The 51,318-nt window shown below is 69.3% G+C and carries 53 protein-coding genes; 28 read left to right on the top strand and 25 right to left on the bottom strand.

Annotated elements, in window-relative coordinates; genetic code table 11:
• Both sepH and serC read right to left on the bottom strand, forming a co-directional pair.
• The coding region (gene sepH / locus AU194_RS03500; RefSeq protein ID WP_059087834.1) for a septation protein SepH at positions 1-679 on the bottom strand (679 nt) is incomplete at its 3' end.
• Between the two features lie 102 nt (positions 680-781).
• Positions 782-1,894: a phosphoserine transaminase gene (gene serC, locus AU194_RS03495; protein ID WP_059087833.1), complete on the bottom strand. Its 1,113-nt coding sequence runs from the start codon at positions 1,892-1,894 to the stop codon at positions 782-784.
• 167 nt (positions 1,895-2,061) lie between these two features.
• Here serC and AU194_RS03490 point away from each other — a divergent pair, with 167 nt between their 5' ends.
• Both AU194_RS03490 and AU194_RS03485 read left to right on the top strand, forming a co-directional pair.
• Complete coding sequence (locus tag AU194_RS03490) at positions 2,062-3,078, top strand: diiron oxygenase (RefSeq protein ID WP_059087832.1); 1,017 nt, start codon at positions 2,062-2,064, stop codon at positions 3,076-3,078.
• Positions 3,079-3,093: 15 nt separating this feature from the next.
• Entirely contained in the window at positions 3,094-4,776 is a 1,683-nt protein-coding gene (locus AU194_RS03485; protein WP_059087831.1) for a 4Fe-4S binding protein, read from the top strand.
• A gap of 10 nt (positions 4,777-4,786) precedes the next feature.
• Here the strand turns inward: AU194_RS03485 and AU194_RS03480 are convergent, their stop codons facing one another.
• Positions 4,787-5,566 (bottom strand): DUF4239 domain-containing protein, encoded by a 780-nt coding sequence (locus tag AU194_RS03480; RefSeq protein WP_059087830.1) that lies wholly within the window; start codon positions 5,564-5,566, stop codon positions 4,787-4,789.
• A 175-nt stretch (positions 5,567-5,741) separates the two neighbouring features.
• Between AU194_RS03480 and AU194_RS03475 the strand changes: the two genes are divergently transcribed.
• The gene (locus tag AU194_RS03475; RefSeq protein WP_059087849.1) at positions 5,742-5,921 is read left to right on the top strand and encodes a DUF2795 domain-containing protein; all 180 of its coding nucleotides are present in this window, start codon (positions 5,742-5,744) and stop codon (positions 5,919-5,921) included.
• Positions 5,922-5,923: 2 nt separating this feature from the next.
• Here AU194_RS03475 and AU194_RS03470 read toward each other — a convergent pair whose 3' ends face one another.
• From AU194_RS03470 to AU194_RS03460, 3 genes are all read right to left on the bottom strand, one after another.
• Positions 5,924-6,373, bottom strand: a complete 450-nt coding sequence (locus AU194_RS03470) for a VOC family protein (protein WP_059087829.1) — start codon at positions 6,371-6,373, stop codon at positions 5,924-5,926.
• A gap of 67 nt (positions 6,374-6,440) precedes the next feature.
• Positions 6,441-7,046, bottom strand: coding sequence for a maleylpyruvate isomerase N-terminal domain-containing protein (locus tag AU194_RS03465; RefSeq protein ID WP_059087828.1), 606 nt, complete (start codon positions 7,044-7,046; stop codon positions 6,441-6,443).
• Positions 7,043-8,173: a citrate synthase 2 gene (locus tag AU194_RS03460; RefSeq protein ID WP_059087827.1), complete on the bottom strand. Its 1,131-nt coding sequence runs from the start codon at positions 8,171-8,173 to the stop codon at positions 7,043-7,045. The genes AU194_RS03465 and AU194_RS03460 overlap by 4 nt, the downstream gene beginning before the upstream one ends.
• A gap of 60 nt (positions 8,174-8,233) precedes the next feature.
• Between AU194_RS03460 and pdxH the strand changes: the two genes are divergently transcribed.
• From pdxH to AU194_RS03440, 4 genes are all read left to right on the top strand, one after another.
• Positions 8,234-8,896: a pyridoxamine 5'-phosphate oxidase gene (gene pdxH / locus AU194_RS03455; protein ID WP_082698452.1), complete on the top strand. Its 663-nt coding sequence runs from the start codon at positions 8,234-8,236 to the stop codon at positions 8,894-8,896.
• Entirely contained in the window at positions 8,897-10,192 is a 1,296-nt protein-coding gene (locus tag AU194_RS03450) for an MFS transporter (RefSeq protein WP_059087826.1), read from the top strand.
• A 69-nt stretch (positions 10,193-10,261) separates the two neighbouring features.
• The gene (locus AU194_RS03445; RefSeq protein WP_059087825.1) at positions 10,262-10,909 is read left to right on the top strand and encodes a TetR/AcrR family transcriptional regulator; all 648 of its coding nucleotides are present in this window, start codon (positions 10,262-10,264) and stop codon (positions 10,907-10,909) included.
• 96 nt (positions 10,910-11,005) lie between these two features.
• Complete coding sequence (locus AU194_RS03440; RefSeq protein WP_082698451.1) at positions 11,006-12,310, top strand: citrate synthase; 1,305 nt, start codon at positions 11,006-11,008, stop codon at positions 12,308-12,310.
• 10 nt (positions 12,311-12,320) lie between these two features.
• Here AU194_RS03440 and AU194_RS03435 read toward each other — a convergent pair whose 3' ends face one another.
• A complete protein-coding gene (locus tag AU194_RS03435; protein ID WP_059087824.1) occupies positions 12,321-12,848 on the bottom strand; it encodes a YbaK/EbsC family protein in 528 nt (175 codons plus the stop codon).
• A gap of 9 nt (positions 12,849-12,857) precedes the next feature.
• On the opposite strand from AU194_RS03435, the gene AU194_RS03430 reads away from it, so the two are divergent.
• Together AU194_RS03430 and AU194_RS03425 are read left to right on the top strand one after the other, a co-directional pair.
• Complete coding sequence (locus AU194_RS03430; protein ID WP_157575870.1) at positions 12,858-14,312, top strand: MFS transporter; 1,455 nt, start codon at positions 12,858-12,860, stop codon at positions 14,310-14,312.
• A complete protein-coding gene (locus tag AU194_RS03425) occupies positions 14,302-14,721 on the top strand; it encodes a MarR family winged helix-turn-helix transcriptional regulator (RefSeq protein WP_059087823.1) in 420 nt (139 codons plus the stop codon). Before AU194_RS03430 ends, AU194_RS03425 begins: the two co-directional genes overlap by 11 nt.
• Here the strand turns inward: AU194_RS03425 and AU194_RS03420 are convergent.
• From AU194_RS03420 to AU194_RS03410, 3 genes are read right to left on the bottom strand one after another with little or no spacing between them, the layout of a single operon-like run.
• Positions 14,718-15,080 carry a hypothetical protein gene (locus AU194_RS03420; protein ID WP_231743142.1) on the bottom strand — a complete coding sequence of 121 codons (363 nt, stop codon included), beginning with the start codon at positions 15,078-15,080 and terminating at the stop codon, positions 14,718-14,720. The two genes, AU194_RS03425 and AU194_RS03420, sit on opposite strands and share 4 nt — an antisense overlap.
• Before the next feature lie 16 nt (positions 15,081-15,096).
• Entirely contained in the window at positions 15,097-16,635 is a 1,539-nt protein-coding gene (locus AU194_RS03415; RefSeq protein WP_082698450.1) for an NAD(P)/FAD-dependent oxidoreductase, read from the bottom strand.
• Positions 16,632-16,880, bottom strand: coding sequence for a DUF2630 family protein (locus tag AU194_RS03410; protein WP_059087821.1), 249 nt, complete (start codon positions 16,878-16,880; stop codon positions 16,632-16,634). Before AU194_RS03410 ends, AU194_RS03415 begins: the two co-directional genes overlap by 4 nt.
• A gap of 30 nt (positions 16,881-16,910) precedes the next feature.
• Between AU194_RS03410 and AU194_RS03405 the strand changes: the two genes are divergently transcribed.
• Both AU194_RS03405 and AU194_RS03400 read left to right on the top strand, forming a co-directional pair.
• Positions 16,911-17,285, top strand: a complete 375-nt coding sequence (locus AU194_RS03405) for an FKBP-type peptidyl-prolyl cis-trans isomerase (RefSeq protein ID WP_059087820.1) — start codon at positions 16,911-16,913, stop codon at positions 17,283-17,285.
• 28 nt (positions 17,286-17,313) lie between these two features.
• Positions 17,314-17,847 (top strand): BON domain-containing protein, encoded by a 534-nt coding sequence (locus AU194_RS03400; protein WP_059087819.1) that lies wholly within the window; start codon positions 17,314-17,316, stop codon positions 17,845-17,847.
• 59 nt (positions 17,848-17,906) lie between these two features.
• Here the strand turns inward: AU194_RS03400 and AU194_RS03395 are convergent, their stop codons facing one another.
• Positions 17,907-19,250, bottom strand: a complete 1,344-nt coding sequence (locus AU194_RS03395; protein WP_059087818.1) for a cell wall metabolism sensor histidine kinase WalK — start codon at positions 19,248-19,250, stop codon at positions 17,907-17,909.
• A gap of 2 nt (positions 19,251-19,252) precedes the next feature.
• Complete coding sequence (prrA, locus tag AU194_RS03390) at positions 19,253-19,963, bottom strand: two-component system response regulator PrrA (RefSeq protein ID WP_197417502.1); 711 nt, start codon at positions 19,961-19,963, stop codon at positions 19,253-19,255.
• Positions 19,964-20,047: 84 nt separating this feature from the next.
• Here prrA and AU194_RS03385 point away from each other — a divergent pair, with 84 nt between their 5' ends.
• The 4 genes from AU194_RS03385 to AU194_RS03370 all read left to right on the top strand — a co-directional run bounded on the left by AU194_RS03385 (position 20,048) and on the right by AU194_RS03370 (position 26,713).
• Positions 20,048-21,928: an ABC transporter ATP-binding protein gene (locus AU194_RS03385; RefSeq protein ID WP_059087844.1), complete on the top strand. Its 1,881-nt coding sequence runs from the start codon at positions 20,048-20,050 to the stop codon at positions 21,926-21,928.
• Between the two features lie 51 nt (positions 21,929-21,979).
• The gene (locus AU194_RS03380) at positions 21,980-23,905 is read left to right on the top strand and encodes an ABC transporter ATP-binding protein (protein WP_059087817.1); all 1,926 of its coding nucleotides are present in this window, start codon (positions 21,980-21,982) and stop codon (positions 23,903-23,905) included.
• Positions 23,902-25,725: an ABC transporter ATP-binding protein gene (locus AU194_RS03375; RefSeq protein ID WP_059087816.1), complete on the top strand. Its 1,824-nt coding sequence runs from the start codon at positions 23,902-23,904 to the stop codon at positions 25,723-25,725. The genes AU194_RS03380 and AU194_RS03375 overlap by 4 nt, the downstream gene beginning before the upstream one ends.
• A gap of 112 nt (positions 25,726-25,837) precedes the next feature.
• Positions 25,838-26,713: a hypothetical protein gene (locus AU194_RS03370; protein WP_059087815.1), complete on the top strand. Its 876-nt coding sequence runs from the start codon at positions 25,838-25,840 to the stop codon at positions 26,711-26,713.
• 141 nt (positions 26,714-26,854) lie between these two features.
• Here the strand turns inward: AU194_RS03370 and AU194_RS03365 are convergent, their stop codons facing one another.
• The 4 genes from AU194_RS03365 to AU194_RS03350 form a co-directional block, all read right to left on the bottom strand.
• Positions 26,855-27,886, bottom strand: a complete 1,032-nt coding sequence (locus AU194_RS03365; protein ID WP_231743141.1) for a GGDEF domain-containing protein — start codon at positions 27,884-27,886, stop codon at positions 26,855-26,857.
• Positions 27,887-28,022: 136 nt separating this feature from the next.
• A complete protein-coding gene (locus AU194_RS03360) occupies positions 28,023-29,390 on the bottom strand; it encodes an NAD(P)-binding protein (protein ID WP_059087813.1) in 1,368 nt (455 codons plus the stop codon).
• Between the two features lies 1 nt (position 29,391).
• Positions 29,392-30,504 carry an epoxide hydrolase family protein gene (locus tag AU194_RS03355; RefSeq protein WP_059087812.1) on the bottom strand — a complete coding sequence of 371 codons (1,113 nt, stop codon included), beginning with the start codon at positions 30,502-30,504 and terminating at the stop codon, positions 29,392-29,394.
• Between the two features lie 115 nt (positions 30,505-30,619).
• Positions 30,620-31,468, bottom strand: a complete 849-nt coding sequence (locus tag AU194_RS03350) for a helix-turn-helix transcriptional regulator (protein WP_231743140.1) — start codon at positions 31,466-31,468, stop codon at positions 30,620-30,622.
• 58 nt (positions 31,469-31,526) lie between these two features.
• On the opposite strand from AU194_RS03350, the gene AU194_RS03345 reads away from it, so the two are divergent.
• From AU194_RS03345 to AU194_RS03320, 6 genes are read left to right on the top strand one after another with little or no spacing between them, the layout of a single operon-like run.
• A complete protein-coding gene (locus tag AU194_RS03345; protein ID WP_059087810.1) occupies positions 31,527-33,224 on the top strand; it encodes an AMP-binding protein in 1,698 nt (565 codons plus the stop codon).
• The gene (locus tag AU194_RS03340) at positions 33,221-34,846 is read left to right on the top strand and encodes an AMP-binding protein (protein ID WP_059087809.1); all 1,626 of its coding nucleotides are present in this window, start codon (positions 33,221-33,223) and stop codon (positions 34,844-34,846) included. The genes AU194_RS03345 and AU194_RS03340 overlap by 4 nt, the downstream gene beginning before the upstream one ends.
• Positions 34,847-34,882: 36 nt before the next feature.
• Positions 34,883-35,263, top strand: coding sequence for a hypothetical protein (locus AU194_RS03335; protein ID WP_059087808.1), 381 nt, complete (start codon positions 34,883-34,885; stop codon positions 35,261-35,263).
• 9 nt (positions 35,264-35,272) lie between these two features.
• The gene (locus tag AU194_RS03330) at positions 35,273-35,704 is read left to right on the top strand and encodes a hypothetical protein (protein WP_059087807.1); all 432 of its coding nucleotides are present in this window, start codon (positions 35,273-35,275) and stop codon (positions 35,702-35,704) included.
• Between the two features lie 38 nt (positions 35,705-35,742).
• Positions 35,743-35,955: a DUF3072 domain-containing protein gene (locus AU194_RS03325; RefSeq protein ID WP_059087843.1), complete on the top strand. Its 213-nt coding sequence runs from the start codon at positions 35,743-35,745 to the stop codon at positions 35,953-35,955.
• Positions 35,955-36,203, top strand: coding sequence for a hypothetical protein (locus tag AU194_RS03320; RefSeq protein ID WP_059087806.1), 249 nt, complete (start codon positions 35,955-35,957; stop codon positions 36,201-36,203). Before AU194_RS03325 ends, AU194_RS03320 begins: the two co-directional genes overlap by 1 nt.
• 4 nt (positions 36,204-36,207) lie before the next feature.
• On the opposite strand, the gene AU194_RS03315 is transcribed toward AU194_RS03320, so the two are convergent.
• Entirely contained in the window at positions 36,208-37,680 is a 1,473-nt protein-coding gene (locus tag AU194_RS03315) for a carboxyl transferase domain-containing protein (RefSeq protein ID WP_059087805.1), read from the bottom strand.
• Between the two features lie 27 nt (positions 37,681-37,707).
• On the opposite strand from AU194_RS03315, the gene AU194_RS03310 reads away from it, so the two are divergent.
• The 6 genes from AU194_RS03310 to AU194_RS03285 are packed head-to-tail and all read left to right on the top strand — an operon-like array spanning position 37,708 to position 44,231.
• Complete coding sequence (locus AU194_RS03310; RefSeq protein ID WP_059087804.1) at positions 37,708-38,442, top strand: enoyl-CoA hydratase; 735 nt, start codon at positions 37,708-37,710, stop codon at positions 38,440-38,442.
• A gap of 1 nt (position 38,443) precedes the next feature.
• Positions 38,444-39,571, top strand: a complete 1,128-nt coding sequence (locus AU194_RS03305) for an MBL fold metallo-hydrolase (RefSeq protein ID WP_059087803.1) — start codon at positions 38,444-38,446, stop codon at positions 39,569-39,571.
• Between the two features lie 10 nt (positions 39,572-39,581).
• Entirely contained in the window at positions 39,582-41,174 is a 1,593-nt protein-coding gene (locus AU194_RS03300) for a serine hydrolase (RefSeq protein ID WP_059087802.1), read from the top strand.
• Positions 41,171-43,567 carry a cation-translocating P-type ATPase gene (locus tag AU194_RS03295; protein ID WP_059087801.1) on the top strand — a complete coding sequence of 799 codons (2,397 nt, stop codon included), beginning with the start codon at positions 41,171-41,173 and terminating at the stop codon, positions 43,565-43,567. The genes AU194_RS03300 and AU194_RS03295 overlap by 4 nt, the downstream gene beginning before the upstream one ends.
• A gap of 10 nt (positions 43,568-43,577) precedes the next feature.
• The gene (locus AU194_RS03290; RefSeq protein WP_059087800.1) at positions 43,578-43,796 is read left to right on the top strand and encodes an antitoxin; all 219 of its coding nucleotides are present in this window, start codon (positions 43,578-43,580) and stop codon (positions 43,794-43,796) included.
• A 3-nt stretch (positions 43,797-43,799) separates the two neighbouring features.
• On the top strand, positions 43,800-44,231 hold the full coding sequence (locus tag AU194_RS03285; RefSeq protein WP_059087799.1) for an SRPBCC family protein: 432 nt from the start codon (positions 43,800-43,802) through the stop codon (positions 44,229-44,231).
• 66 nt (positions 44,232-44,297) lie between these two features.
• Here the strand turns inward: AU194_RS03285 and AU194_RS03280 are convergent, their stop codons facing one another.
• From AU194_RS03280 to AU194_RS03255, 7 genes are all read right to left on the bottom strand, one after another.
• Complete coding sequence (locus tag AU194_RS03280) at positions 44,298-44,678, bottom strand: hypothetical protein (RefSeq protein WP_059087798.1); 381 nt, start codon at positions 44,676-44,678, stop codon at positions 44,298-44,300.
• 18 nt (positions 44,679-44,696) lie between these two features.
• Entirely contained in the window at positions 44,697-45,302 is a 606-nt protein-coding gene (locus AU194_RS03275) for a hypothetical protein (RefSeq protein WP_369804019.1), read from the bottom strand.
• 80 nt (positions 45,303-45,382) lie between these two features.
• Entirely contained in the window at positions 45,383-45,511 is a 129-nt protein-coding gene (locus tag AU194_RS32825) for a hypothetical protein (RefSeq protein ID WP_255374822.1), read from the bottom strand.
• On the bottom strand, positions 45,504-46,307 hold the full coding sequence (locus AU194_RS03270; protein ID WP_059087796.1) for a CbbQ/NirQ/NorQ/GpvN family protein: 804 nt from the start codon (positions 46,305-46,307) through the stop codon (positions 45,504-45,506). The genes AU194_RS32825 and AU194_RS03270 overlap by 8 nt, the downstream gene beginning before the upstream one ends.
• Positions 46,304-47,833: a nitric oxide reductase activation protein NorD gene (locus AU194_RS03265; RefSeq protein ID WP_059087795.1), complete on the bottom strand. Its 1,530-nt coding sequence runs from the start codon at positions 47,831-47,833 to the stop codon at positions 46,304-46,306. The genes AU194_RS03270 and AU194_RS03265 overlap by 4 nt, the downstream gene beginning before the upstream one ends.
• Before the next feature lie 147 nt (positions 47,834-47,980).
• A complete protein-coding gene (locus AU194_RS03260) occupies positions 47,981-48,664 on the bottom strand; it encodes a hypothetical protein (protein WP_059087842.1) in 684 nt (227 codons plus the stop codon).
• Positions 48,665-48,729: 65 nt separating this feature from the next.
• The gene (locus AU194_RS03255) at positions 48,730-49,335 is read right to left on the bottom strand and encodes a TetR/AcrR family transcriptional regulator (protein ID WP_059087794.1); all 606 of its coding nucleotides are present in this window, start codon (positions 49,333-49,335) and stop codon (positions 48,730-48,732) included.
• Between the two features lie 91 nt (positions 49,336-49,426).
• Here AU194_RS03255 and AU194_RS03250 point away from each other — a divergent pair, with 91 nt between their 5' ends.
• Positions 49,427-50,500, top strand: a complete 1,074-nt coding sequence (locus AU194_RS03250) for a dihydrodipicolinate reductase (RefSeq protein WP_059087793.1) — start codon at positions 49,427-49,429, stop codon at positions 50,498-50,500.
• Positions 50,501-50,573: 73 nt separating this feature from the next.
• Here the strand turns inward: AU194_RS03250 and AU194_RS03245 are convergent, their stop codons facing one another.
• Complete coding sequence (locus AU194_RS03245) at positions 50,574-51,221, bottom strand: NAD(P)H-binding protein (RefSeq protein ID WP_059087792.1); 648 nt, start codon at positions 51,219-51,221, stop codon at positions 50,574-50,576.
• Positions 51,222-51,318 lie beyond the last annotated feature (97 nt).

Below are 51,318 nucleotides of genomic sequence, written 5' to 3'. Positions count from 1 at the left end.
GCGCGGGGGCGGGGGGGGGGGCGGCGGCGACCGGGGTGTCGAAGTCCAGCTGCGCGACCGGGGCGACCGGGCGCAGCGGGCGGGCGAAGTCGGGATCGATCAGCTGGTAGGCGGCCTCGTCGAAGGCGGTGACCGTACCGCCGTGCGCGCCGGGGGTGAACCGGAAGTGCGCGACGTTGTCGGAGCGGCCGGCCTTCCACGCCACCTGCACGGTCCAGCGGCCGTCCTCGTTGCGCCAGGCGTCCCAGTTCGTCGCGTCCGGATCCAGTCCGCGCCCGACCAGCGCGGTGCTGACGGTCTCGAGCAGGGTGAGCACCGAGGGACCGTCGGACAGCACGGGATGCGCGGCGGTGGCGAGTTCGGCGGCCCGCGACCGCTCCAGCAGCACCGGATGGGCGAACCGCTCGACCCGTTCGATCGGCATACCCGAGGCGTTGGCGACCTGTTCGACCGATGCGCCCGCGCGGATCTTGGCCTGGATATCCCTGGGACGCAGCACGTTGTGCACCTCGACATCGATCATCGTCTGGTCGGCCGACCGATTGAACGCGCCCCGGTCCCCGCGGGCCGCGGCACGGAACCGGTCGTCGATGCGGAGGGTGAACTTCTCACCGGAGTCGCTCTGGCAGAGGACGGTGTTGGCGTCGACGTCGAGTTCGACGACCTTGAGTTCCCGCACTGCGACCTCCTCCGGGCTCGTTCGCGTCGATCGGCGTCAGCCCGATTAGCTGGTCAGCCTACTGCGTTACCTGCCCGTGACCACGGTGACACGCGGCGTGATCTACAACCGTTCGACGACCCAGTCCACGCACTGGGTCAGCGCGCCGACGTCCTCGGGGTCGACGGCGGCGAACATCGCTACCCGCAGCTGGTTGCGGCCGAGCTTGCGGTACGGCTCGGTGTCAACGATGCCGTTGGCGCGCAACACCTTTGCGACCGCTGCGGCGTCGACGTCGTCGGAGAAGTCGATGGTGCCGACGACCTGCGAACGCAGTGCGGGGTCGGTCACGAACGGGGTGGCGTAGGCCGACGCCTCGGCCCACGAGTACAGCCGCTGCGACGAATCGGCGGTGCGCTTGACGGCCCAGTCCAGCCCGCCGTTGCCGTTGAGCCAGTCGAGCTGGTTGGCCAGCAGCACCAGCGTGCCGATCGCCGGCGTGTTGTACGTCTGGTTCTTGAGGCTGTTCTCCACCGCGATCGGCAGGGAGAGGAAGTCGGGCACCCAACGGCCGGATCCGGCGATCTGTTCGATGCGCGCCAGCGCGGCGGGGCTGACGACCGCCAGCCACAGGCCGCCGTCGCCGGCGAAGTTCTTCTGCGGTGCGAAGTAGTAGGCGTCGGCCTCGGCGATGTCGACGGGCAGACCGCCTGCGCCGGAGGTCGCGTCGATGACGACCAGCGCGTCGCCGGAGTCGGCGGGCCGCCGCACCGGCACCGCAACACCGGTCGAGGTCTCGTTGTGCGCCCACGCGATGACGTCGACCGACGGATCGGACTGCGGTTCGGGCGCGCTGCCCGCATCGGCGCTGACGATGATCGGGTCGCCGACGAACGGGTTCTTCTTCACGCACGAGGCGAACTTGTTGCTGAACTCCCCGTAGGTGAGGTGCAGCGAGCGCTGGTCGATCAGCCCGAACGCGGCGGCATCCCAGAACGCGGTGGACCCGCCGTTGCCGAGGATGACCTCGTAACCCTCGGGCACCGAGAACAGCGCCTTGACGCCGTCGCGGACCCGTCCGACGAGGTTCTTGACCGGCGCCTGCCGGTGCGAGGTGCCGAACAGGTCACCCGCGGCCGCGAGCGCGGACAGCTGTTCGGGGCGCACCTTCGACGGCCCGGACCCGAAGCGTCCGTCGCGGGGCTTGAGGTCGGCGGGAATGGTGAGTTCGGCCATGGGTCACCAGCCTAGTTCCCGGCGATTTGGGCGCGGTAATCGACGCTGAGCGCACATGAACGCGCCGAAATCGCAGCAAACCCACGGATTGATCATGGACAGGTACCCGATACCTGCGGTACTGTGTACAGCAGACCGGTGAATGTAAACCCCTACGGGAGGCTCTCATGGCTCGCACACGCACGGTCCGCCGCTGGCGCCGCAACATGGACGTTGCCGACGACAAGGCTTACGTCGACACGCTGATGACCCTCTCCGAGGGATCGGTGCGCCGTAACTTCAACCCCTACACCGACATCGAGTGGGACGACCCCGAGTTTGCTGTCTTCGACGGCGACGAGCGGTGGATCCTGCCGGGTACCGACCCGATCGGGCGTCACCCCTGGTACCGGGCGCAGCCCGTGGAACGGCAGATCGAGATCGGCCGGTGGCGGCAGGCCAACGTCGCCAAAGTCGGCCTCCAGTTCGAGATCATCCTGATCCGCGGCCTCACCAACTACGCGTTCTGGGTGCCCAACGGCTCGCCCGAGTACCGCTACTGCCTGCACGAGTCGGTCGAAGAGTGCAACCACACCATGATGTTCCAGGAGATGGTGAACCGGATCGGCGCCGACGTGCCCGGGATGCCGCGGCTGCTGCGCTGGCTCTCGCCGTTCATCCCGCTCGTCGCGGGCCCGCTGCCCATCCCGTTCTTCTTTGGGGTGCTCGCCGGAGAGGAACCGATCGACCACACCCAGAAGAACGTGCTGCGCGAGGGTAAAGATCTGCACCCGATCATGGAGCGGGTGATGGCCATCCACGTCGCCGAGGAAGCGCGCCACATCTCGTTTGCCCACGAGTACCTGCGCAAGCGGCTGCCGCGGCTGTCCCGCTGGCAGCGGCTGTGGCTGTCGGTGCACGTGCCGGTGATCATGCGGGTGCTGTGCCAGGCCATCATCGTGCCGCCGAAGGCGTTCTGGCAGGAGTTCGACATCCCGCGGTCGGTCAAGAAGGATCTGTTCTTCCGCGCGCCGGAGTCCCGTCAGTTCCTCCGCGACATGTTCGGTGACGTCCGGATGCTCTGCCACGAGACCGGGTTGATGAACCCGCTGGCAAAGCTGATGTGGCGGATCTGCCGGATCGACGGCAGGCCCAGCCGCTACCGCAGCGAACCGCACCGCCAGCATGTGGCGACGGCGGCGTAGGGAAGGCGCGCGGCCGTGCCCCATGTGATCACCCAGTCCTGCTGCAGTGACGGGTCCTGTGTCTTCGCGTGCCCGGTGAACTGCATCCACCCGACCCCGGACGAGCCGGGCTTCGCAACCGCCGAGATGCTCTACATCGACCCGGCCGCGTGCGTCGACTGCGGCGCGTGCGTGACCGCGTGTCCGGTCGGCGCGATCGCCCACGACAGCGTGCTGACCGAGACTCAGCTGCCGTTCGTCGAGCTCAACGCCGCCTTCTATCCCGAGCGGCGCCCCGGCGAGAAGGTGCCGCCCACCTCGAAACTCGCCCCGGTGCCCGACGCGCCCGTCGTCCACCGCCGCGGCGGGCCGCTGCGGGTCGCCATCGTCGGATCCGGGCCTGCGGCCATGTACGCCGCCGACGAACTGCTCACCCAGCGCGATGTGCGGGTGACGATGTTCGAGCGGCTGCCCACCCCGTACGGTCTCGTGCGGGCCGGCGTGGCGCCCGACCACCAGAGCACCAAACGGGTGACCCGGCTGTTCGACAAGGTGGTCGCGCACCCCGGGCTGCGGCTCTACCTCAACGTCGAAGTCGGCACCCACCTCACCCACGCCGACCTGCTGGCCCACCACCACGCGGTGCTCTACGCGGTCGGCGCACCGAACGACCGGCGCCTCGACGTCGACGGGTTCGGCCTGCCCGGCACGGCCACCGCGACCGAACTCGTCGCCTGGTACAACGGCCACCCCGACTTCGCGGCCATGCCGGTGGCGCTCGACCACCACCGCGCCGTTGTGATCGGCAACGGCAACGTCGCACTCGACGTCGCCCGCATCCTGACCACCGATCCGGACCGGCTCGCCGGCACTGACATCGCCGACTACGCGCTGGCTGCGCTGCGCGGCTCCCGCATCGACGAGGTGGTGATCGCCGCCCGGCGTGGACCCGCCCAGTCGGCGTTCACCCTCCCCGAACTGCTCGGGCTGACCGCCACCTGCGACGTCGTCCTCGACGCGGCCGACCACGAACTCGTCGAACGCGACCTGGCCGAGGCGACCGACCCGCTCATCCGCAACAAACTCGAGGTGCTGGCCAAGCTGCCCGACGCCGCCACCCCGATCGGCAGGCCCCGCATCCGCCTCGCCTACCGACTGACCCCGCTTCGGGTCACCGGCGTCGAGCGGGCCGACGCGGTCGAGTTCACCGTCACCGGCACCGACGAGGTGCGCCGCATCGACGCCGGTCTGGTGCTGACGTCGATCGGTTACCACGGCAGGCCCGTCGCCGGGCTCCCGTTCGACGATGCCACCGGCACGGTGCCCAACGACGTCGGCCGCGTCGTCGACCCGGCGTCCGGGCGGCCCGTCGCCGGCACCTACGTCGCGGGCTGGATCAAACGCGGCCCCACCGGGTTCATCGGCACCAACAAATCGTGCGCCGCGCAGACGGTGCACCACGTCGTCGACGACTACAACGCCGGGCTGCTCACCCCGCCCGCCGCGGGCGCCACCGAGCTGGACCGGCTGGTGCGGCGCCGCCGCCCCGACGTCGTGGGCGCCGACGGTTGGCGCGCCATCGACGCCGCGGAGATCGCCCGTGGCGGGGGAGTGCGGCCGCGGGTCAAGTTCACTTCGGTGACCGAAATGGTCGGCGTCGCGACCAACGTCTCCGCGCCGCCGATGCGTCAGCGGGTGCTTGCTGCGCTGCGCCGCTGACCCGCGACAATCACTCGGTCGCCCAGAACCGTAGAACCTGTTGGTAAGCGGTGGGGTCCACCGACAACTCGCCCACGTACGGGTGTTCGAGCGCGAAGATCAGGTAGAGCACGAACGCCAGCAGTGCCGCTGTCAGCCCGACGGCGAGGGAGTGCACGAGCGCATCCTGCGTGCCGAACAGGAACGTGAACGCCATCATCACGCCGCCGCCACCGACCAGCAGCACCCACAGCTCGCCGGGCACGTGGGCGTCACCGCTGGACACCCGCATCTTGCGGGCGGCGCCGAGGTCGTTGAGGCGGCCGATGGCGTGATCGAAGAACGCAATCTCGTTACGCGTCTGCGGCTGCACTTCCAGATAGGTCTGCCATACGTCGTAGAGTTCGTCGGACTGCTCGGGGACGTGCTCGCCGCGGTGCATCCGGGGGAACTCTTCGTCGATGACGGCCCGGGTGTAGCGGACGAGGCTGGCTTCGATCACCGACCGGGACTCGGCCGGCAACGCCTCGGAGTCGCGAAGCAGATCGGCCACCGCGGCCGCTTCCAGCCCGCTGGCATCCTCGGCTTCGGAGAACTGTTCCCACACCACCACGACCACGAAACCGACGAGGACCGCGTACAGGACCCCGCCGAGTTGGAACACCGAGCCGGATACGGCGTTGTTGTTCTCTAACCGCGTGTGCGACACCGCTTTACGGAACAGGAAAAGCCCGCCGATGGAGAGAGCTATGACACCGGCGACCCACAGCGGGACGACGATGATCGGGGGGATCTGGAGAAGCCACAGCACAGATCATCACCTCGCGTCTGGTGCCGACCGCCGCGGCGCAGTCCGGCAATTATGACCAGAAGGTCATGTCGAGGTCCGGCAAACACGCGGCTTCGGTCGATCTCCACCGCGGAGACCCGTTTCGATCGACCTTCGGTGGTCACTCTCGCCCGCGTAAGCGAGTCAAGGAGTGACCATGCCGAATCCGATCGATGTGCAGACGGCACTGTCCGGCGCCAACTACCCCTCGTCGAAGCAGGACCTGATCGAGCACGCCAAGAGCAACGGCGCCAGCCAGGAGATCCTCGACGGACTGCAGAAGCTGCCCGATGGCGAGATCAGCGGGCCCGACCAGGTGCAGAAGGCGGTGTTCTAGCCCTACTGGGCGTTCATCGCCGCCTGGATCTCCTCTGGGCTGACCTCGCGGACGGGCTGACCCATCGACCACAGGTGGCCGAACGGATCGCGCAGCATGCCGTAGCGGTCACCCCAGAACTGCTCTTCGACCGGCATCACCACGGTCGCGCCGGCGTCGACGGCGCGCTGGAACTGCCCGTCGACGTCGGTCACCTGCAGATGGATCGTGACCGGGGTGCCGCCCAGCGCCTGTGGCGTCGACGACTTGCCGTCGTTGTACTCCGGGAAGTCGTCGGCGAGCATCACCACCGAACCGTTGATCTCGACTTCGGCATGCATGAGCTTGCCGTCGGGCCCGGGGATCCGCCGCTTCTCGGTGGCGCCGAAAGCCTTGACGTAGAAGTCGATCGCCGCGGCGCCGTCGTCGACGACGAGGTGCGGCGCAAGCATTGGTGTCACATCGATTGCCATGGGGGTCTCCTCGCAGATAGGTGGACAGTCCCCATGCTGACCCTCGCCACCGACAAATGTCATCGCCTCAGACGACGGAGAATTCCGGCGGCAGCGCGGCCCGCCCGGTCAGCGCGAGCAGCACCTGCCGGCCATCCCCGGAGAGCACCGCCACGTCGGCGGCCAGTCGCACCGCCTCGGCCAGCACCTCGGGCGGCGGCGTGTAGTCGACGCCCGCGGCCCGCGCGATGTCCAGGCCGTGGACGGCCAGTTCGAAGGTCCGCGTCGGCAGGTAGGTCCGCAGCCGGATGCCGAGCCCGCCGATCACCTCGATGAGCGGATCGCCCGCTCCCTCGATGTCGGCCAGCGCCTGCGTGGCCAGTCGGGCGACCGTGGCCGCCGGATCCGCGCCGAGGTCGCGGCCGGCCTGTCGGCCGCGTTCGGCGACGGCGGCGGGGTCGATGCCCAGCGCCGTCGGCGTCACCTTCCGGTAGTAGTCCGCGGCGCTGGTGACGTCTTCCCGGGCGGCACTGGTCTGCAGGTAGGTGCTGACGGTGATCAACGACCGCGACGTGTGCCCGACGAGTGACCGCAGATCCCACTCACCCAGACCGGGACCGTCCCACGCGCCAGCGGGAATGCGGCCCACCAGATCGACGAAACTGGTTGCCGCAGAAGCGAATGCAGAGCTCACGACGCCGCTATGCGGTCCCAGCCCTCGACGGATTCGAGGCTGCGCGGTTGGGGTCCGACGTAGATCGCCGACGGCCGGACGAGCTTGCCCAGCCGCTTCTGCTCGAGGATGTGCGCACACCATCCCGCGGTCCGCGCGCACGTGAACATCGCGGGCATCATCGTGGCGGGCACGCGGGCGAAGTCGAGGATGACCGCGGCCCAGAACTCGACGTTGGTCTCGATCGCGCGGTCGGGGCGGCGCTCCCGCAGTTCGGCGAGCGCGGCCTGCTCCAGCGCGGCGGCCACCTCGTAGCGCGGGGCCTGCAGTCGTTCGGCGGTGGCGCGCAGCACCCGCGCCCGCGGATCCTCGGCGCGGTACACCCGGTGACCGAAGCCCATGAGCTTGTCCTTGCGGTCGAGGATGCCCTTGACCACGGCGCGGGCGTCGCCGGACTGTTCGACCTCCTCGATCATCGGCAACACCCGCGCGGGGGCGCCGCCGTGCAACGGACCGCTCATCGCGCCGACGGCCCCCGACAGTGCCGCGGCGACGTCGGCGCCGGTCGAGGCGATCACCCTGGCGGTGAATGTCGAGGCGTTCATTCCGTGTTCGGCCGCGGTCACCCAGTACGCGTCAATGGCCTCGACGTGCCGCGGGTCGGGGTCGCCCTGCCAGCGGGTCATGAAACGCTCTGTGACCGTGGTGCATTCGTCGATCGAGCGCTGCGGCACGGCAGGCTGGTGGATCCCGCGGCCGGACTGTGCGACGTAGGACAGCGCCATCACCGAGGCGCGGGCGAGCTGGGCGCGGGCGGTCTCGTCGTCGATGTCGAGGATCGGTTTGTATCCCCAGATCGGCGCGAGCATCGCCAGACCGGCCTGCACGTCGACGCGGACGTCACCGCTGTGGATCGGCAGCGGGAACGGTTCGGCGGGTGCCAATCCGTCGCCGAATCGGCCGTCGACCAACAGTGCCCACACGTCACCGAACGTGACGCGGCGGGCGACCAGATCCTCGATGTCCACGCCCCGATACCGCAGCGCCCCGCCGTCCTTGTCCGGTTCGGCGATCTCGGTGGTGAACGCCACCACCCCTTCGAGTCCCGCGACGAAGTCTTCCGGCACCGACGGCGACGTCTGAGTCATGGCCAGATTCTCGCACCCACGGCAAGAGCGGAACCTACCGGTCGGCGTAGCGTTGGCCCGGTGACGGAGGCCGACAACGAGCACTTGGCGAGGATGCGTGTGGAGTACGGATCGGTGGAGAAGGACGGCAGCGCCGACCTCGACGTCGACTGGTTGACCGACGGCTGGGTTGCCCTGCTGCGCAGGTGGTTAGCCGACGCCGAGGGGGCCGCGATCTCCGAGCCGAACGCGATCGTGCTCGGCACCGTCGACGCCGACGGCCGCCCCGTCACCCGGACCGTGCTGTGCAAGAGCGTCGAGGACGCGGGCATCACGTTCTTCACCAACTACGACTCGGCCAAGGGGACCGATCTGGCGGCCACGCCGTACGCGTCGGCGACCTTCCCGTGGTTCGCGCTCGGCCGTCAGGTGCACGTGCGTGGGCCGGTGGCGAAGGTGTCGGCCGAGGAGACCGCCGACTACTGGTCGAAGCGGCCGCGCGGATCGCAGCTCGGCGCGTGGGCGTCGCAGCAGTCCCGGCCGATCGCCTCGCGCGCGGCGCTGATGGACCAGCTCGCCGAGGTGACACAGCGCTTCGCCGACCAGGACACCGTTCCGGTGCCCCCGGGCTGGGGTGGGTACCGCATCACCGCCGAGGTCGTCGAGTTCTGGCAGGGCCGGGAGAACCGCGTACACAACAGGATTCGAGTGAGCGACGGCCGCATCGAGCGGCTCCAGCCGTAGGTGAGGCGGTTCTTCGCCGACACCACACCTCTGCGGACCCGGGACTTCCGCCGGCTGTGGGTGGCCGGCATCCCGACCGTCATCGGCGCCAACCTCACGATCTTCGCGGTGCCGGTGCAGCTGTACGCGCTCACCCAGAATTCCGCCTACGTGGGGCTGTCCGGGGTCTTCGCGCTGGTGCCGCTCATCGTCTTCGGGCTGTGGGGCGGTGCGCTCGCCGACGCGATGGACCGCCGGGTGCTGCTCATCATCGCCTCGTGCGGGCTGGCGGTCGCGTCGGTGCTGCTGTGGCTGCAGGCCGCGCTCGCGTTGAACAACGTCTGGGTGGTGCTCTGTCTGCTGGCCGTGCAGCAGGCCTTCTACGCGGTCAACTCGCCCACCCGGTCGGCCGCGATCCCGCGCATGGTGCCCGCCGAACAACTGCCCGCGGCGAATTCACTCAACATGACCGTCACCCAGGCCGGCGCGATCGTCGGACCGTTGCTCGCCGGGGTGATGCTGCGCTGGGTCGACCTGTCCACGCTGTACCTCATCGACGCGATCACCTGCCTGGTGCCGATCGTGGCCACCATCCGGCTGGCGCCGATCCCGGCGAGCCGTGCCGAGGCCGGCGCATCGCGCTGGGGCGTCGGCGCGGTCCTCGACGGCTTCCGGTATCTGGCGGGCAGCCAGGTCGTGCTGATGTCGTTCGTCGTCGACCTGATCGCGATGATCTTCGGGATGCCGCGGGCGCTGTTCCCACAGCTGGCGCACGAGAGTTTCGGCGGACCCGTCGCGGGCGGCACCACGATGGCGTTGCTGGCCGCGGCGATGTCGGTGGGCGCGGTGGCCGGTGGGGTGCTCTCCGGATGGCTGCCGCGAGTGCGAAGACAAGGCCTGGCGGTGGTCGGTGCCATCGTCATCTGGGGTGCGGCGATGGTCGGGTTCGGTGTCGCCTGCGGACTGGCCGGCGGGCACACCGGCGCGCTGCTGTGGATCGCGTTGGCGTTCCTGGCGATCGGCGGTGCGGCGGACATGGTCTCGGCGGCGTTCCGGTCGACGATCCTGCAGGAGGCGGCGTCCGACGACATGCGCGGCCGGCTACAGGGCGTGTTCATCGTCGTGGTGGCCGGAGGTCCGCGCGTGGCCGACGCGCTGCACGGCGCCGCGGCGGCCGCGGTCGGGACCACGGTCGCGGCGGCTGGGGGCGGCGGGCTGGTGGTGGCCGGTGTGCTCATCGCCGCCGTGCTCGCACCGGCGTTCGTGCGTTATCGCGTGGCACCCGTGCCGAATTCGCCGGAGCCCGACAAAGTGTAGGAACCGGCGATTTGCCCGAGATGTCAAGATCATCGGTTTTTTCCCGCGTGTCGGACTAGCATCCGGGGGGTGGCTGACATCGACGGCGCACCGGTCCTCGGGCTGCGTGAACGCAAGAAGCTGCGCACCAGGACAACCCTCATCAACGCCGCGGTCGAGCTGTGCGATCGGCAGGGTTTCGAGAACACGACCGTCGACCAGATCGCCGCCGTCGCCGAGGTCTCACCGCGCACGTTCAGCCGCTACTTCGCGACCAAGGAAGCCGTCGTGCTGGCCGTCATCGACGACATCATCGAAATCGTCGCCGACGAACTGCGCAGACAACCGGAGAACATCAGCCACCTCGAGGCGATCTTCCGCAGCCACGTCGGCGCGTTCAACGCCACCAGGTCGGCGCCGCCGAAAGGGATGACCGCGGATCGGCTGATCGCCTCGGCACGCATCCTGACGTCGTCGCAGACGCTCATGCACGCCTCGACCCGGTTCCGGCGCGATGCGGTCAACGCCGCACTCGTCGAGCGCATGGGCACCGCGCCCGACGATCCGCGGCTGCAGATGGTGGCGGCGGTGTGGGGCGCGATCATCACGATCGCGCTGTCCGATCTGGGCACGCACATCGACTGGGACACCATCACCGTCGACTCGATCGTGGCGCGCATCGAGACGGCGTACGCCCAGTTCCGGGACGTGACGGCACTCGACGGACAGCTCGTGTGAGCAACTGCCCGCCCCCCGCAAAGCAGGCCTGTCGGGATGGGGCTACCTTTTGTAGCGAAGGGTCTGCACCTGCGGAGCGACGATGAAGGGATTCCCGTGGCCGAAAATCCGTCCAGTGCGACTGAGCACGCCAAGCTGACCTACCCCGGCGGCGAGCTCGAGCTGGATATCGTTCCGGCCACCGAGGGGTCCGACGGCATCGCGCTGGGTTCGCTGTTGGCCAAGACCGGCTACACCACGTTCGACGGCGGGTTCGTCAACACCTCCTCGACGAAGAGCGCGATCACCTACATCGACGGCGACGCGGGCATCCTGCGCTACCGCGGTTACCCGATCGAGCAGCTGGCCGAGAAGTCGACGTTCATCGAGGTGAGCTACCTGCTCATCTACGGTGAGCTGCCGACCGCCGATCAGCTCGAGGACTTCACCACCAAGATCCAGCGGCACACCCTGCTGCACGAGGACCTCAAACGGTTCTTCGACGGCTTCCCGCGCAACGCCCACCCGATGCCGGTGCTGTCGAGTGCCGTCAACGCCTTGAGCGCCTACTACCAGGATTCGCTCGACCCGCTGGACAAGAACCAGGTCGAACTGTCGACGATCCGGCTGCTGGCCAAGCTGCCGACCATCGCCGCCTACGCGTACAAGAAGTCCGAGGGACAGCCGTTCCTGTACCCGGACAACTCGCTGACCCTGGTCGAGAACTTCCTGCGGATGACGTTCGGGTTCCCCGCCGAGCCCTACGAGGTCGACCCGGAGATCGTGCGGGCGCTAGACATGCTGCTGATCCTGCACGCCGACCACGAGCAGAACTGCTCGACGTCGACGGTGCGGCTGGTCGGCTCGTCGCAGGCCAACCTGTTCACCTCGATCTCGGGCGGCATCAACGCGCTGTGGGGTCCGCTGCACGGCGGCGCCAACCAGGCGGTGCTCGAGATGCTGACGAAGATCCAGCAGTCCGACGGCGACGTCAAGGAGTTCGTCCGCAAGGTCAAGGACCGCGAGGACGGGGTGAAGCTCATGGGCTTCGGGCACCGCGTCTACAAGAACTACGATCCGCGCGCCCGAATCGTCAAGGAGCAGGCCGACAAGATCCTGGGCAAGATGGGCGTCGAGGACGAACTGCTCGACATCGCCAAGGCGCTCGAGGAGGTCGCGCTCACCGACGACTTCTTCGTCGAGCGCAAGCTCTACCCGAACGTCGACTTCTACACCGGCGTGATCTACCGGGCCATGGGCTTCCCGACGCGGATGTTCACCGTGCTGTTCGCGCTCGGCCGGCTGCCCGGCTGGATCGCGCACTGGCGGGAGATGCACTCGTCGCCGAACAAGATCGGCCGTCCGCGCCAGATCTACACCGGCTACACCGAACGCGACTACGTCGACACCGACAAGCGCTGAGCGGTCTCCGTCACCGCACCGGTAGGGCCGTCCCGCCGGTGAGGGTCAGCAGCTGACCGTAGGTCAGCGGCATCACCGAATCGGCGGTCCCTGCGGCCGTCCAGATCACCGGGTGTGACGCGAGCGTCTCGTCGACGACGGTACGCAGCGGCGCCGGATGTCCGGTGGGGGCGACCCCGCCGATCACCTGGCCGGTGGCCGTGCGGACCAGTTTCGGATCGGCCTTGCTGATGTCCTGCGCACCCAGGTGCCGGGCGACGACGTCGGTGTTCACCCGGGCCGCCCCGCTGGCCATCACCAGCAGCGGTTCACCGTCGCACTCGAACACCAGGCTGTTGGCGATCGCGCCGACCTCGCAGCCGAGTTGTTCGGCGGCCGCGGCGGCGGTCTTGGCGTCAGCGGCGAGGATCGTGATGGCCGGTTCGATGCCCGCGGCGGCGACGGCGTCCGCTACCCGGGAATTGCGTTCATTCACGGTGAAGATTGTCACTGATGGCGACCCGCCAAGCTCCTTGCTCGCGAACAGTTGTAGTTTCACAATGGTTGAGTGATTGAGACCGTCGGGCTGAGCCCACGCCGCAAGGCGATCATCCTGATCTCCTGCTGCCTGAGCCTGCTGATCGTGTCGATGGACGCCACCATCGTCAACGTCGCCATCCCGGCGATCCGTACCGATCTGCACGCCTCGCCCTCGCAACTGCAGTGGGTGGTCGACGTCTACACCCTGGTGCTGGCCTCGCTGCTGATCCTGGCCGGCGCCTCGGGGGACCGGTTCGGGCGCCGCCGGGTGTTCCAGATCGGGCTCACCGTCTTCGCGATCGCCTCGCTGCTGTGCAGCCTCGCCCCGAACATCGAGACGCTGATCGCCGCCCGCCTGGTGCAGGCCATCGGCGGCTCGATGATGAACCCCGTTGCGCTGTCGATCGTTTCGCAGATCTTCACCGGACGGGTGGAACGCGCGCGGGCGCTGGGCATTTGGGGTTCGGTGGTCGGCATCGCGATGTCCATCGGGCCCATCGTCGGCGGCCTGCTCATCGAGACCGTCGGCTGGCGTGCGGTGTTCTGGATCAACCTGCCGATCTGCGCGGCCGCGATCATCCTCACCGCGGTGTTCGTGCCCGAGACCAAGTCCACGGTCATGCGCGACATCGACCCGATCGGCCAGATCCTGGCCGTGCTGTTCCTGTTCGGGGTGGTCTTCGCGCTGATCGAGGGCCCGGCGCTGGGGTGGACCCACCCGCGCACCGTGACCGCAGCCGTCGTCGCGGTCGTGGCGTTCGTGGCGTTCCTGCGCTACGAGTCCCGTCGTCGCGACCCGTTCATCGATCTGCGCTTCTTCCGCAGCATCCCATTCAGCGCGGCGACGGTGACGGCGATCTCGGCGTTCGCCGGCTGGGGCGCCTTCCTGTTCATGATGTCGCTCTACCTGCAGGGGGAGCGGGGCTACTCGGCCATGCACACCGGCCTGATCTACCTGCCGATCGCGATCGGCGCCCTGTTGTTCTCGCCGCTGTCGGGCCGGCTGGTCGGGCGGTTCGGCGCTCGCCCGTCGCTGTTGATCGCCGGGATCTTCATCACCGCGGCCTCGGCGCTGCTGTCGTTTTTGACCGCGTCCACACCGGTGTGGGAACTGCTCATCGTCTTCACCGTGTTCGGCATCGGCTTCTCGATGGTCAACGCGCCGATCACCAACGCCGCGGTCAGCGGGATGCCGCTGCACCGGGCGGGTGCCGCGTCGGCGGTGACCTCGACCAGCAGGCAGATCGGGGTGAGTATCGGTGTGGCGCTGTGTGGTTCGGTGGCGGGCGGAGCGTTGGGCGGCACCTCGGCGGACTTCGCCGCCGCCGCCCGGCCGCTGTGGTTCGTCCTCGTGGGCTTCGGGGTCGTCATCACCGTGCTGGCGCTGTACTCGACGTCGGGCCGGGCGCTGCGGTCCGCCGACCGGCTGGCGCCGCTGATCTCCGGCGACGCCGTGACGCAGGGGGCCCGCCGTGCCGCATGACCCGGTCGCCGACGAGGTGTGGGGTGCGCTGACGACGCTGGTGTTCGACCACCGCGACACCTGGCGACGCGCGGTGGTCGAGGCGACGGGGTTGCCGTTCAGCCGGATTCGCGTGCTGCGCCGGCTCGGGCGTCAGCCGATGACGGTGAAGGAGGTCGCGCGGGCGGCCACGCTGGACGCGCCCGCGGCCACCGTCGCGGTGAACGACCTCGAGGACCGCGGGTTGGTGGTGCGCCAGGTCAACCCGGACAACCGGCGGTGCAAGACGGTGTCGCTGACCGACGCGGGGCGGGCCATGCTGGAGACCATCGCCGCGGTCGACGATCCAGCGCCCGAGGTGCTGTCCAGCCTGTCCGACGAGGACCTGCTGGCGCTGCGGGCGACGCTGCGGAAGCTGACCGGTCGCTAGACCCGCGTCAGCGTCACGTTGTAGAGCCGCACCCCGGCGTCGGTGGGGGCGATGTCGACGAACGTCGGCACGTCACGGATCGCGTCGCCCTTGGCGATCACGTTGCCCCACACCTCGATGACGCAGGGAAAGGCGTTGCAGCGCAACCAGAATCCCGGGGCGCTCTGATAGGGCGGCATACTCGGCGCCTGGTCCACGCGGTAGCGGCCGGGCGGGATGAACGCCGTGGCCCAGCCCTGCGACGCGTGCGCGTCGACACCGAACAGTCCGTTGCTGCCGTAGCTCGGCGACGCGGCGACGGGTGCGGCGAAGGCGAGGCCCGCCGCGGCCACCCCGGCCAGCGCCCATGTGGCGTTCACGCAGGCCAATGTACCCTCAGCCGTCCAGCACAGCCATGGCCGCGTTGTGCCCGCCGATCCCCGACACCGCACCGCCGCGGCGGGAACCCGACCCGCACAGCATGATCCGCGGATGGCGCGTCGCGACGCCCCAGCGCTGCGCCGGGGTGTCGAGCGGTTCGTCGTCCTCAGCGAACGGCCAAGCCAGCCCACCGTGGAAGATGTGGCCGCCGGTCATGTTGAGGGCGTGCTCGAGGTCGACGGTGGTCTTGGTCTCGATGCACAGCCGGCCCGCCGCGTCCTCCATCACGACATCGTGGATCGGTTCGGCGAGAACGGAATTCAGTGAGGTCAGCACGGCGGAGGTGAGCGTGTTGCGCATGCGTTCGTCATCGCCGTGGGCCACCAGGGTGTGCGGGGTGTGCAGCCCGAACACGGTCAGGGTGTGCGCACCGGCGGCCCGCAGGTCGTCGGACAGGATCGACGGATCGGTCAGCGAGTGGCAGTAGATCTCGCACGGCAGCGGTTGCGGGACATCCCCTGCGGCGGCGCGGTCGTGGGCGGCGTCGAGTTGGCGCAGCGTCTCGTTGATGTGGAACGTCCCGCCGAACGCCTGCTCGACGGTGACGGAGTCGTCGCGCAGCCGCGGCAGCCGGCGCAGCATCAGGTTGACCTTCACCTGGGAGCCGGGTGCGGACGACGGCGCCGGCTCGCCCAGCAGACCGGCGAGCATCGTCGGGGTGACGTTGGCCAGGACGTACCGGGCGCCGACGCGGTGCTCCCGCCCGTCGGCACGGTAGTGCACCTCGCCGTCGGGAGAGATCGCGGTGACCTCGGCTCCGGTGGTGATCTCCGCCCCGAAGCCGGCCGCGGCGGCGGCCAACGCACCGCTGACCGCACCCATCCCGCCGACCGGCACGTTCCAGTCGCCGGTCCCGTTGCCGAGCAGGTGGTACAGGAAGCAGATGTTCTGCACCAGCGACGGATCGTCGGTGCGGGCGAAGGTGCCGATCAGCGCGTCGGTGGCCATCACCCCGCGCACCAGATCGTTGTCGACGGCGCCGGTGATCGCGTCGGCGATGGGGTGTTCGGTGATCGCCTGCCACGCGAGGTCCTCGTCGACGAGCCTGCGGCATTGCGACCGCGTCGGCAGCGGGCCGGTCATGGTCGGCCACAGTCGTTCGGTGACGGTGCGGAAGCGGCGGTAGAACTCGTCGAAACCCGCCTCGTCGGCGGCGGCGCCGATCGCGTCGAATGTGCTGGTCGGGCCGATGAGCAGGCCGGTGCGCCCGCCGGTGGCCGGATCGGGTGTGTAGGAGGAGTAGCGGCGTTTGGCCAGCCGGATGCGGGCGCCGAGATCGTCGATGATGCGCCGGGGCAGCAGGCTGACCAGATACGAGTAGCGCGAGAGCCGGGCGTCCACGCCGTCGAAGGCGTGCGCCGACACCGCGGCGCCGCCGACATGGTCGAGCCGCTCGAGGACCTGGACGCGTCGACCGGCGCGCGCGAGGTAGGCGGCGGCGACCAACCCGTTGTGGCCGCCGCCGACGACGATCGCGTCGTAGGTGGAACTCAGTTCAGGTAGCCCTCGACCTCATCGGCCGGGCGCACCTCCGCCTCGCGCGGGTCCTTGCCGCTGTCGCGCAGGGCCCGACGTTGGCGCAGCAGGTCCCAGCACTGATCGAGCTGGACCTCCACCGCGCGCAGCCGCTGATGTTCTTCGCTCTCGCCGATCTCGCGCTGCTGGAGCGCATCGCGGAGCTTCTGCTCCTCGGCGACGAGCTTGTTCACCTGAGCCAGGATGTCTTGGTCTGATGCCACGACTCCAGTCTGCCCGACTACCGTGAAGACGTGACTGCGAACCCAGGACAGAAACCCGAGATCGACTTCCCGGACGGCCCGGCTCCGGCCGAGCTGGTCATCGAGGACCTGGTCGTCGGGGACGGGCTCGAGGCCGTGCCCGGCGCGAACGTCGAAGTGCATTACGTCGGCGTCGAGTACGACACCGGCGAGGAATTCGACAGCTCGTGGAACCGCGGCCAGTCGATCGAGTTCCCGCTGCGGGGGCTGATCCAGGGCTGGCAGGACGGTATCCCCGGGATGAAGGTCGGCGGCCGTCGCAAGCTGACGATCCCGCCGGCCCAGGCCTACGGCCCCGAGGGCGGCGGACACCGGCTCTCGGGTAAGACGCTTATTTTCGTGATCGACCTGCTCGCCACCCGCTGATCTGATCTTCAGCGGGTACCCGACGCCCATGATCACGCGAACATGGGCCGTCGCCGTCGCCGCCGTCGGAGTGCTCGTCGCAGGGTGCGGTGGCGGCGGTCAGACGACTGAGACCTCCACCTCGACCTCGACCGAGACGACGACGGTTGCCACCCCACCGCCGACGTCGCCGCCGATGCCGGTGCCGCCGGGGGTGGCGGCGCCCGTGTTGGCGCCGTTCGTGTTGACGCTGCAGGGCGACAACGTGACCGTGTCCGGCGACGTCGCCGAGCAGAGCGCGCGGACCGCGGTGCTCGACGCGATCGCGGGCGCGCTCGGCACCGACGCCACGGTGGCCGACGCCATGACCGTCAACCCGGGGTCGGTGCCGTTCGACCCCGCCCTGGTCGGCAACGTCGTCGAGGCCGCCAAACCGGTGGCGAACTTCGGGCTGCGGCGCGATCCGGACCGCGTCACGCTGACCGGCACCGCACCGTCGGACGCCGAGAAGGCCGCCGTGGAAACCGCGGCGAAGGCGTTGTTCCCGGAGCTGCCGGTCACAAACGACATCACGGTCGGCTGAGCGTGAGCCTGTGCGCGAGAAATCCGCGAAAACTCGCGCGCGAGCTCACGCTCGCGGTGTCACTGCGGGCCGGGTAGCCGCAACAGCAGCCGCGCGCCGCCCAGCGGACTGGATTCCAGCGTCGCGGTGCCGCCATGCAGTTCGGCCTGCTGGGCGACGAGCGCCAGCCCCAGGCCGGAGCCGGAGTGCGAGGCCGTCGACCCGCGAGAGAACCGCTCGAACACCCGGGTGCGCTCCTCCTCGGGTACGCCCACACCGTCGTCGTCGACCGCGATCTCCACACCCGCCCGGGAACTGACCGCCGACAACTGCACCCGCGTCGCGTTGCCGTGTTTGACGGCGTTGGCGATCGCGTTGTCGACCGCCAACCGCAACCCTGCGGGCAGCCCCACGATGATGATCGTCGGCGCGGGGACCAGCGTGACCTCGAGGTCGGGGTAGACGCGCATCGCGTCGTGGGCGGCCCGGTCGAGCAGCTCGGTGATGTCGACGGGCACGTGGTCGTCGGCGGTCGAGAGCTCACCCTGGGCCAGCCGTTCCAGCGCCGACAGCGTCGCCTCGATGCGCGACTGCGTCCGGATGACGTCGTTGACCACCTCTTTGCGCTGCTCGTCGGCGAGGTCGAGGGTGGCGAGCACTTCGAGGTTGGTGCGCATCGCGGTCAGCGGGGTGCGCAGCTCGTGCGCGGACACCGAGGCGAAGTCGCGGGCCGATGCGAGCGCGGCCTTGGTGCGGTCCTGTTCGGACCAGATGCGGCCGAGCATGCCCTTGACGGCCTCGGCGATCTCGACGGCTTCCGACGCGCCGCGCACTTCGACGTTGGGCGCTTCGTCGCCGGCCTCGATCTGGCGGGTCTGCTCGGCGAGGCGTTTGAGCGGACGCACCGCGAACGCGGCCAGCAGCCAGCCCAGCAGGGTGGCCGCCCCGACGGCGAGTGCGCAGATCACGATCACCCGCCGGTGCAGGTTGTTGGTGTCGGCGACGGTGGCGTCGTAGGTGGCGCCGACCTCCACCGACATCGGCTCGGGGAACTGGATGTCGACGGTGCGGACCCGGTAGCGGACACCGTCGACGTAGGTGTCGGCGTAGCCGGCGGGCGCCTCGGGCAGCACCACCTGGGAGTTCGAGGTGACGTCCCCGTCGGGGCGGCGCACCGTGATGACGACGTCCTGGTTGTTCGGCGACTTCGGGATGGTGTCGAGGCCGCGCGGCAGGAACGGGATCGCGAACCCGGCCGCCTCGTCGAGTCTGCGGTCGAGCCGTTCCTTGCGGTCGTTGGTGATGCCGACCCACACCACGGTTCCGACGATGACGACGACGATCGCCGCGCCGATCGCTGTCGCGAACGCCACCCTGGTCCGCAGGGACGGTGTGCGGCGGAAGATCCGCGACAGCACGTTCATGGCTACTGGGTCCGGAGCACGAAACCCACACCGCGCACGGTGTGCAGCAGCCGCGGCGCCCCGCCGGCCTCGAGCTTGCGGCGCAGGTAACCGATGAACACGTCGACGACGTTGGTGTCGGCGGCGAAGTCGTAACCCCAGACCAGTTCGAGCAGCTGGGCGCGGGAGAGGACGGCGGTCTTGTGCTCGGCGAGTACGGCGAGCAGGTCGAATTCGCGTTTGGTCAGGTCGACGTCGACGCCGTTGACGCGGGCGCGGCGGCCGGGGATGTCGACCTCGAGCGGACCGACCTGGATGGTCTCCGAGGAGAACGTCGCCGACGAGCCGCGCCGGCGCAGCAGCGCCTTGACCCGCGCCACGAGCTCGGCCAGCACGAACGGTTTGACCAGGTAGTCGTCGGCGCCCGCCTCCAGGCCCGCGACCCGGTCGTCGACCGACGAGCGGGCACTGAGCACGCAGACGGGCACGTCGTTGTCCATGGCGCGCAGCGCGGTCACCACACTGACGCCGTCGAGCACGGGCATGTTGATGTCGAGGACGATCGCGTCCGGGCGCGTCTCGGTCGCGCTGCGCAGTGCCTCGGCGCCGTCCACCGCGGTGGACACGTCGAATCCGGACAGCCGCAACCCGCGCTCCAACGACGCCAGCACGTCGGGGTCGTCGTCGACCACCAGTACCCGGGGTGAGCCCACACCACTGTCCATGCCCGCAATCTTGCCTGATCCAGCGGCCGGGCTGGGGGAGGCCGCCCCGGGAACAATTGACCTCATCTTTTGTTGAGGTTCTACGGTGAATTCATGAGTATCGAAACGGTCGCCCGGCAGACCCTCTACCGCCAGGCGCATGCGCGCGGCGGGGATCTGCACTCCCTGGCCGACCGTGCGCTGCTGCACCGCATCTGGGCTTTCGCCGGCCGCCACCACCGCAGGCTTGCCGCGTTCGTGGCGGTCAGCGTGGTCAGCGCGGCGCTGGCGGTGGCCACCCCGGTGCTCGCCGGCCGCGTCGTCGACGAGATCACCGGAGGCGGCGCGCCATCGGTGGTCGTCGGCCTCGCCCTGATCATCGCCGTCGTCGCGCTCGCCGAGGCCGCGATCTCACTGCTGACCCGCTGGCTGTCGTCGAACATCGGCGAGGGCCTGATCTTCGACCTGCGCACCGCGGTGTTCGACCACGTGCAGAAGATGCCGGTCGCGTTCTTCACCCGCACCCGCACCGGCGCGCTGGTCAGCCGCCTGGGCAACGACGTGCTCGGCGCCCAGCGTGCGTTCTCCGACACGCTCTCCGGTGTCGTGGCCAACCTCGTCACGCTGACCCTCACCCTCGGCGTGATGCTCGCGATCTCGTGGCAGGTCACCGTCGTCGCCCTCGTGTTGGTGCCGGTGTTCGTGCTGCCCGCCCGCCGCATCGGCGCGAAGATGGCGCACCTGTCGCGGGAGAGCGCGATCCACAACGCGACGATGAACACCCAGATGACCGAACGGTTCTCGGCCCCGGGCGCCACGCTGGTCAAACTGTTCGGCCGTCCGACCGCCGAATCCCACGAATTCGCCGTGCGGGCCGGGCGGGTCCGCGACATCGGGGTGCGGTCGGCGATGCTGCAGTCGACGTTCATGAACTCGCTGACCTTGATGTCGGCGCTCGCGCTGGCGTTGGTCTACGGCTTGGGCGGGGTGATCGCCCTCGGCGGGCATCTGCAGGCCGGGTCGATCGTGTCGCTGGCGCTGCTGTTGACGCGGCTCTACGCACCGCTGACCGCGCTGGCCAACGCCCGCGTCGAGATCGCTTCGGCGCTGGTGTCTTTCGAGCGGGTCTTCGAGGTGGTCGATCTGGAACCGCTCATCCGGGAGGAGCCCGACGCGATCGAGCTGCCGGACGGCCCCGTGCGCGTCGAATTCGATCAAGTGCGGTTCTCCTACCCGACCGCCGACAAGGTGTCGCTGGCCTCGCTCGAAGAGGTGGCCGTGCTCGACGACCGGGACGACGGTGAGGTGCTGCACGGCATCTCGTTCACCGCCGAACCGGGTCAGATGGTCGCGCTTGTCGGGTCCTCGGGCGCGGGTAAGTCCACGATCGCCGCGCTGCTGGCCCGCCTCTACGACGTCGATTCCGGCGCGATCCGGTTGGCCGGTGTCGACGTGCGCGATTTGACGTTCGCCTCGCTGCGCGAGACCGTCGGCATGGTCACCCAGGACGGGCACCTGTTCCACGAGACGATCCGCGCCAACCTACGGCTCGCCGCGCCGTCAGCCACCGACGACGAACTGTGGGCCGCGCTGCGCCGGGCCCGGCTGGCCGACGTCGTCGCCGCGATGCCCGACGGGCTGGATACCGTTGTCGGTGAGCGCGGCTACCGTCTGTCGGGCGGGCAGCGGCAACGGCTGACGATCGCCCGCCTGCTGTTGGGGAGGTCCCGGGTGGTGGTGCTCGACGAGGCGACCGCGGCGCTGGACTCGGCGTCGGAAGCTGCCGTGCAGCAGGCGCTCGGGGAGGCGCTGGCCGGGCGGACGTCGCTGGTCATCGCCCACCGGCTGTCGACGGTGCGCGCCGCGGACGTGATCCTCGTCGTCGAGGACGGCCGCATCGTCGAACGCGGCACCCATCAGCAGCTGTTGGCCCGCGGCGGCCGGTACGCCGAGCTGTACGAGACGCAGTTCGCGGAGCCGGAGGCGGTTGCATGACGATTTCCGCTGCGACGTTAACCGCTTGCCGCCGATGGGAAGATTGACTAAGTGGCCCATCCCGATTCCCGCGCCCTGGTTTCGGCGCCCGCGATCGCTGCCCGGCGGACGCGGCCGCGCGCCAGTTCCGACCTGTGGCGGTTGCTGCCGTACCTGATGCCCTATCGGGTGCGGTGGATCGCGATGCTCGTCGTCGCGATCGTCAGCCTCGGCGCGACGATCTCGATCCCGCTGATGACCAAGGCCGTCATCGACGGGCCGGTGCGCCACCAGGATCAGCAGGGGCTGTGGGTCCTCGGCGCCGCCGCGATGGGGGTCGGGGTCACCGAGGCCGTGCTGTGGTTCATCCGGCGGTGGCTGGTCTCGCGGGCCACCATGGGTGTGGAGGCCGACATCCGCAAGGACCTCTACGCCCGGCTGCAGATCCTGCCGATGAGCTTCCACGGCCGCTGGCAGTCCGGCCAGCTGTTGTCGCGGGTGATGAACGACCTGTCCACGATCCGGCGGTTCATGTCCTTCGGGCTGGTGTTCCTGGTCCTCAACGGGCTGCAGATCGTCGTGGTCACCGCGATCCTGCTGTCCATGTACTGGCCGCTGGGCGTGGTTGTGCTGGTGTCGATCGTGCCGATCACGTTGACGGTCTTGCACTTTCAGCGTGAGTACACCCGGCTGTCGCGGCTGGCGCAGGATCAGTCCGGCCACGTCGCGACCCACGTCGAGGAGTCGGCGCTCGGGCTGCGGGTGGTGAAGTCGTTCGGTCGCGAAGGCTATGTGTACGACCGGTTCGACCAACAACTCACCGACCTCTACGACACCCAGGTGCGCCGGGTGTCGGTGTCGGCGAAGTTCTGGACGCTGCTCGAGGTCATCCCCAACCTGACGCTGATCGTCGTGCTCGGGTTCGGTGCATACGCCGCCGGCCACGGCTACGTCACGCTGGGCACGCTCGTCGCGTTCATCACGATGATGCTGTCGCTGGTGTGGCCGATCGCCTCGCTGGGCTTCCTGCTGTCGATGATGCAGGAGTCCTACACCGCGGCCAACCGCATCGCCGAGATCTTCGACGCCGAACGCGAGATCACCGACGGCCCCCGCAACGAGACCCCGCGCGGCGGGCGGCTCGAACTCGTCGAGGTCGGGTTCCGGTTCCCGGACAGCGACGCTTTTGCACTGCGCCACGTGAACGTGACGGTCGAACCGGGGGAGACGCTGGCCCTGGTCGGGTCGACGGGCTCGGGCAAGTCGGTGCTGGCGTCGCTGCTGTCGCGGCTTTACGACGTGACCGAGGGGTCGATCCGCATCGACGGCGTCGACATCCGGGAACTGTCGCTGCCCGCACTGCGGCAGGCGGTCGCGACGGCGTTCGAGGATCCGACGCTGTTCTCGATGTCGGTCGCGGAGAACCTGCGGCTGGGTCGGCCGGACGCGACCGACGAACAGCTCGCCGAGGCCATCGAGGTGGCCGCCGCGCAGTTCGTTTACGGCCTGCCGTTCGGCCTCGACACCCGCATCGGCGAACAGGGCATGAGCCTGTCCGGCGGTCAGCGGCAACGCCTTTCGCTGGCCCGCGCGATCCTCGCCGCACCGCGGATCCTCGTCCTCGACGACACGTTGTCCGCGCTCGACGTGCACACCGAGGCCGTCGTCGAGGAGGCGCTGCGCCGCGTGCTGCACGCCGTCACCGGCGTCGTCGTCGCGCACCGGGCCTCGACGGTGCTGCTCGCCGACAAGGTGGCGCTGCTCGAGAACGGGACCATCACCCACGTCGGCACCCACGCCCAGCTGCTCGCCGACGTGCCGCAGTACCGCTACCTGCTGGCAGCCGACGACGAACTCGACGACGGCGCCGAGCACGTCGTCGACTGGGAGGACGCCGCCGCGCGCGAGCGCCTCGACCACGCCTACACCGAACACGAGGCGACCGAGGGCGTCTGCGCCGATCCGCGGTTCGTCACCACAGAGGCCGAACGCCGATGACGACCACCGACTGGCGCGGCCGCGTCAAGGAGAACCAGGACGACAATCTCCCGATCGACGAAAGTCTGCCGCGGCGCCGCGAGGCCCGTGCGCTGCTGGGCAGCCTACTCAAGCCGTACCAGGCCGCGCTGATCCTGCTCGCGCTCGTCGTGGTCGTGGAGAACGCGGCGCGGCTTTCGGTGCCGATCCTGGTGCAGCGCGGCATCGACCACGGCATCCCGCCGCTGCTCGAAGGCGGGTCGGCGCGTGAGCTGATGCTGATCGTCGGCGCGCTGTGCGGGGTGGTCCTCGTGCAGGCGAGCGGGCGGATGTTCTTCCTGCGACGGTCGGGCCGGATTGGGCAGAAGGTGCTACTCGAGTTGCGCCGCAGGGTGTTCCGGCACTTCCAGCGCCTCGACATCGCATTCCACGACCGGTACACCTCGGGCCGGGTGGTGAGCCGTTCGACCAACGACGTCGAGGCCATCCAGGACATGCTGGAGACGGGTTTCGACAGTTTGATCACTGCGGTGCTCACGCTGGTCGGTACCGCGATCCTGCTGGTGACGCTCGACGTGAAACTGGGCCTGATGTGCCTGGCGGCGTTCCCGATCCTGGTGGCGCTGGTGTGGTGGTTCCGCACCGAATCGGCCAAGACCTACCGCAAGGTGCGCGAGAGCGCCGCGCTGGTCATCGTGCAGTTCGTCGAGACGATGACCGGGATCAAGGCGGTGCAGGCGTACCGCCGCGAGCCGCGGAATCAGGAGATCTTCACCGACATCGCCGACGAGTACCGCGAGATCAACGAGCGGACGTTCAAACTGCTGGCGATCTTCATGCCGGGGGTGAAGCTCGTCGGCAACATCACCACCGGCGTGGTGCTGCTCTACGGCGGCTCGCGGGTGCTGCACGGGGAGATGACGATCGGGACGCTGACCGCGTTCCTGCTCTACCTGCGGATGTTCTTCGAACCGATGCAGGAGATCTCGCAGTTCTTCAACACCTTCCAGTCGGCGTCGTCGGCGCTGGAGAAACTCGCCGGGGTGCTCGCCGAGCAGCCGGGTATCTCCGATCCTGAGCATCCGGTGGCGCTGACGTCGGTGCGCGGTGAGATCGCGTTCCGCGACGTCCGGTTCGGATACTCACCCGATCGGCCGGTGCTACCGGGGCTGAACCTGACGGTGCCCGCGGGGCAGACCGTCGCGCTGGTCGGCACGACCGGGGCGGGAAAGACGACGATCGCCAAGCTCATCGCCCGGTTCTACGACCCCACGTCCGGGGCGGTGACGCTCGACGGCACCGATCTGCGGCGGTTGTCGCAGAGCGAACTGCGCAGGCACGTGGTGATGGTGACGCAGGAGAATTTCATGTTCGAGGGCACCGTCGCCGACAACATCCGGTTCGGGAAGCCGGACGCCACCGACGAGCAGGTGCGGGCGGCGGCCGCGGCGGTCGGGGCGGACCGCTTCATCGACTCGCTGCCCGACGGGTTCGACACCGACGTCGCCAAGCGCGGCGGCCGGTTGTCGGCGGGGCAGCGGCAGCTCATCGCGTTCGCGCGCGCGTTCCTCGCCGATCCCGCGGTGCTGATCCTCGACGAGGCGACGTCGTCGCTGGACATCCCGAGTGAGCGAATGGTGCAGCGGGCGTTGGAAACGGTGCTGAGCGACCGGACCGCGTTGGTGATCGCGCACCGGTTGTCGACGGTCGCGATCGCCGACCGGGTGCTGGTACTCGAGGGCGGTCACATCGTGGAGGACGGGGCGCCCGACGAGCTGATCGGGCGGGCCGACGGCCGGTACGCGGCGCTGCACCGGGCGTGGGAGCAGTCGCTGGCCTGACCCGGCTCTGCGAGGTGGCGCGAGACGGAAGCCACGCAGGCCCGCACTCGCACTTTTGCTGCGGGATTTCAGTCTCGCGAAGATTGTCGGTCGTCCCTGCCAGCATCTGCCCATGGGGACGATCTTCATCGGCACGGAGGCCCTGGCAAACGGCGCCGTGACACGGTACGAGTTGGCGCGCTGGCACGTTCGCATCTATCCGGACGTGTACTGCCCGAAGCAGACCGAGCCGTCGCTGAAGGACAGGATCTACGCGGCGTGGCTGTGGTCACGACGACGGGCGGTGATCGGCGGACTGTCGGCCGCAGCCATGCAGGGTGCGCCATGGGTCGACGACGACATCCCGATCGAGCTCATCTGGAACAACACCCACGCGCCCGATGGGCTCGTCGTCCGCAATGACACCCTCGCCGCCGACGAGATCGACCGCTTCGGTCGGATACCCGTGACGAGTTGCGCGCGAACGGCATTCGATCTCGGGCGACGGCTTCCGCGTGACGATGCCGTCGCCCGATTGGATGCGCTCATGTGGGCGCGGCGATTTCCCGTCGACGATGTCTGGTCGTTGGCACAGCGTTACCCGCGCGCCCGAGGCTTGAAAGGTCTACGCGTCGCGCTGCCGCTGATCGACGCCGGCGCGGCCTCTCCGAAGGAGACCTGGCTGCGACTGCTCCTCATCGACAACGGCTACCACTCGCTGCGCACCCAGATCCCGGTCTACGACCACCTCGGCCTGATCGGTGTCTCGGACATGGGCTGGCCCGAGTTGAGAATCGCCATCGAGTATGACGGCGAATACCACCAGACCAGTCGACGGCGCTATGTGATGGACCAGCGCAAGTTGCGTCGTCTGGCAGCGCTGGGATGGATCGTCGTCCAGGTGATCGCCGAAGACGACGAGGCCGACATCCTCGCGCGGGTGGCGGCGGCCAGACGTGTACGCGAGACGGAAGCCACGCAGGGCCTCACTCGCACAACCGCTGCGTAGCTTCAGTCTGGCGGTGTCGCGATGCGGCGACCAGGTAGTCACGCGGCCAACTGAATTCGCGAGACGGAAGCCACGCTGGGCCTCACTCGCACAACCGCTGCGTAGCTTCAGTCTCGCGGCGCAGCAGCAGCAAGCGCCCAGTCAGCAATACGGCTCGCTGAAGTGGTAGCACTTGTTCCCGCCCGCCCGTTTCGCCTCGTACATCGCCGCGTCCGCGGCCTGCACCATCCGGTCGAGCGTCGACTCGAGGTTCCCGCGTGTCGCGTCGAGCGCCGTGTACGCCGTGCCGACACTGGCCGTGACGGGCTCCGGCAGCGCCGCGATCTCCTCGCAGATTCGCTCCGCCAGCGGCGCGGGGTTGTCGTCCTCCAGCACCGCGGCGATCACGAACTCCTCACCGCCGCTGCGCCCGATCACCGTCGGCGCCCCCACCACCGCCCGTGACAACGCCTGACTCACCGCGATCAACGCCTCGTCGCCGACCTGATGGCCGTAGGTGTCGTTGATCCGCTTGAAGTCGTCGAGGTCGACCACCACGATCGCCAGGTGGGTTCCGCCGTGCGCTGGACGGCCGCCGAGCAGCTTGCCGCTGTGCGCGTAGAACGCCCGCCGGTTGAACAGCCCGGTGAGCGGATCGCGGTCGGCGCGCGCCAGATCGACCCCGAGCGCGCGGACCAGGACGTGGATCGCCAACGGCATCGCGATGTTGATCTGCACCACGATGAACAGGTCGACCACCGCCATCGCGGCGTGTCCGGTCATCGCGATCCGCACCGCGGCGATGACACCGACGACCGCGGTGACCGCGAAGTTGTAGACCACCAGCGTCGTCGAGTGGAAGAACGCGATGTAGGCGGCGATCGTCGCGAACGAGATGCACCCCAGGAGTGCGCCGTGCGGGTTCGGATATGCCAGACACGACAGCGCGATCGCGACGTTCGACACCAGCGCGAACGCCACTGATTGACCGTGGGTGGGCCACCGCCACGCCCACAGCACGACACCGAAGATCCCGCAGCCGAACGCGACCCACGTCATCGCGATGGGCACCGGGCCCTGCGGTCCGTCAAAGCGGAGCAGCACCACCAGGCAAACCGCCAAGGAGGCCGCGATACCGCCCATCATCGCCCGCACCGCCGTGGTCATCCGGCGTGCGGCCAGGTAGTCGCTCATCCATTCATAGTGGTGAACGTGTGACCGCCACCGACTCGACAACGCCGCCGCCATCTCCCTCACCCTCAGATCGCAGCTGAAACGCTGTCGCCCCCCGCAAACGTCAACAGGGTACCGCCTGATGAGGAGTCGAACGTCACACTTCGGTCAGCAGCTCCTCGAGCTTGTCGTTGACCGCGGGCAGTTGCGAGGCCATCATTCCGACGATCCGTTCGCGGGCGCGTTCGCTCACGCCCGCGGTGACGTGGTGCAGGATGTTCAGCCGCGCGCCGTCGAGCCACGCCATCATCTGCGGGTCGTCGAACCACCGCTGCTGGTTGCGGTGGAACGTCAGCATCATGCGCAGCCAGTCGGCGGGCACCCGCGGATACGGCACCGGCCCGCAGTACGCGTTGCGCGTCTCGTCGTCGTCGTAGGCCGCTTCGACGTGGCCGATCACCGCGGCGCTGAACGCCGGCTGGCACGTCCGCACGGTCTGCAGCGTGATCAGGTCGCCGTCGAACACCGTCGTCGGCGGTTTGTCGCCGAGACCGTCGGCGGTGCAGTCCACGTAGAGCGCGTCACCGGCGATGTCGACGGTGCCGCCGTCGAGCGTGACGCGGCCGGGTTCGACCCCGGTCACCCGCCCGAGCCGCACCACGTCCTCGATGCTGCGCAGCATCTCCAGTTCGCCCTGGGCCACGATCGCGCAGCGGTACATCGTCGGGTCGACGGACCGGTCGACCCGCAGCAGCGAGCCGTTCGCCTCCAGCCGCTCGAACAGGTCCGGCAGCGACGTCGCCTCCCGGACCGCGGTCATCTGGCCGGTGAGGTCGGCGAGCACCCGTTTGGTGAACGTCGCCCCGGGCTGCACGGTCGCGCGGTCCATCAGCCACGCCTCGCGGGGTTTGATCCACGTCAGCCGCGCCGGGGCCACACGGTGGCGGAGCAGGAACACGCACGCGTCCATCGCGGTCTTGCCCGCGCCGACGATGACGTACCGCTCGTGGGCGGCGGCCCGCGGCAACGCATTGGGCGGTATCCACGTAACACCGTCGGCCACGGCGTACTGGGGTGGCCGCATCGCAGGCACCACGACGTCGAAGTGGGTGACCACCGTCCGGCGCGCGCTCACCTCCACCTCGTCGCCGCCGAGGGTGCGGATCCGCCCGTCGCCGAGGTATTCGCTCATCGGCAGGTAGGTGACCCGTCCGGACGGCAGCAACTGCTCGCGCATCACGGTCTCGTAGTACGCGCAGACCTCCGGACCGCCCGCCAGTTCGTAGAACCCGGCGTTCGGCCCGCTCTGGTCGATCGTGCCGCTGCCGAGCTGCCGGGAGTTGACGCCGTAGTACGCCGACGGCTGGTGCAGCCGGACGTACGGGTACGCGGTGGTCCAGTGCCCGCCGGGGGCGTGGTTGCGGTCGACGATCACGACGGTGGCATCGGTCTCGGTGATCAGCGTGTCGACGAAGGCGAGCCCCATCGCACCCGCCCCGACGACGAGGTAATCGGCGTCGAGCATGTCAGCGCACGCCGTCGAAGAACGCCGCCACGTCCTCGGCGAACAGCTGCGGCTGCTCGAACGCCGCGAAGTGCCCGCCGCGCGGCATCGTCGTCCAGTGGGTGATGTGGTAGACGTCCTCGCACCAGTGCCGCGGTGCGCGCAGGATCTCCTTCGGGAACGCCGCGACGCCGGTCGGCAGCCGCACCGGGTCGCCGCCGCCGAAGCTGCCGAAGCTGCCGAAGCTCTCCCAGTACAGCCGCGCCGAGGAGGCCCCAGACGCGGTCGCCCAGTAGAGCATCACGTTGTCGAGCAGTTCGTCGCGGCTCAGCACGTTTTCGGGGTGGCCGTCGCAGTCGGTCCACGACCAGAACTTCTCGACGATCCAGGCCAACTGCGCGACGGGGGAGTCGACGAGCCCGTAGCCCAGGGTCTGCGGCCGCGTCGACTGCTGTTTGGAGTAGCCCGAATCCCAGCGCTGGTAGTACTGCAGGCGTTCCAGCGCCGCGACCTCTTCCTCGGTGGGGTTCGACAGGTCCTTCGGCGGCCGTCCCATCGGCATGTTGGTGTGGATCGCGACGCACCCGCGCTCGTTGCGGCCGATCTGCGTGGTCACCGCCGCGCCCCAGTCGCCGCCCTGAGCGCCGTAGCGGTCATAGCCGAGGCGCCCCATCAGCTCGTCCCACGCCAGCGCGATGCGCTCGACGCCCCAGCCGGTCGCGGTCGGCTTGCCGGAGAAGCCGTAGCCGGGGAGCGACGGGCACACCACGTCGAAGCCGGCGTCCGTGAGCGGTTCGATGACCTTGCCGAATTCGACGACGGAGCCGGGCCAGCCGTGGGTGATGATCAGCGGGAACGCGTCGGGCCGGCCCGAGCGCTGATGAATGAAGTGGATGTCGAGGCCGTCGATCTCGGTGGTGAACTGGTCGAACCGGTTGAGCAAGGCTTCGCGGGCGCGCCAGTCGTAGCCGTCGGCCCAGTAGTCGGCCAGTTCCCGGGTGTAGGCCAGCGGGATGCCCTGACTCCAGTCGTCGACACATTCGGGTTCCGGCCATCTGGTGTTCGCGAGCCGGGTCTTCAGGTCGTCGAGGACGGCGTCGGGCACGTCGATGCGGAACGGTGTGACAGCGGGCACACCATCGATCTTTACACGGGACGTCAGGGCAGCAGGCGCAGCAGCCGCGCCCGCGAGACTGCGGTGAGATCGCGTTCCTGCGCCGAAACGAGATCTGTGAGCAGTCTCGGCGGCGTCAGGGCAGCAGGCGCAGCAGCCGCGCCCGCGATACCGATTCGTGCCGGGTCCGGGTGCCGAGTTTGGCCGCCGAGCTGCGCAGATAACTCTTCACCGTCTCCGGCTTCAACGAGAGCCGTTGCGCCGCTTCGGCATTGCTGCAGCCGAGGGCGACCTGGGCCAGCACGTCGAGTTCGCGGGTGGTCAGCGCGGCGTCCGGGGCGGGCACCTCAGCACCGAGGGCCTGGGCCAGCCGGTCGGCCAGTTCGCGCAGCGGCGCGCCGTCGGCGGACTCGGCGGCCAGCCTGCGCAGGTCGGCGTGCACCTCGCGGATCTGTTCGGTGCCGGCGATCCCCGCGGCCGAAGCGGCCTGCGCCGCCTCCCGCAGCCGCAGCCGCCGATCCACCTCGTCGCGGATGCGCAGTTCGGTCGCCAGCCGGCGCGCCGACCCGACGATGAAGTCCGCGGTCTGATCGGCGATCGGCGCCGCCGCGCGCTGCGCCCCGTAGAGCACCGCGCGCGTGGTGCCGTCCACGACCACCGGGACGGCCAAAACGGACAGGATCCCCTCGCCGAGGACGGGCCCGTCGTAGTCGTGGGTGATGGTGAGGTCGCGGCGGTAGTCGCTCACCGCCATCGGCCGCGCGGCCACCACCGTCACCCCGCCCAGCCCGGAGTTCGGGCGCACCGCCAGCCCGCGCAACCCGGCGGTCCTGGCGCCGACGAACTCGCTGAGCAGCAGCGTCCGGTCGAACACCTCGCCGCCGAACGTCACCGGTAGCCCCGTCCTCGACGCGATTTGCCGCAGTTCGGCGCGCAGTGCGTCGGCGTCGCGCGGCCGCAGCAGCGGCGAGGCGGACGGGCGCACGGTGAACACCCTCTTTCGGGGGTAGCGAGTGGACGTGTGTGACGTAGAGCATATCGGCATGGGTACCAACACCGATCTGTACCGCAGCGCGCGTGACCAGTTGGTCGCGGTCATCGGCGACTACGACAAGGCCGTTCAGACGTTCGAATGGCCGCGCCTGACCGGCACCTTCAACTGGGCCACCGACTGGTTCGACGTCATCGCCCGCGACCCGGCCACCGCCGACCGGCTGGCGTTGTGGATCGTCGAGGAGGACGGCCGCGAGGAGCAGGTCACCTTCGCTCAGATGGCCGACCGTTCCGACCGGGTGGCGACCTGGCTGGAGCGGCGCGGTGTGGGCAAGGGCGACCGGGTGATCCTGATGCTCGGCAACCAGGTCGAGCTGTGGGAGGCGATGCTGGCGGTCGCCAAGCTCGGTGCGGTCACCATGCCCACCACCGGTGCGTTGGGTCCGGCCGACCTCGCCGACCGCATCACCCGCGGCGGCGCGACGGCGGTGATCGCCAACGCCGCAGACACCGACAAGTTCACCGACGTGCCGGGCGACTACACGCGCATCGCGGTCGGCGGATCGGTCGAAGGCTGGCTGTCCTACGCCGACGCCTACGAGGCCGTGTCGGCCGGGCCGTTCACCGCACGCACCACCGTCGACGACACGATGCTCATCTACTTCACCTCGGGCACCACCAGCAAGCCCAAACGCGTCGAGCACTCCCAGGTCAGCTATCCGGTCGGGCATCTGTCGACGATGGCGTGGATCGGACTGCGGCCCGGCGACGTGCACCTGGCGATCAGTTCGCCGGGGTGGGCCAAGCACGCGTGGAGCTGTTTCTTCGCACCGTGGATCGCCGAGGCGACGATCTTCGTCTACAACTACCGCCGCTTCGACGCCGCGGCGCTGCTGCGCCAGCTCGACCGTGCGAAGGTCAATACGTTCTGCGCCCCGCCGACGGTGTGGCGCATGCTCATCCAGTGCGATCTCGGCGCGAAACCCGCTGGGCTGCGGGAGATCCTGGGTGCGGGTGAACCGCTCAACCCCGACGTCATCGCGCAGGTGGAGAAGGCGTGGGGGTTGACGATCCGTGACGGCTTCGGGCAGACCGAGACCACGCTGCAGATCGGCAACACCCCCGGCCAGCCGCTCAAGCCCGGGTCGATGGGCCGCCCGATGCCGGGTGTGCCGGTCGTGCTGATCGATCCGCTCACCGGTGCGCCCGCCGACGAGGGCGAGATCTGCCTGGACCTGAGCCGGCGCCCGGTGAACCTGATGACCGGCTACCTGGGCGACCCGGCCCGCAACGCGGCGGTCACCGAGGGTGGCTACTACCACACCGGCGATGTGGCGCAACGAGATTCGGACGGCTACATCACCTACATCGGTCGTACCGACGACGTCTTCAAATCCTCGGACTACAAGGTGTCGCCGTTCGAGCTGGAGAGCGTGCTCATCGAACACCCTGCGGTGGTGGAGGCCGCGGTGGTGCCGCAGCCCGACGACACCCGACTGTCGGTGCCGAAAGCGTATGTGGCGCTTGCCGAAGGCTGGACCGCCGACGCCGACACCGCGAAATCGATCATGGAGTACGCGCGCGATCACCTCGCGCCGTACCTGAAGGTGCGCCGGGTCGAGTTCTACGAGCTGCCCAAGACGATTTCGGGCAAGATCCGCCGGGTCGAGTTGCGCCGCCGCGAAGAGGACAGCGCCGGCCGGACCATCCCCACCGAATACCGCTACGAGGATCTGGTGACCGGATGAAGTCCTACGACGCCGGGCCCACCGCCACGCCGATCATCGAGGAGACGATCGGCGCGCACTTCGAGGCCATCGTCGCCCAGCACCCGGATGTCGAGGCGCTGGTCGAGGTGTCCACCGGTCGTCGCTGGACCTACGCCGAGCTCAACGACGAGATCGACCTGGTGGCACGGGGGCTGATCGCGCGCGGGGTGGAACGCGGTGAGCGGGTGGGGATCTGGGCACCCAACTGCGCCGAGTGGACGGTGGTGCAGTACGCGGCGGCCAAGATCGGCGCGATCCTGGTCAACATCAACCCGGCCTACCGCACCCACGAATTGGCCTATGTCCTCAAACAGTCCGGGGTACGCACGCTGGTCGCGGCGACGTCGTTCAAGAGCTCGGACTACGTGTCGATGGTCGAGGAGGTGCGACCGCAGTGCACCAGCCTGCGCGACGTGGTGTTCCTCGGCACCGACGACTGGGGGAAGCTGCGCCACGGCGCCGCGGGCGTGACCGACAGGCAGTTGCGAAACTGCATGGCCGAGTTGAGCCCCAGCGATCCGGTCAACATCCAGTACACGTCGGGGACGACCGGCTTCCCCAAGGGTGCGACGCTGTCGCACCGCAATATCCTCAACAACGGGTTCTTCGTCACCGAGCTGATCCGTCTCGGCCCTGCCGACCGGCTGTGCATCCCGGTGCCGTTCTACCACTGCTTCGGAATGGTGATGGGCAACCTCGGCTGCACCACCCACGGCACCACCATGGTCATCCCGGCCCCCGGCTTCGATCCCGGCCTCACTCTCGCCGCGATCGAGAAGGAAAGGTGCACAGGCGTTTACGGGGTGCCGACGATGTTCATCGCGATGCTCGCGCACCCCGATTTCGCGGGCACCGACCTGTCGTCGCTGCGGACGGGCATCATGGCCGGGTCGGTGTGCCCGATCGAGGTGATGAAGCGCTGCGTCACCGAGATGCACATGACCGAGGTCGCGATCGCCTACGGCATGACCGAGACCTCACCGGTGTCGTGTCAGACCCTGATCGAGGACGACCTCGAACGGCGTACCGAGACCATCGGCCGTGCCCATCCGCACGTCGAGGTGAAGATCGTCGACCACGAGACGGGGGAGACCGTGGAACGCGGTGTGCCGGGCGAGTTCTGCACGCGCGGTTACTCGGTGATGCTGGGCTATTGGAACGATCCCGACAAGACGGCCGAGGCGATCGACCCCGACGGCTGGATGCACACCGGTGACCTCGCGGTGATGCGCGAGGACGGCTACTGCAACGTCGTCGGCCGGATCAAGGACATGGTGATCCGCGGCGGCGAGAACGTGTATCCCCGGGAGGTCGAGGAGTTCCTCTACACCCATCCCGACGTCGAGGACGCCCAGGTGATCGGGGTGCCCGACGACAGGTACGGCGAGGAGATCTGCGCCTGGATCCGGATGAAGCCGAACCGGCCGCCGTTGACCGCCGAAGCGGTGCGGGAGTTCGCGCGCGACAAGCTCGCCCACTACAAGATCCCCCGGTACGTGCACATCGTCGACGAGTTCCCGATGACCGTGACCGGCAAGGTCCGCAAGGTCGACATGCGCGAGGAGAGCACCCGACTGCTCGGGTTGGATTCCTCCAGCTGAGCTGCGGCGATCTGCCGGTGCTGCGAGAATCGGACGATGTCCGCCGCACACCGGTCGGCCGTGTTCGCACGGCGGGGGTGCGCGCTGCTCGCGGTGGTCTCCGCGGGCCTGCACGTCGGGTCGCTGGGCCACGCCGCCCATCCCGCCGCCGCCGTCGTGCTGGTCGCGATGGTCGGCGGCTGCCTCTACTGCGCCCGTGAGCTGTGGTTGGCGGGCACGCTGCGCGCCTGGCTGACCGTCGCGTTGATGAACATCGCGATGATCGCGGTGCACCTGCCCGCGCCCGCGCACCACCACGACGACCCGGTGCACGCCCCGCCCGCGCTGGGCGTCGCCACGGTGTTCGCGATGGTCGAGGTCGCTGCCGCGGCGGCGGTGCTCTACGTCCGTACGCGGCATCGGGGTCTGCCGGGATAATCGAGCGCGATGTCGACTCCGACGCTCGCCCTTCTCGCCGTGACCGCTCTCTACGCCTGCGTGGTGTTCGCCGGCCGTATGTACGAGGCCCTCGCCGTCGACCCGTTCTGGCCGCGCCGGCCCGGCATCGTGCAGGCGCACAACGGCGGGATCTCGCGACGCCGGTTCTGGCGGCCCGCGTACGCGGTGTTCGAGGTGCTGCTCGTGGTCAGCCTGATCGCCTTCTGGGGTGAGCCCGACGTGCGGACGGCCCTGCTCGTCGCGGCGGTCGGGCACGCCGTGTCGCGGGTGTGGTCGCTCCTCGACCCGCCGCCGGATGCGGCGGACCCGACGGGTGTCGACGAGGCGCGGGCGGTGGCGTGGACGCGGCGCGGGCTGGTGCGGCTGCCGCTGGACCTGATCGTGGCCGGGGCGGCATTGATCGCACTGATGTTCGTATGAGGCGCATAGTCGTGGGCGCGAGCGGGCATAGAACCGGCATGAGTGAAGACGCAGGCGTCGCGCCGCAGGAGAATCCGCAGAAGGACCAGTCGCAGTGGGTGACCGGCGACGAACCGATGACGGGTCCGCAGCGCAGTTATCTGAACACCCTGGCCCAGGAGGCGGGGGAGGAAGTCCCCGAGCACCTGAGCAAGGCGGAGGCATCGGAGATGATCGACCGACTACAGCAACAGACCGGACGGGGCCAGTGATGACGATCAGCGCAGACGACGTACGCAAACTGCTCGACACCGGCGGCGATGCCGTGCTCGTCCTCGTCGAGGGCCGCGCCGAGGTCGTCACCTCGGGTCAGTTGGGCTCCGAGCAGTACCGGGGTGCGCTCGAGATCATCTCGCGAGACGACCTCGCCAAGCGCCTCGGCGACGGTGACGTGGACGACCGGCGACTCGAGGAACAGGCCGCCGCGTTGAACACCGCGGTCGACGAACTGGGCGGCTAGCGAGTCACGGCAGGCCGATCCGCCGGTACCGCTCCAATCGGCGCTGCAACCGGGTGGCCGCAGGCACGTCACGCAGCGCGGCGAGCTCGGCGGCGATCGTGTCCGAGAGGCGCTGGGTGAACTCCAGCGGTTCGTCGGCGGCGTCCGGACGCTCCCCGACGACGGTGTCCACGATCCCGTTGCGCAGCAGATCCGCCGACCGCACACCTTGCGCCTGCGCCAGTTCCGCGGCGTGGTCGAGGTCGCGGTAGACGATCGCGCTGGCGCCCTCGGGCGGCAACGGCGCCAGCCAGCCGTGCAGCGCGGCCAGCACCCGGTCGGCGGGGACCATCGCCAGCGCGGGTCCACCGGAGCCCTGGCCCAGCAGCACCGACACCGTCGGGGTGTCGAGGGTGACGAGGTCGGCGAGGCAGCGCGCGATCTCCCCGGCCAGACCGCCCTCTTCGGCCTCCACCGTCAACGCGGGCCCCGCGGTATCGATGACAAGGACCAACGGCAGCTGCAACCCGGCGGCCAGCGCCATCCCGCGGCGCGCCTCCCGCAGCGCCGCCGGCCCGACCATGCCGCCGACCACCCGCTGCTGTCCGAGGACGACGGCGGGCTGACCGCCGAACCGGGCCAGCGCCAGCAGCGTCGTCGCCGCCTCGCCGCGCCCCGTTCCCGAGAGCAGCACCCGGTCGGTGGTGCCGTGCCGCAGCAGGTAGCCCACCCCCGGCCGGTCCGGGCGCCGCGACGCCTCGACCGACGTCCACGCAGGCACGTCGGGCAGCGGTTCCTGCGGCGGCGAGGACGGGGCGTCGCCGGGCCGGTCGGAGACGACGGTGAGCGCGCGGTTGAGCGTCGCGCGCAGCAGCTCCAGCGGCACCACACCGTCGATCACGCCGTGCCGGTGCAGGTTCTCCGCGGTCTGGATGCCCGATGGGAACGGTTCGCCGTAGAGGTGTTCGTAGACCCGGGGGCCGAGGAAGCCGACCAGCGCACCGGGTTCGGCGGCGGTGACGTGCCCGAGCGACCCCCACGACGCGAACACCCCGCCCGTGGTCGGGTGGCGCAGATACACCAGGTACGGCAGGTGCGCCTGTTTGTGCAGCTCCACCGCGGCGGCGATCTTGACCATCTGCAGGAACGCGACCGTGCCCTCCTGCATGCGGGTGCCACCCGACGACGGTGACGCCACCAGCGGGAGCCGTTCGGCGGTGGCCCGCTGCACCGCAGCGGTGATGCGTTCGGCCGCGGCGACCCCGATCGAGCCGGCCAGGAAGTCGAATTCGCACGCCACCACCGCGACGCGGCGCCCGAACACGCGGCCCTCCCCGGTCAGCACGGATTCGTCGAGTCCGGTCTTGTCCGCGGCGGCCGCCAGGTCGGCGCGGTAGGCGTCGGTGGTGGCCACCTTCAGCGGCGGGACGTCCCAACTGCGGAACGACCCCTCGTCGAGGACGGTGTCGCGCAGCTGAAGGGCACCGATCCGGCTCACGCTGCCAAGGCTATATATGGTGGCCCCATGATCGGTGTCACCCGCGACGGTCAAGTGCTGACCCTGGAGATGCAGCGGCCCGAGCGCCGCAACGCGCTCAACGCCGAACTCGTCGACGGCCTGCGCGAGACCATCGAGAAGGCCGCCACCGAGGACGTCCGCGCCATGGTGCTGACCGGGCAGGGCCACGTGTTCAGCTCCGGCGCGGACCTGTCCGGCGGCCAGGGCGTCGCCGACGAGCTGCCCGACAAGGCCAAGGCGCTCAACGTCGCGATCGACCGGGCGCCGTTCCCGGTGATCGCCGCCATCAACGGCCCGGCGATCGGCGCGGGCGTCATCCTCGCGATGATCTGCGATCTGCGGGTCGTCACGCCGGAGGCGTACTTCCAGTTCCCGGTCGCGAAATACGGTATCGCCCTTGACAACTGGAGCATCCGCCGGTTGACCTCGCTGGTCGGGGCGGGCCGGGCGCGGGGCATGCTGCTGGCCGCCGAGCGGTTGACCGCCGACCTCGCGCTGCAGACCGGAATGGCGAACCGGTCCGGCACGCTCGCCGACGCGCAGGCCTGGGCGCAGGAGATCGCGGGTTTCGCCCCGCTGGCGCTGCAGCACGCCAAGCGGGTACTCAACGACGACGGCGCCTACGAGGACCCGTGGCCCGCCCATCAGGAGTTGTTCGACAGGGCCTGGACGAGCCAGGACATCATCGAGGCGCAGGTCGCGCGGATCGAGAAGCGGCCGCCGAGGTTCAAGGGGGCCTGAGGTGATCGGGGCGGCACTGCGGTTCGGGTTCGGTACGGCCACGGTGCTGGCCGGCGGCTGGGCGCTGCGGGCGCTGCAGGGCACCCCCGCGTCGCTGGGCGCCACCCCCGCCGAGATCCACGCGGTCGCCCGGCGCTCCCCGAACTACCGCGACGGCGTGTTCGTCAACCGCGAACCCGCCGCCACCATGACCATGGACGCCGAACAGGGCCGGCTCCTGATGCGCGACATGTTCTTCGCCGGCGAGGACGGCAGACCGGGCGGCCCGATCCCGGTCGTGAAGCCGACCACCGCCGACACCGACGCCGCCGGGCTGGCCGCGTACTGGCACGGCCACTCCACGACCCTGGTCGAGGTGGACGGCTACCGTGTACTGACCGACCCGATCTGGAGCGACCGCTGTTCGCCGTCCCGCGCCGTCGGCCCGCACCGCATGCACGAACCCCCGCTCCCGTTGGATCAGCTGCCCGCGGTCGACGCCGTGCTGATCAGCCACGACCACTACGACCACCTCGACATCGACACGATCTTGTGCCTCGCACGCAGCCAGCGGGCGCCGTTCCTCGTCCCGCTCGGCGTCGGTGCCCACCTACGCAAGTGGGGGATCTCCCCGACGCGGATCGTCGAACTCGACTGGAATGAGAGCCACCGGCTCGGTGATCTCACGCTGACGTGCACCCCGGCCCGGCACTTCTCCGGACGGCTGTTCACCCGCAACACCACGCTGTGGGCGTCGTGGGTGATCGCAGGTCCGAAGCACCGCGCGTTCTTCGGCGGCGACACCGGCTACACCTCCGCGTTTCCCGAGATCGGTTCCGAACACGGGCCTTTCGACCTCACGCTGCTCCCCGTGGGCGCCTACCACCCGGCGTGGCCCGACATCCACATGAACCCCGAGGAGGCGGTGCGCGCCCACCGCGACATGACCGACGCCGGCGGGGGTGTGCTGCTGCCCATCCACTGGGGCACGTTCCGGCTGGCGCCGCACCCCTGGGCCGAACCGGTGCAGCGGCTGCTGGCGGCCGCCGGGCCGGCCGGGGTCAGCGTCGTGGTGCCCAAACCGGGTGAGCGTGTCGAACGTGGCGCGTCACCGTCGATAGAGCCGTGGTGGGAGCTGCCGAGCGGCTAGCGTATCGGCTGTGAAACGCCGACTCGTGCCGTTCGTCGCCCTCGCCGCCTCGGCGGCCCTGGTCGCGGGCTGCGACTCCGCACCGTCCGAGGAGCCGCAGGCGTCGCAGACCGCCCCGGCGCCGGCGCGGGCCGACGTCCCGCCACCCCTGGTCCCCTCGGGGCCACTGCCCGACGACGCGGTCGACAAGGCCGTCGGACAGCTCGACGGGATGGTCGAGGACCTGATGGGCAAGACCGGTATCCCGGGGATGGCCGTCGCCGTGGTGCACGGCGGGAAGACGGTGTACGCCAAGGGTTTCGGTGTCACCGATGTCAAGACCGGTGCGAAAGTGAACCCCGACACGGTGTTCCAGCTCGCGTCGGTGTCCAAGCCGCTGGGCGCGACGGTCGTCGCGCAGCAGGTGGGGCAGGGCGAGATCGGCTGGGACACCCCGGTCGTGTCGAAGTTGCCGTGGTTCGCGCTGTCGGATCCGGCCGTCACGCAGATGGTCACCGTCGGGGACCTGTACTCCCACCGCTCCGGACTGCCCGACCACGCCGGCGACCTGCTCGAGGACATCGGCTACGACCGGCGCGCGATCCTCGAGCGGCTGCGGCAGCTGCCGCTCGCGCCGTTCCGGGATTCCTACGCCTACACCAACTTCGGACTCACCGCCGCGGCCGAGGCGGTCGCGGTCAGCGCGGGCAAGACGTGGGAGGACCTCAGCGAGGAGGTGCTGTACCGGCCGCTGGGCATGACGTCGACCAGCAGCCGGTTCGCCGACTACGAGAAGCGTCCCGACCGCGCCGTCGGCCACATCCACGTCGACGACCGCTACGAACCGCTGTACGTCCGCGACGCCGACGCGGAAGGCCCGGCGGGCGGGGCGAGTTCGTCGGTCAACGACATGGCCAAGTGGCTGGCCATGGTCCTCGCCGACGGCAAGTCCGGCGACGGCCAGCTCATCGAGTCCGACGCGCTGCTGCCCGCGCTCACCCCGCAGAGCGTGTCCAGCCCGGCGAGCGAACCCGCGATGCGCACCGGCTTCTACGGGTTCGGCTTCAACGTCGGCACCACGTCGTCGGCGCGGGTGGAGCTCAGCCATTCGGGGGCCTTCGAACTCGGCGCGGGCACCAACTTCCTGATCCTGCCGTCGGCGGACGTCGCAATCGTGGCGCTCACCAACGCCACTCCGGCAGGAATCCCCGAGGCGCTCACCGCCCAGTTCGCCGACCTCGTCCAGTTCGGTGAGGTGCGCGAGGATTGGTTCGGGCTGTACCACAAGGCTTTCGAGGACATGGAGAAGCCGCTCGGCTCGCTCGTCGGCAAGCAGCCGCCCGCCAACCCGGCCCCGTCGCCGCCGCCCGCACAGTTGGCCGGCGTCTACAACAACGAGTTCTGGGGGCCGGCCGAGGTCAGCGAGGCAGGCGGCACCCTCGGCCTCGAGCTCGGCCCGCGCGGCGAGGTGTGGCCGCTCAAGCACTGGGACGGCAACGTGTTCACGTTCAGCTTCGTCAGCGAGAACTCCCCGCCGGGGTCGGTGTCCAAGGCGACGTTCGACGGCAACCGGCTCACGCTGGAGTACTTTGACGAAGAGCACAACGGGGTCTTCGTCAAGTGACCGCGGGTCCGGCCGTCACGGTCGCCGGGCTGACCGATGAGGAGGTCGCCCGGCGGATCGCCGAGCGCCAGTCGAACGACGTCCCAACCCGCGCCGCCCGCACCGCCGGGGAGATCGTGCGCGCCAACGTCTTCACCCGCATCAACGCGATCCTCGGCGTGCTGTTCGTCATCGTGCTGTCCACCGGGTCGGTCATCAACGGCGCCTTCGGTCTGCTGATCATCGCCAACAGCGCAATCGGCATCATCCAGGAACTGCGCGCCAAACAGACACTCGACAAACTCGCCATCGTCGGGCAGGCGAAACCGTTGGTGCGCCGGAGATCCGGCACCCGGCCGCTGGCGCCCAGCGAGGTCGTGCTCGACGACATCATCGAACTCGGACCCGGCGACCAGATCGTCGTCGACGGGGAGGTGGTCGAGGACAGCAACCTCGAGGTCGACGAATCCCTCCTCACCGGGGAGGCCGATCCGATCGCGAAGGACGTCGGCGACACCGTCATGTCCGGCAGTTTCGTCGTCGCAGGTTCGGGCGCGTACCGCGCCACCCGGGTCGGGCGGGAGGCGTACGCCGCCAAACTCGCCGAGGAGGCCAGCAAGTTCACACTGGTGAAATCCGAACTGCGCAGCGGGATCAACCAGATTCTGCGGTTCATCACCTACCTGCTGGTGCCCGCCGGGCTACTCACCATCTACACCCAGCTGTTCACCACCGAAACCGGCTGGCGGCGTGCGGTGTTGGCCATGGTGGGCGCGCTGGTGCCGATGGTGCCCGAAGGTCTGGTGCTGATGACGTCGATCGCGTTCGCGGTGGGCGTGGTCCGGCTGGGCCGGCGCAAGTGTCTGGTCAACGAACTGCCCGCGATCGAAGGGCTGGCCCGCGTCGACGTGGTGTGCGCCGACAAGACCGGCACATTGACCGAGAACGGGATGCGGTTGTCGGGGCTCAAGGCCGTCACGACGGCCGATCATGTCGAGGACGTGCTGGCGTCGATGGCCGCCGACGACACCCGGCCGAACGCGAGCATGCAGGCCATCGCCGAGGCCTACCCGGACGCCCCGGGCTGGACCGCCACCGCCGTCGCCCCGTTCAAATCGGCCACCAAGTGGAGCGGGGTGTCCTACGGCGAACACGGCAACTGGCTGATCGGGGCACCCGACGTGCTGCTCGACCCGTCGTCACCGGTCGCCGAACAGGCCGAGGCGATCGGCGCCGACGGGCTGCGCGTGCTGCTGGTGGGGTCCTCCGACCTGCCGGTAGACGATCCCGCCGCCCCGGGCACCGTGACGCCCGTCGCGCTGGTGGTGCTCGAACAGCGGGTGCGGCCCGACGCCCGCGACACCCTGGAGTACTTCGCCGCCCAGCACGTCTCGATCAAGGTCATCTCCGGCGACAACGCGCTGTCGGTGAGCGCGGTCGCCGGATCGCTGGGGCTGCGCGGCGAGTGCATGGACGCGCGCAACCTGCCCGGCGAGACCGACGAACTCGCCGACGAGATCGAAGCCCACACCACATTCGGCCGGGTCCGCCCGGATCAGAAACGCGCCATGGTGCACGCGCTGCAGTCCCGCGGGCACACCGTCGCGATGACCGGTGACGGCGTCAACGACGTGCTCGCGCTCAAGGACGCCGACATCGGCGTGGCGATGGGTGCGGGCAGCCCGGCCACCCGCGCCGTCGCGCAGATCGTGTTGCTGGACAACAAGTTCGCCACCCTGCCCTACGTCGTCGGCGAGGGCAGGCGGGTGATCGGCAACATCGAACGCGTCTCGAACCTGTTCCTGACCAAGACCGTGTACTCGGTGCTGCTGGCGGTCCTCGTCGGAGTGGCCGGGCTGGCATCGGAGATCTTCGACACCGACCCCTTGTTGTTTCCGTTCCAGCCGATCCACGTGACGATCGCGGCCTGGTTCACCATCGGCATCCCCGCGTTCGTGCTGTCGCTGGCGCCCAACAACGAACGCGCCCACACCGGGTTCGTCCGCCGGGTGATGACCGCGGCGCTGCCGTCGGGCCTGGTGGTGGGCACGGCGACGTTCGTGTCCTATTTGCTGGCCTATCAGGGTCGCGCGGCCAGTGAGGTCGAGCAGACCCAGGCCTCGACCGCGGCGCTCATCACGTTGCTGGTGACCGCGCTGTGGGTGCTCGCCGTGGTGGCCCGGCCGTATGAGTGGTGGCGGGTGCTGCTGGTGGGGGCCTCCGCGCTCGCCTACGGGGTGATCTTCTCCATCCCGTGGGCTCAGGACCTGTTCATCCTCGACCCGACGAACGTGCGGACGACGTCGACGGCGCTCGCGATCGGCCTGATCGGCGCGGTCGCGATCGAGGCCATCTGGTGGGGGCAGGGAAGGTTGCTGGGGGAGCGCCGCCGGGTGTGGCGGGCGCGCGACTAAACTGCATCGCATGGCATTTTTCGACAAGGTGAAGGACTGGGTGTCGAAGAACCCCGACAAGGCCGGCCAGGCGATCGAGAAGGCCGGCGACCTCTTCGACCAGAAGACCAAGGGCCGCTACGCCGACAAGGTGGACAAGGCGCAGAACGCGGCGCAGGACTACATCGACAAGAACAATCCTCAGCAGCGCCCGCCGGTCGATCCGCAGAACCCCCCGCTGCACCCCTAGGCCATGGCGAAACTCTCCGTCTCCGTCGACGTACCGCTCCCGCCGGAGAAGGCGTGGGAATGCGCCTCCGACCTCTCGCGGTACAAGGAATGGCTGTCCATCCACCGCGTGTGGCGCTCCAAGCTGCCCGAGACCCTCGAGAAGGGCGTCCAGATCGACTCGATCGTCGAGGTGATGGGCATGCCCAACCGGGTCAGCTGGACCATCGTCCACTACAAGCCGCCGCAGGCGATGACGCTCAACGGCAACGGCAAAGGCGGGGTGAAGGTCAAGCTGATCGGCAAGGTGTCACCCGCCGGTGACGGGTCGACGGTCACGTTCGACATCCACCTGGGCGGGCCCGCGCTGTTCGGCCCGATCGGCATGGTGGTCGCAGGCGCGCTCAAGAGCGACGTCCAGGAGTCGCTGAACCGCTTCAAGACGGTCTTCGCCTAGCCGAGGTCAGACGTAGCGCACGCTTTCCGCGGGAACGCGTGTGACAACCCTGACCTCGCGCGAGGTTCAGCCGCCCGCTCGCGCCTCACGCTCCTCGTGGATGCGCACCAGTTCGCGGAACCCCAGCCGGTTGTACTTGGGCACCGGCTGGATCCCCCACTCGTCCTGGGCGGTGTCCTTGCCCTCGGCGCCTTCGGGCGGGCCGAGCGGCGGGTACGGGTACTTGCACTCCAGCGCGTCGTCGGAGTACCGCACCTTGAGCAGTTCGCTGCAGATCTCGGTCAGGCTCAACGTGGGGTAGCCGTAGTAGACCGCCATGAACGGCAGCGTGAACGCACCCTCGACGACGAGCGCCACCAGGCAGACCAGCACCGCCCGTTTGATCCACTTGTGCATCCGCGCGTAGTACGGCGTTGTGCCGGGCGGCAGTTCCTCGGTGGTGGTCATGATCGTCTCCTAACCCGTTCAGTCCGAGAAGATTTCGCGATTGACGGTGTGCAGGTACGGGATGGCCAGGAAGGGCGTGATGTAGAAGATGTCGTAGAGCCACCAGCCGATCACCGGGAACACCACCCCGGCGTAGCGGACGTCGGCGAACATCGTCATGTTGAACACGTAGGCGCACCAGATCACCACGCCCATCCAGCAGGTGACGACCATCCACTGATGGCCCCAGCGCTTCATCTGCAGAAAGCCGATCGCGGCCGCCACCCGCATTGCGAACACCGTGAGGATCAGGCCGGCGACGAAGGCCTTCTCACCCGGCGCCGCCGACCCGCCGACCCAGGATTCGTTGTAGTGCCAGAAGTATCCGGCGTCGAACATGTTGCCCCAGCCGATCATCAGCACCCGGTTGATCAGCGTGTGGTTGGCCACCAGATCCAGCGCCCACCCGAGGCTGTTCAGCATCCCGTCGATCAGCACCAGGTAGCCGATCAGCGTGACGATCATCGGCCGCACCGACAGCCCGGCGCGCAGCGCCTGCCGCTGCAACCACACTCCGCGCATGAAGATCGGGAACCCGATCAGGCCGGGCGCCCACATCCCCATCAACGCCGCACCGGTGATCATCCACTTGTCGGCCCGGCGCTGGGCGGCCCGCGAACCTTCGGCGTGGTCCTCGAGGCTCACCGCGCCGAGCGCGGGGGAGTTCACAAGTCCCACCACCCTCGGGCGAACGACATGTACAGCTGGATACCGAACATCACCAGCAGATAGCCGTAGATGACGATCTGCAGGACGATCAGCGCCCGCTTGCGTTTGCGCTCTTGCTCATCCATGTCGGGCGTCCTTTCCTGGGGTGTCCAGACATGCGGCCGCGATCTCGCGGAGTCCGTCGGTGATGGCGCCGTCGGTGCTCAGCGGGGCGAGCACGCAGGCGTCGACGGCATCGAATTCGTCCGCCCCGGCGGCGATCAGCTGGGCGGCGCTGACCAACACCCGGGTGGACGGCGGTTCGAAGTGGAATGCCTCGTCCGCCGTGCGGATCGCGGTGGCGCAGTGCACCAGTCGCGCCGCGGTGCCCGCGTCGACACCCGCTTCGGCGACGACCACCTGCGTCTCGAGGGCTGGCGGCAGATACGACATCGGGATCGTCACGAACCGTTGGCGGAACGACGGTTTGAGTTCCTTGAGCGAACTGCGGTACGCCGGGTTGTAGGAGCAGACCAGCATGAAGGTGTCGGGCGCGGAGACGACCTCGCCCGCGCGGTCGAGGTAGAGCGCGCGGCGGTGGTCGGTCAGCGAGTGCAGGATGGCCAGCGAGTCATGGCGCGCCTCGACGACCTCGTCGAGGTAGCAGATCGCCCCGTCCTTGACCGCGCGAGTCAGCGGTCCGTCGGTCCACACCACGTCGCCGCCGGTGACCATGAACCGGCCCACGAGGTCCGCACTGGTCAGGTCGTCGTGGCAGCTGATCGTCACGACCGGTCGCCCCAGCAGGGATCCCATGTGTTCGACCAGCCGCGTCTTGCCGCAGCCGGTCGGACCGGTCAGCATCACGGGCAGCCGCCGGTGGTAGGCCTGTTCGAACAGCCGGACCTCGTTCCCGCCCGCGAGGTAGGTGTCGGCGCTCATGCGGCCACCAGCTCACGGTGCACATGGGCCAGCACGCGGGGTAGCTCCTCGATCCGCCGAATCCGTTGGGAGCGGCGGGATCCGAATACCTCGGGCAGCGGGTCGACCCGCGCAGGCCCGACCCCGACGTAGTAGATCGACACCCCGGCCTGGTGTGCCTCCTCCACGGCGTGGGCGGTGTCGGCCCACGCGTAGCGGCCCTCGTACCCCTCGTCGGAGATCAGCCCGTCGCCGATGACGATCAGCAACCGCCGTTCCGAGGGCTGGGCGAGCAACCGACTGGTCAGGTGGCGCAGCGGTGCGCCGAGCCGGGTGTAGCCGCCGGTGGTCAGGCCGAGGTTGCCGGGCGGGACGAAGCGGCGGTCACCGAAGTCCTTGAGGCAGTTCACCTCCACCCGGTGCCGGGTGTTGCCGGTGAACACGAAGATGCCGTGGCGTTCGCGGGCGACGGTCATCGCGCGAGACAGTGCGTCGGCGCACGCGAGTTCCAGCCGGAACACGCGGCCGCCGTGGACGCCGAGGGACGAGCTCCCGTCGAGCAGCAGGGCGGTGGTGACGTCGCGGCTGGCGGGGCGCAGGTCGCGGAAGACGCGCGGTTCGGTCGCCTTCCCGGTGCGGAGGTCGATGTAGTGGTCGACGTAGTGCGGGACATCGAGGTCCGCACCGTCCTCCAGTCGGCCGGTCATCGCGTGGTGGGTGCACTGCTCGAACCACTTACGCAAGTCGCTCGACCCTGAGATCGGTTGTGGTCGAGCCGCTTTGTGCGTGTGTTCCAGGACGGCGACGTGGTCGCGCAGGAAGGTCTCGGTCCATGCGTTCCATTCCGGATAGGGGATGCCCTTGCGGTGCTGCGGGGTGATGTCGCGGTCGTTGTCCTGGGGCCGGCTCGGTGGCGGCAGATTGGAGTTGCGCACGCCGCCGTCCCCGCCGACGGGCACCGAATACGGCCGGGGCAGCCGCTTCTGCGTGGACGTCCACGGCATCCGCCCGAACGTGCGGCGCATCCGGTCCGAGATGCCCTGCGGTGCCGTGTAGGCCAGCGGGAGCCGGCCGAGAAGGGCGGGGGCGGCCTGCGGTCCGTTGCGCGCCAGCGCGATCGCCCGGTCGAGCATCTCGTCGGCAGGCATGTCGGCGGAGGCGACCGGGATGTCGGGCAGCGCTCGACGTAGTTCCGCGAACAGACCCGGCCACGTCGCCGAGATCCAGCCGAGGGCGACACCGGCCTCCACCACGGTCAGCGCGGTCAGCTCGCGGGTGGTGAGTTCGTGCAGCCGGTAGCCGGCGATGCGCTCCTTGGATGGTGAACACTGCAGCGCGACACCGCAGGTCAGCGTTCGGCGGGTCCAGGTGTGGTCGGTCGGCGGATAGGGGACGTGCACGACGTCGAGGGCGGCGCCGACGCCGAATCGCCGCTGTGCACCGGTCACCAGCCGCACCCCCTCGCGGCGGTGCGCGCTGAGGACGACGGCGGTGAGCGCGCAACTGCGCTCGAGGGTGAGCGCGTGGGCGTCCTGCAGTGACGTCACGGGTCAGAACGTGCCGATGTTGCTGAACATCCAGTACCAGAACCAGATGATCAGACCCGTCCCGCCCCACGCCGCGACGTAGCGGAGTATCTCCCAGATCCAGTCCATCTCATCCCTTCTGTCGAAGTCTGTTGTCGCCCAGGTGAGTCAGTCGGAGAAGATCTCCCGGTTGACCGAGTGCAGGTAGGGGATCGCGAGGAACGGCGTGATGTAGAAGATGTCGTAGATCCACCAGCCGATGACGGGGAAGACCACCCCGGCGTAGCGGACGTCGGCGAACATCGTCATGTTGAACACGTACGTGCACCAGATGACGATGCCCATCCAGCAGGTGACGACCATCCACTGATGCCCCCACCGCTTCATCTGCAGGAAGCCGATCGCCGCGGCGATGCGCATCGTGAAGACGGTGAGGATCAGGCCGACCTCGAGGGCCTTCTCGCCCGGACCGGCGGCGCCGCCCACCCACAGTTCGTTGTAGTGCCAGAAGTAGCCGGCGTCGAACATGGCGCCCCAGCCGTTGAGCAGCACCCGGGCCAGCAGCGTGTGGTGGGCGACCAGGTCGAGCGCCCAGCCGAAGATGTTGATGGCTGCGTCGACGATGACGAGGTAGCCGAGCAGGGTGACGAGCATCGGGCGGACCGTGAGCCCGTCGCGCTGCGCCTGCCGCAGCAGCCACACACCGCGCAGGAACAGCGGGAGCCCGAAGATGCCGAGCGCGGCGGTGCCGATCAGCACACTGCCCGAGGTCAGCCATTTGTCGGCCTGGCGCTGTGCCAGCCGCGACCGCTCCAGGTGCTCGTCCAGACCGCTGCCGGTGCGCTGTGCCATCGGCAGATCCACGCCGCCTCCTACCGTTTGCCCGGACCCGAGCGTGGCAGGTTCACTGACTCAAGTCAACGGTTTGGTGCGACGCCGCGCATCGTCGTCGCCACGTAGTCGTCGAGCATCTCGCCCTGATTCGGCCATCCGTGCGTCGTGGTCAGCAGCGCGTAGAGCCCGAGGAGGAAGAACACCGCGCTGTTGAACGAGTTCACGGCGGGATCCACCGCACCCCGCTCCTTGGCCCGCTCGATCTGCCGCGTGACCGCCTCGATCACCGGATGTTCCATATCCGCCGCCGCGGGCGGCCGGGTCTGGGAGAAGTGCAGCGCGAGAAAGTCTTTGAACAGCACAGCGCCGAGGCGCCGCTCCAGGCCGAGGACCAGGCGGACCGCCTCCTGCAGGTTCGCGCGAAGATCGTCCTCGCGGTCGGCGAACCGCACGAGCTGTTTCGCTATCCGGTGTTCCTCGCGGCGCTCCAGCTCGAGCAGCACGTGTTCCTTGGTGGGGAAGTGAAAGAAGAAGGTGCCGTGGGCGACTCCGGCCGCGGCCACGATGGCGGAGACCTCGGCCTCGGCCATCCCCGCCCGTTTGAACTCGGCGATCGCCGCCCCCATGAGGCGCTCACGGGTCTGCAGGCGTTTGGTCTCCCGTGCCGACGGTTGGTTCGCCACTGCCATGCCTCGACCTTAAACGCCGGATTCGCACCCCGTCACCGTGCCCGTCGTGTTGACTGCAGTCAGCGTGATCGAGTCAGGAGACGGAGCGGGAATGCGGCGAGTCGTTCAGGTCGGCACGGGCAACGTGGGGCGGCACTCCCTGGCTGCGGTGATCGGGCGCCCGGATCTGGAACTGGTCGGCGTGCACGCGTCGGGACCGGACAAGATCGGGCGGGACGCGGCGGACCTGTGCGGGCTGCCCACGCCGACGGGCATCCTGGCCACCGGTGATGTCGACGCCCTCATCGCGCTCGAACCCGACTGCGTCGTGTACACCGCACTCGGCGAGACCCGGCCGCTGGAGGCCGTGGAGGACATCGCCACCTACCTCGCCGCGGGGATCAACGTGGTCGGCACATCGCTGGTGTGGCTGGTGACCCCGCAGCATGCGGACGAATGGCTACGCGGACCGCTCGAGACCGCCTGCAAGGCAGGCGATTCCACCCTGTATGTCAACGGCATCGATCCCGGCTATTCGGGCGACACCGCGGTGTACTCCGCGCTCAGCCTGGTCACGCGGGCGAGATCGGTTCTGGTGCAGGAGATCTTCGACTACGCCAACTACGACGACTTCGAGTTCACGGGTACGTCGATGGGCTTCGGGCTGACCGCCGCCGACGAACCACCGCCGCTGCTGCAGCCCGGGGTGGTCACGCTGATGTTCGGTGGCCTGGTCCGCAACATCGCCGACCGGCTTGGGGTCGACCTCGACGAGGTGCGTCAGCGCTGCGAACCCTGGTACACCGAGCAGCGGATCGAATGCATCATGGCGACCATCGAGCCCGGTCAGATGGCCGCGGTCCGCTTCGCCGCCGAAGGGGTGCGGGACGGGGTGCCGATCATCACCGTCGAACACGTGACCCGGCTGACCGCCGCCGCGGCGCCGGACTGGGCGTACCCGCCCGGCGACCACCTCGGCGTGCATCGCGTCGTCGTCGAGGGCGAGCCGCGCGTCGAGACCGACACCCATCTCTCGCACCCGCTGCTCGACGTCACCGACGCGGGCTGCCTGTCGACCGCGGCGCGCGCGGTCAACGCGATCGACTGGGTGTGCCGAGCGCCGAGCGGCCTTGTCCAGGCGGCGGACATCCCGCAGGTGGAACTGGTTCGCGGGCTGATGTGGTGAGCCAGCGCGGCGAGATCAGACTTCGCGCACGCTCTCACTCCGAACGCGTGCCACAACCCTGATTTCGACGCGGTCAGAACGCCTCGGCGACCGGGGTGTCCCCGCCGATCAGCTCGACCGTGCGGCCCGCGGCGGCGGCGTTGTCGAGCGCCGCGACGATGACCGCGGCGACGTCCTCGCGGGGGATCTCCCCGTAGCCCGTCGAGTCGGCGATCTTCACTCTGCCGGTGCCCGCGTCGTCGGTGAGCTTGCCCGGTCGGATGATCGTCGCGTCGATGGCGTCGCGGGCGCTCACGTTGGCGTCGGCGTCGGCCTTCGCGCGCAGGTATGCCGCGAACACCGGATCGTCGGACTGGTCGGCGCGCTCGGTGTCGGCGCCCATCGACGACACGAGCACGTAGCGACGCACGCCCGCGGCCTCGGCGGCGTCGGCGAGCAGGATCGCCGCGTCGCGGTCGACGGACTCCTTGCGCGCGGCACCACTGCCGGGACCGGCGCCGGCGGCGAAGACGACCGCGTCCGCGCCGCGGACGGCGTCGGTCACCTCGGTGACGGCGGCCTTCTCGAGGTCGATCACCAGGGGCTCCGTGCCGATGGCGGTCAGATCGGAGGCGTGGTCGGGGTTGCGGATCAGGCCGACCGCGGTGTCACCTCGCTGCGTCAGCTTGCGTTCGAGGTGCTGTGCGATCTTGCCGTGTCCGCCTGCGATGACAACCTTCATGCATTGAGCATGGCCACTTGATCAAATTCGAAACCCCGCAGGAAGGTGATTTAAGCGCGCTTTCGTACGCTCAGCGTCGATGAGCGCGCCGAAATCG

This window comes from Mycobacterium sp. GA-2829, from assembly GCF_001499965.1.
Taxonomy (GTDB): domain Bacteria; phylum Actinomycetota; class Actinomycetes; order Mycobacteriales; family Mycobacteriaceae; genus Mycobacterium.
Note: the sequence above shows the minus strand (reverse complement) of the source record. Positions and strands in the feature narration are given on the sequence as shown.

Coding starts and splice junctions, on each gene's coding strand:
- AU194_RS03255 (WP_059087794.1), bottom strand. CDS start 49,335: ATGGCAGTGGCGAACCAACCGTCGGCACGGGAGACCAAACGCCTGCAG.
- AU194_RS03260 (WP_059087842.1), bottom strand. CDS start 48,664: ATGGCACAGCGCACCGGCAGCGGTCTGGACGAGCACCTGGAGCGGTCG.
- AU194_RS03385 (WP_059087844.1), top strand. CDS start 20,048: ATGAGTATCGAAACGGTCGCCCGGCAGACCCTCTACCGCCAGGCGCAT.
- AU194_RS32825 (WP_255374822.1), bottom strand. CDS start 45,511: ATGGATGAGCAAGAGCGCAAACGCAAGCGGGCGCTGATCGTCCTGCAG.
- AU194_RS03475 (WP_059087849.1), top strand. CDS start 5,742: ATGCCGAATCCGATCGATGTGCAGACGGCACTGTCCGGCGCCAACTAC.
- AU194_RS03400 (WP_059087819.1), top strand. CDS start 17,314: ATGATCACGCGAACATGGGCCGTCGCCGTCGCCGCCGTCGGAGTGCTC.
- AU194_RS03290 (WP_059087800.1), top strand. CDS start 43,578: ATGGCATTTTTCGACAAGGTGAAGGACTGGGTGTCGAAGAACCCCGAC.
- AU194_RS03325 (WP_059087843.1), top strand. CDS start 35,743: ATGAGTGAAGACGCAGGCGTCGCGCCGCAGGAGAATCCGCAGAAGGAC.
- AU194_RS03330 (WP_059087807.1), top strand. CDS start 35,273: ATGTCGACTCCGACGCTCGCCCTTCTCGCCGTGACCGCTCTCTACGCC.
- AU194_RS03275 (WP_369804019.1), bottom strand. CDS start 45,302: ATGATCACCGGTGCGGCGTTGATGGGGATGTGGGCGCCCGGCCTGATC.
- AU194_RS03370 (WP_059087815.1), top strand. CDS start 25,838: ATGGGGACGATCTTCATCGGCACGGAGGCCCTGGCAAACGGCGCCGTG.
- AU194_RS03320 (WP_059087806.1), top strand. CDS start 35,955: ATGACGATCAGCGCAGACGACGTACGCAAACTGCTCGACACCGGCGGC.
- AU194_RS03490 (WP_059087832.1), top strand. CDS start 2,062: ATGGCTCGCACACGCACGGTCCGCCGCTGGCGCCGCAACATGGACGTT.
- AU194_RS03470 (WP_059087829.1), bottom strand. CDS start 6,373: ATGGCAATCGATGTGACACCAATGCTTGCGCCGCACCTCGTCGTCGAC.
- serC (WP_059087833.1), bottom strand. CDS start 1,894: ATGGCCGAACTCACCATTCCCGCCGACCTCAAGCCCCGCGACGGACGC.
- AU194_RS03285 (WP_059087799.1), top strand. CDS start 43,800: ATGGCGAAACTCTCCGTCTCCGTCGACGTACCGCTCCCGCCGGAGAAG.
- AU194_RS03250 (WP_059087793.1), top strand. CDS start 49,427: ATGCGGCGAGTCGTTCAGGTCGGCACGGGCAACGTGGGGCGGCACTCC.
- AU194_RS03340 (WP_059087809.1), top strand. CDS start 33,221: ATGAAGTCCTACGACGCCGGGCCCACCGCCACGCCGATCATCGAGGAG.
- AU194_RS03245 (WP_059087792.1), bottom strand. CDS start 51,221: ATGAAGGTTGTCATCGCAGGCGGACACGGCAAGATCGCACAGCACCTC.
- AU194_RS03345 (WP_059087810.1), top strand. CDS start 31,527: ATGGGTACCAACACCGATCTGTACCGCAGCGCGCGTGACCAGTTGGTC.
- AU194_RS03310 (WP_059087804.1), top strand. CDS start 37,708: ATGATCGGTGTCACCCGCGACGGTCAAGTGCTGACCCTGGAGATGCAG.
- AU194_RS03395 (WP_059087818.1), bottom strand. CDS start 19,250: ATGAACGTGCTGTCGCGGATCTTCCGCCGCACACCGTCCCTGCGGACC.
- AU194_RS03460 (WP_059087827.1), bottom strand. CDS start 8,173: ATGACTCAGACGTCGCCGTCGGTGCCGGAAGACTTCGTCGCGGGACTC.
- AU194_RS03270 (WP_059087796.1), bottom strand. CDS start 46,307: ATGAGCGCCGACACCTACCTCGCGGGCGGGAACGAGGTCCGGCTGTTC.
- AU194_RS03280 (WP_059087798.1), bottom strand. CDS start 44,678: ATGACCACCACCGAGGAACTGCCGCCCGGCACAACGCCGTACTACGCG.
- AU194_RS03335 (WP_059087808.1), top strand. CDS start 34,883: ATGTCCGCCGCACACCGGTCGGCCGTGTTCGCACGGCGGGGGTGCGCG.
- AU194_RS03365 (WP_231743141.1), bottom strand. CDS start 27,886: ATGAGCGACTACCTGGCCGCACGCCGGATGACCACGGCGGTGCGGGCG.
- AU194_RS03375 (WP_059087816.1), top strand. CDS start 23,902: ATGACGACCACCGACTGGCGCGGCCGCGTCAAGGAGAACCAGGACGAC.
- AU194_RS03360 (WP_059087813.1), bottom strand. CDS start 29,390: ATGCTCGACGCCGATTACCTCGTCGTCGGGGCGGGTGCGATGGGGCTC.